Annotated in this window: 53 protein-coding genes (2 of these 53 running past the window's edge); 24 read left to right on the top strand and 29 right to left on the bottom strand. The window is 73.3% G+C overall.

The features are described from left to right. A protein-coding gene (gene gdhA / locus ACWEJ6_RS27865) for an NADP-specific glutamate dehydrogenase (RefSeq protein ID WP_387678624.1) crosses the window boundary here: on the bottom strand, positions 1-1009 show its 5' portion. Its footprint begins 335 nt before the window's first position; 1009 of the gene's 1344 nt are visible here — the first part of the coding sequence; the start codon lies at positions 1007-1009; the stop codon falls past the left edge of the window. Between the two features lie 168 nt (positions 1010-1177). On the opposite strand from gdhA, the gene ACWEJ6_RS27860 reads away from it, so the two are divergent. Together ACWEJ6_RS27860 and ACWEJ6_RS27855 are read left to right on the top strand one after the other, a co-directional pair. Further along, positions 1178-1417, top strand: a complete 240-nt coding sequence (locus ACWEJ6_RS27860) for a hypervirulence associated TUDOR domain-containing protein (RefSeq protein WP_358295020.1) — start codon at positions 1178-1180, stop codon at positions 1415-1417. Then, positions 1414-1743 (top strand): DUF3140 domain-containing protein, encoded by a 330-nt coding sequence (locus ACWEJ6_RS27855; protein ID WP_358295018.1) that lies wholly within the window; start codon positions 1414-1416, stop codon positions 1741-1743. The genes ACWEJ6_RS27860 and ACWEJ6_RS27855 overlap by 4 nt, the downstream gene beginning before the upstream one ends. Positions 1744-1757: 14 nt before the next feature. Here the strand turns inward: ACWEJ6_RS27855 and ACWEJ6_RS27850 are convergent, their stop codons facing one another. The 4 genes from ACWEJ6_RS27850 to ACWEJ6_RS27835 form a co-directional block, all read right to left on the bottom strand. Next, positions 1758-2984, bottom strand: coding sequence for an MFS transporter (locus ACWEJ6_RS27850; protein WP_452427394.1), 1227 nt, complete (start codon positions 2982-2984; stop codon positions 1758-1760). A gap of 101 nt (positions 2985-3085) precedes the next feature. Further along, on the bottom strand, positions 3086-3778 hold the full coding sequence (locus ACWEJ6_RS27845; protein ID WP_452427392.1) for a GNAT family N-acetyltransferase: 693 nt from the start codon (positions 3776-3778) through the stop codon (positions 3086-3088). Between the two features lie 260 nt (positions 3779-4038). Then, entirely contained in the window at positions 4039-4452 is a 414-nt protein-coding gene (locus ACWEJ6_RS27840; protein ID WP_387678636.1) for an SRPBCC family protein, read from the bottom strand. Positions 4453-4498: 46 nt separating this feature from the next. Further along, entirely contained in the window at positions 4499-5683 is a 1185-nt protein-coding gene (locus tag ACWEJ6_RS27835) for a hypothetical protein (RefSeq protein WP_452427390.1), read from the bottom strand. Between the two features lie 155 nt (positions 5684-5838). On the opposite strand from ACWEJ6_RS27835, the gene ACWEJ6_RS27830 reads away from it, so the two are divergent. Further along, positions 5839-6864, top strand: a complete 1026-nt coding sequence (locus ACWEJ6_RS27830; protein ID WP_452427388.1) for a threonine ammonia-lyase — start codon at positions 5839-5841, stop codon at positions 6862-6864. A 199-nt stretch (positions 6865-7063) separates the two neighbouring features. Here the strand turns inward: ACWEJ6_RS27830 and ACWEJ6_RS27825 are convergent, their stop codons facing one another. Further along, the gene (locus tag ACWEJ6_RS27825; RefSeq protein WP_452427386.1) at positions 7064-8830 is read right to left on the bottom strand and encodes an AAA family ATPase; all 1767 of its coding nucleotides are present in this window, start codon (positions 8828-8830) and stop codon (positions 7064-7066) included. 59 nt (positions 8831-8889) lie between these two features. Between ACWEJ6_RS27825 and ACWEJ6_RS27820 the strand changes: the two genes are divergently transcribed. After that, positions 8890-10251: an SDR family NAD(P)-dependent oxidoreductase gene (locus ACWEJ6_RS27820; RefSeq protein ID WP_452427384.1), complete on the top strand. Its 1362-nt coding sequence runs from the start codon at positions 8890-8892 to the stop codon at positions 10249-10251. Positions 10252-10255: 4 nt separating this feature from the next. Here the strand turns inward: ACWEJ6_RS27820 and ACWEJ6_RS27815 are convergent, their stop codons facing one another. From ACWEJ6_RS27815 to ACWEJ6_RS27800, 4 genes are read right to left on the bottom strand one after another with little or no spacing between them, the layout of a single operon-like run. Continuing rightward, positions 10256-11815 (bottom strand): hypothetical protein, encoded by a 1560-nt coding sequence (locus ACWEJ6_RS27815; protein ID WP_452427382.1) that lies wholly within the window; start codon positions 11813-11815, stop codon positions 10256-10258. Between the two features lie 11 nt (positions 11816-11826). Further along, positions 11827-12243, bottom strand: a complete 417-nt coding sequence (locus ACWEJ6_RS27810; protein ID WP_452427380.1) for a hypothetical protein — start codon at positions 12241-12243, stop codon at positions 11827-11829. A 4-nt stretch (positions 12244-12247) separates the two neighbouring features. Then, complete coding sequence (locus tag ACWEJ6_RS27805; protein WP_452427378.1) at positions 12248-13243, bottom strand: DUF2201 family putative metallopeptidase; 996 nt, start codon at positions 13241-13243, stop codon at positions 12248-12250. 59 nt (positions 13244-13302) lie between these two features. Further along, a complete protein-coding gene (locus ACWEJ6_RS27800) occupies positions 13303-14202 on the bottom strand; it encodes a LysR family transcriptional regulator (protein ID WP_364336553.1) in 900 nt (299 codons plus the stop codon). A gap of 105 nt (positions 14203-14307) precedes the next feature. On the opposite strand from ACWEJ6_RS27800, the gene ACWEJ6_RS27795 reads away from it, so the two are divergent. The 3 genes from ACWEJ6_RS27795 to ACWEJ6_RS27785 all read left to right on the top strand — a co-directional run bounded on the left by ACWEJ6_RS27795 (position 14308) and on the right by ACWEJ6_RS27785 (position 17670). Then, a complete protein-coding gene (locus ACWEJ6_RS27795; protein ID WP_452427376.1) occupies positions 14308-14736 on the top strand; it encodes a hypothetical protein in 429 nt (142 codons plus the stop codon). After that, positions 14729-16339 (top strand): multicopper oxidase family protein, encoded by a 1611-nt coding sequence (locus ACWEJ6_RS27790; protein WP_452427374.1) that lies wholly within the window; start codon positions 14729-14731, stop codon positions 16337-16339. Before ACWEJ6_RS27795 ends, ACWEJ6_RS27790 begins: the two co-directional genes overlap by 8 nt. A 71-nt stretch (positions 16340-16410) precedes the next feature. After that, entirely contained in the window at positions 16411-17670 is a 1260-nt protein-coding gene (locus ACWEJ6_RS27785; protein WP_452427372.1) for an NAD(P)/FAD-dependent oxidoreductase, read from the top strand. Positions 17671-17728: 58 nt separating this feature from the next. Here the strand turns inward: ACWEJ6_RS27785 and ACWEJ6_RS27780 are convergent, their stop codons facing one another. Further along, complete coding sequence (locus tag ACWEJ6_RS27780) at positions 17729-20017, bottom strand: polysaccharide lyase 8 family protein (protein ID WP_452427370.1); 2289 nt, start codon at positions 20015-20017, stop codon at positions 17729-17731. A 190-nt stretch (positions 20018-20207) separates the two neighbouring features. On the opposite strand from ACWEJ6_RS27780, the gene ACWEJ6_RS27775 reads away from it, so the two are divergent. Then, on the top strand, positions 20208-20438 hold the full coding sequence (locus ACWEJ6_RS27775; protein ID WP_387678668.1) for a DUF6289 family protein: 231 nt from the start codon (positions 20208-20210) through the stop codon (positions 20436-20438). 75 nt (positions 20439-20513) lie between these two features. Here ACWEJ6_RS27775 and ACWEJ6_RS27770 read toward each other — a convergent pair whose 3' ends face one another. Beyond that, positions 20514-21518 carry a zinc-dependent alcohol dehydrogenase family protein gene (locus ACWEJ6_RS27770; protein ID WP_452427368.1) on the bottom strand — a complete coding sequence of 335 codons (1005 nt, stop codon included), beginning with the start codon at positions 21516-21518 and terminating at the stop codon, positions 20514-20516. Positions 21519-21526: 8 nt separating this feature from the next. Next, positions 21527-21910, bottom strand: a complete 384-nt coding sequence (locus tag ACWEJ6_RS27765; protein ID WP_387678674.1) for a nuclear transport factor 2 family protein — start codon at positions 21908-21910, stop codon at positions 21527-21529. Positions 21911-22001: 91 nt separating this feature from the next. Between ACWEJ6_RS27765 and ACWEJ6_RS27760 the strand changes: the two genes are divergently transcribed. Beyond that, a complete protein-coding gene (locus tag ACWEJ6_RS27760) occupies positions 22002-22565 on the top strand; it encodes a TetR/AcrR family transcriptional regulator (RefSeq protein ID WP_452427366.1) in 564 nt (187 codons plus the stop codon). Between the two features lie 115 nt (positions 22566-22680). Here the strand turns inward: ACWEJ6_RS27760 and ACWEJ6_RS27755 are convergent, their stop codons facing one another. From ACWEJ6_RS27755 to ACWEJ6_RS27730, 6 genes are all read right to left on the bottom strand, one after another. Beyond that, the gene (locus ACWEJ6_RS27755) at positions 22681-23550 is read right to left on the bottom strand and encodes an FAS1-like dehydratase domain-containing protein (RefSeq protein ID WP_452427364.1); all 870 of its coding nucleotides are present in this window, start codon (positions 23548-23550) and stop codon (positions 22681-22683) included. A 96-nt stretch (positions 23551-23646) separates the two neighbouring features. Beyond that, complete coding sequence (locus ACWEJ6_RS27750; protein WP_358294988.1) at positions 23647-23853, bottom strand: hypothetical protein; 207 nt, start codon at positions 23851-23853, stop codon at positions 23647-23649. A gap of 81 nt (positions 23854-23934) precedes the next feature. Continuing rightward, positions 23935-25935 carry a sensor histidine kinase gene (locus ACWEJ6_RS27745; protein WP_452427362.1) on the bottom strand — a complete coding sequence of 667 codons (2001 nt, stop codon included), beginning with the start codon at positions 25933-25935 and terminating at the stop codon, positions 23935-23937. Between the two features lie 96 nt (positions 25936-26031). Beyond that, positions 26032-26397 (bottom strand): antibiotic biosynthesis monooxygenase family protein, encoded by a 366-nt coding sequence (locus tag ACWEJ6_RS27740; protein ID WP_452427360.1) that lies wholly within the window; start codon positions 26395-26397, stop codon positions 26032-26034. A gap of 80 nt (positions 26398-26477) precedes the next feature. Further along, positions 26478-27380 (bottom strand): TIGR03620 family F420-dependent LLM class oxidoreductase, encoded by a 903-nt coding sequence (locus ACWEJ6_RS27735; protein WP_452427358.1) that lies wholly within the window; start codon positions 27378-27380, stop codon positions 26478-26480. 135 nt (positions 27381-27515) lie between these two features. Further along, positions 27516-27830 carry an ArsR/SmtB family transcription factor gene (locus ACWEJ6_RS27730; RefSeq protein WP_452427356.1) on the bottom strand — a complete coding sequence of 105 codons (315 nt, stop codon included), beginning with the start codon at positions 27828-27830 and terminating at the stop codon, positions 27516-27518. Between the two features lie 216 nt (positions 27831-28046). Here ACWEJ6_RS27730 and ACWEJ6_RS27725 point away from each other — a divergent pair, with 216 nt between their 5' ends. Together ACWEJ6_RS27725 and ACWEJ6_RS27720 are read left to right on the top strand one after the other, a co-directional pair. Next, positions 28047-29270: a cytochrome P450 gene (locus tag ACWEJ6_RS27725; protein WP_452427354.1), complete on the top strand. Its 1224-nt coding sequence runs from the start codon at positions 28047-28049 to the stop codon at positions 29268-29270. Between the two features lie 71 nt (positions 29271-29341). Continuing rightward, complete coding sequence (locus ACWEJ6_RS27720) at positions 29342-30007, top strand: TetR/AcrR family transcriptional regulator (RefSeq protein WP_452427352.1); 666 nt, start codon at positions 29342-29344, stop codon at positions 30005-30007. Here ACWEJ6_RS27720 and ACWEJ6_RS27715 read toward each other — a convergent pair. Beyond that, positions 29927-30511 carry a phospholipase gene (locus tag ACWEJ6_RS27715; RefSeq protein ID WP_452427350.1) on the bottom strand — a complete coding sequence of 195 codons (585 nt, stop codon included), beginning with the start codon at positions 30509-30511 and terminating at the stop codon, positions 29927-29929. The genes ACWEJ6_RS27720 and ACWEJ6_RS27715 overlap by 81 nt on opposite strands. A gap of 161 nt (positions 30512-30672) precedes the next feature. After that, positions 30673-31197 carry a hypothetical protein gene (locus ACWEJ6_RS27710; RefSeq protein WP_452427348.1) on the bottom strand — a complete coding sequence of 175 codons (525 nt, stop codon included), beginning with the start codon at positions 31195-31197 and terminating at the stop codon, positions 30673-30675. Positions 31198-31547: 350 nt separating this feature from the next. Between ACWEJ6_RS27710 and ACWEJ6_RS27705 the strand changes: the two genes are divergently transcribed. Then, positions 31548-31853, top strand: coding sequence for a hypothetical protein (locus ACWEJ6_RS27705; RefSeq protein ID WP_452427346.1), 306 nt, complete (start codon positions 31548-31550; stop codon positions 31851-31853). Next, a complete protein-coding gene (locus ACWEJ6_RS27700; RefSeq protein WP_387678710.1) occupies positions 31850-32344 on the top strand; it encodes a hypothetical protein in 495 nt (164 codons plus the stop codon). Before ACWEJ6_RS27705 ends, ACWEJ6_RS27700 begins: the two co-directional genes overlap by 4 nt. A 24-nt stretch (positions 32345-32368) precedes the next feature. Here the strand turns inward: ACWEJ6_RS27700 and ACWEJ6_RS27695 are convergent, their stop codons facing one another. The 4 genes from ACWEJ6_RS27695 to ACWEJ6_RS27680 form a co-directional block, all read right to left on the bottom strand. Next, a complete protein-coding gene (locus ACWEJ6_RS27695) occupies positions 32369-32815 on the bottom strand; it encodes a hypothetical protein (RefSeq protein ID WP_452427344.1) in 447 nt (148 codons plus the stop codon). Positions 32816-32869: 54 nt separating this feature from the next. Next, complete coding sequence (locus ACWEJ6_RS27690) at positions 32870-34120, bottom strand: alpha/beta hydrolase (RefSeq protein WP_452427342.1); 1251 nt, start codon at positions 34118-34120, stop codon at positions 32870-32872. A 160-nt stretch (positions 34121-34280) separates the two neighbouring features. Then, entirely contained in the window at positions 34281-35846 is a 1566-nt protein-coding gene (locus ACWEJ6_RS27685) for a sulfatase family protein (RefSeq protein WP_452427340.1), read from the bottom strand. A gap of 567 nt (positions 35847-36413) precedes the next feature. Beyond that, a complete protein-coding gene (locus ACWEJ6_RS27680) occupies positions 36414-36986 on the bottom strand; it encodes a TetR/AcrR family transcriptional regulator (protein ID WP_452427338.1) in 573 nt (190 codons plus the stop codon). Between the two features lie 67 nt (positions 36987-37053). Between ACWEJ6_RS27680 and ACWEJ6_RS27675 the strand changes: the two genes are divergently transcribed. The 10 genes from ACWEJ6_RS27675 to ACWEJ6_RS27630 all read left to right on the top strand — a co-directional run bounded on the left by ACWEJ6_RS27675 (position 37054) and on the right by ACWEJ6_RS27630 (position 49575). Beyond that, on the top strand, positions 37054-37491 hold the full coding sequence (locus tag ACWEJ6_RS27675; protein WP_452427336.1) for an organic hydroperoxide resistance protein: 438 nt from the start codon (positions 37054-37056) through the stop codon (positions 37489-37491). Between the two features lie 70 nt (positions 37492-37561). Continuing rightward, positions 37562-39799 carry an immune inhibitor A domain-containing protein gene (locus ACWEJ6_RS27670; protein ID WP_452427334.1) on the top strand — a complete coding sequence of 746 codons (2238 nt, stop codon included), beginning with the start codon at positions 37562-37564 and terminating at the stop codon, positions 39797-39799. Positions 39800-39912: 113 nt separating this feature from the next. After that, a complete protein-coding gene (locus ACWEJ6_RS27665; RefSeq protein WP_452427332.1) occupies positions 39913-40587 on the top strand; it encodes a hypothetical protein in 675 nt (224 codons plus the stop codon). A 65-nt stretch (positions 40588-40652) separates the two neighbouring features. Then, positions 40653-41183 (top strand): PadR family transcriptional regulator, encoded by a 531-nt coding sequence (locus ACWEJ6_RS27660; protein WP_352355886.1) that lies wholly within the window; start codon positions 40653-40655, stop codon positions 41181-41183. Next, positions 41180-41860 carry an ABC transporter ATP-binding protein gene (locus tag ACWEJ6_RS27655; RefSeq protein WP_364336498.1) on the top strand — a complete coding sequence of 227 codons (681 nt, stop codon included), beginning with the start codon at positions 41180-41182 and terminating at the stop codon, positions 41858-41860. The genes ACWEJ6_RS27660 and ACWEJ6_RS27655 overlap by 4 nt, the downstream gene beginning before the upstream one ends. Next, positions 41857-44076 (top strand): FtsX-like permease family protein, encoded by a 2220-nt coding sequence (locus tag ACWEJ6_RS27650; RefSeq protein WP_452427329.1) that lies wholly within the window; start codon positions 41857-41859, stop codon positions 44074-44076. The genes ACWEJ6_RS27655 and ACWEJ6_RS27650 overlap by 4 nt, the downstream gene beginning before the upstream one ends. Positions 44077-44083: 7 nt before the next feature. Beyond that, on the top strand, positions 44084-46384 hold the full coding sequence (locus ACWEJ6_RS27645; protein WP_452427327.1) for a penicillin acylase family protein: 2301 nt from the start codon (positions 44084-44086) through the stop codon (positions 46382-46384). Between the two features lie 107 nt (positions 46385-46491). Beyond that, the gene (locus ACWEJ6_RS27640; protein WP_452427325.1) at positions 46492-47829 is read left to right on the top strand and encodes a PP2C family protein-serine/threonine phosphatase; all 1338 of its coding nucleotides are present in this window, start codon (positions 46492-46494) and stop codon (positions 47827-47829) included. A gap of 82 nt (positions 47830-47911) precedes the next feature. Beyond that, on the top strand, positions 47912-48895 hold the full coding sequence (locus ACWEJ6_RS27635) for a GlxA family transcriptional regulator (protein WP_358294945.1): 984 nt from the start codon (positions 47912-47914) through the stop codon (positions 48893-48895). A 71-nt stretch (positions 48896-48966) separates the two neighbouring features. Beyond that, positions 48967-49575, top strand: coding sequence for a cysteine hydrolase family protein (locus ACWEJ6_RS27630; protein ID WP_452427323.1), 609 nt, complete (start codon positions 48967-48969; stop codon positions 49573-49575). Positions 49576-49603: 28 nt separating this feature from the next. On the opposite strand, the gene ACWEJ6_RS27625 is transcribed toward ACWEJ6_RS27630, so the two are convergent. Further along, positions 49604-50056, bottom strand: coding sequence for a hypothetical protein (locus ACWEJ6_RS27625; RefSeq protein WP_452427321.1), 453 nt, complete (start codon positions 50054-50056; stop codon positions 49604-49606). Positions 50057-50291: 235 nt separating this feature from the next. Between ACWEJ6_RS27625 and ACWEJ6_RS27620 the strand changes: the two genes are divergently transcribed. Beyond that, on the top strand, positions 50292-50678 hold the full coding sequence (locus ACWEJ6_RS27620) for an STAS domain-containing protein (protein WP_397161831.1): 387 nt from the start codon (positions 50292-50294) through the stop codon (positions 50676-50678). A gap of 27 nt (positions 50679-50705) precedes the next feature. On the opposite strand, the gene ACWEJ6_RS27615 is transcribed toward ACWEJ6_RS27620, so the two are convergent. The 3 genes from ACWEJ6_RS27615 to ACWEJ6_RS27605 all read right to left on the bottom strand — a co-directional run. Then, on the bottom strand, positions 50706-51068 hold the full coding sequence (locus ACWEJ6_RS27615) for a cupin domain-containing protein (protein WP_352360762.1): 363 nt from the start codon (positions 51066-51068) through the stop codon (positions 50706-50708). A gap of 124 nt (positions 51069-51192) precedes the next feature. Then, positions 51193-52731, bottom strand: a complete 1539-nt coding sequence (locus ACWEJ6_RS27610; RefSeq protein ID WP_397161830.1) for an alpha/beta fold hydrolase — start codon at positions 52729-52731, stop codon at positions 51193-51195. A 154-nt stretch (positions 52732-52885) separates the two neighbouring features. Beyond that, a protein-coding gene (locus ACWEJ6_RS27605; RefSeq protein WP_452427318.1) for a S8 family serine peptidase crosses the window boundary here: on the bottom strand, positions 52886-55790 show its 3' portion. 206 nt of this gene lie beyond the right edge of the window; 2905 of the gene's 3111 nt are visible here — the last part of the coding sequence; its start codon lies off the right edge, out of view — the gene reads right to left on this strand; the stop codon is at positions 52886-52888.

Here is a 55790-nt window from a genome sequence, read left to right as displayed (position 1 = left end):
TGTCCACCAGGAACGCGGCGTCCCGGCCGGTGATCTCGTTCTGCGTGGCGGACGGCATCGCCACCTCGCAGGGCACCTCCCACACGCTGCGGTCCGGGACGAAGACGGCCTGCTCGCCCCGGCGCTCGGCGTACGTCTCCAGACGGCCCCGCTCGACCTGCTTGACCTGCTTGAGCAGGTCGAGGTCGATGCCCTTCTCGTCGAGCACGTAGCCGGAGGAGTCGGAGCAGGCCACCACGACGCCGCCGAGCTGCTCGATCTTCTCGATCGTGTAGACGGCCACATTGCCGGAGCCCGACACGACGACCCGCTTGCCGTCGAACGACGTGCCGCGGGCCTTGAGCATCTCGTCCACGAAGAACGTGCAGCCGTAGCCGGTGGCCTCGGTGCGTACCTGGGCGCCGCCGTAGACCAGGCCCTTGCCGGTGATCACGCCGGATTCGTAGCGGTTGGTGATGCGCTTGTACTGGCCGAACAGGTAGCCGATCTCGCGCCCGCCGACGCCGATGTCACCGGCCGGGACGTCGGTGTACTCGCCGATGTGCCGGTAGAGCTCGGTCATGAAGCTCTGGCAGAAGCTCATCACCTCGCGGTCGGAGCGGCCCTTGGGGTCGAAGTCCGAGCCGCCCTTGCCGCCGCCGATGGGCAGGCCGGTCAGGCCGTTCTTGAAGATCTGCTCGAACCCGAGGAACTTCACGATGCCCAGGTAGACCGACGGGTGGAAGCGCAGCCCGCCCTTGTACGGCCCGAGCGCGCTGTTGAACTCCACCCGGAAGCCGCGGTTGATCTGCACCTCGCCCCGGTCGTCCAGCCACGGCACGCGGAAGATGATCTGCCGCTCGGGCTCGCAGATCCGCTCGATGATCTTCGATTCGGCGTACTCGGGATGCTTGCCGAGAACTGGGCCGATGCTTTCGAGCACCTCGCGCACGGCCTGGTGGAACTCGACCTCGCCGGGGTTCCGGCGCAGGACGTTGTCGTAGGTCGACGACAGTTTCTCGTGCAACAAGGGCTCCCTACATCACTGGTGCGATCCTGCTCACTTTACGATTCGGCCACGCGTGAGCAGCAGCCGCCCCGCCCCGAGGACGCCGTCGCCGAACCCGGGACGGCGCCGGTAAAGGAAGGTTTGCCCGCCTGACCGAGTGCGGAAGGGCGGTGGGGTAGCGCGGATCCTATGACCGGCAAGCGCAAGGACGATCCGTCCGTGGGTGACGAGGTCTCCTGGAAGAGCCACGGGTCCACGGCCCGCGGCAAGGTGGAGAAGAAGATCACCAAGAGGACGAAGGAGGCCGGCCGTACCGTGGCGGCCTCGCCCGACGACCCGCAGTACGTCGTGCGCAGCGACAAGAGCGGGCGCGAGGCCGTGCACAAGCCGTCCGCCCTGCGCAAGGACAAGGGCAAGGGCGCGAAGTGAGCGACGACCGGGACGTGGCGGCCGAGTTCGGCCAGGCCGTCAACATGACCGCGCACGAGCTGGAACGCTGGCTGGACACCGAGGAGTCGAAGGAGGTCGGCCAGAAGCAGGACGGCGGCGGCGAGTCGACCGGCCACGCCTCCGGCCGCGAGATCGTCCGGCTCCTGCGCAAGGGCAGGTCCGCCTGGACCGGCCACGACTACGAGCACATGACCAAGGTGATCGGCTACATCCACCGGCACCTGGCGCAACGCCCGTCCGGTGACGTCCGGGAGACCCGGTGGCGCTACTCGCTGATGAACTGGGGGCACGACCCGCTCAAGTGAGCGGCGCTCGCTGCTCAGTCGTCGTGGGCGATGAGCATGAGCTGCCGCCACAGCAGCACCACGAACACCGCCGAACCGGCGAAGGCGAACCAGAAGGGCGCCGCGACGCCGAACCGGGTGGCCAGCACGCCGCCGATCAGCGAGCCGACCACCAGGCCGGCGTAGACGCAGACGGTGTTGACGCTGCCCACCCGTCCCTGCAGCTCCTGCGGGACCGCGCGCTGGCGGACGGTGCCCGAGGTGGTGCCCCAGATGAAGGCGTGCGCGCCGAAGACCAGGAAGATGGCTCCGGCGATCCATGGCGAACGGGTCAGGGCCAGGCCCAGGTGGGTGAACGTCTCGATGATGAGCCCGATCCGCATCAGGGCGCCGAGGCTGACCCTGCGGGTGATGGTCCCGTACAGGCCGGTGCCGATCAGGCCGCCGATCCCGCCGATGGTGGTCATCAGGCCGAACCCCATCGCGCCGAGGCCGAGCTGCTCCTGGGTGTAGAGGACGAGCACCGACCAGGCCGCGCCGAAGGTGAAGTTGAAGATCAGGATGGTGAGCGCCAGCGTGCGGACCGCCGGGTGCCGCACGGTCCAGCTGAACCCGGCGACGAGCTCGCGCACGGTGTTCGGACGCGGCGCGCCGTCCGGCCGGACCCGCGCCGGCAGCGCGATGCGGGAGACCAGGACCATCCCCGCCAGCACCAGGAGCAGCTGGCTCGCGAACGGCCAGGTCAGGCCCAATCCGAACAGCGCCGCGCCGATCGGCGGTCCGGCGAGCTGGTTGAGCGTGATGAACCCGGTGCCGAGGCGGGCGTTGGCGACGATCAGGTCGTCCCTGGAGACCATCATCGGCGTCAGCGTGGACGTCGCGTTGTCGGCGAACACCTCGGCGATGGACCGGAGCGTGAGCGCCGCCAGCGCCGTCGCCACGGTCACGGTGCCGGTCGCCATGAGCACGACGAGCGCCGCCAGCACCACGGCGCGCACGGCGTTCGCGACCAGCACGATCCTGCGGCGGTCGTACCGGTCGGACAGGACGCCGGCGTACAGGCTGAACGCCAGCGGCGGCGCCCAGCTCACCAGGGCGGACAGCGAGATCATCAGGGGGTCGCGGGTCAGCGTCGCGATCAGCAGCGGGCCGGCGGCGGCCGCGATCCCGTCACCGAGATTCGTCAGCCAGCTCGACGCCAGCAACCATCGGAACCCTGTCCCCAACCGGGCCGGCAGGACCCGTTCCACGACTGTGACCACGAGCGCAAAACCATACGTTTCACCGAGCACCCGAGGCAACGCGTTTTCCACCAGGACCCGAGCGCCCGCCCCGGGCCGTACGGGGGCGGGAACCGGGGGCGTCAGGGGGTGCGGAAGCCTCGGAAGGTCACGGTTCGGCGGGTTCGGAAGCCGAGTGGCTCGTAGAGGGCGATCGCGCCGGTGTTGGCCTCGGCCACGTGCAGGAACGGGCGTTCGCCGCGGGCCACGATCCGCGAGACGAGGGCGCCGACCAGGCGGCCCGCGTGCCCCTGGCCGCGCGCCTCGGGCGCGGTGCACACGGCGCTGATCTCGGTCCAGCCCGGCGGTCGCAGCCGCTCGCCCGCCATCGCGACCAGCTTCCCGCCGTCGAAGACGCCGAGGTAGGCGCCCATCTCGCGGGTACGCGCCCAGAACGGCCCCGGTCGCGTCCTGGCGACGAGGTCGAGCATGTGCGGGAAGTCGTCCGCGCCCAGCTCGGTGACGTCGTCGGGCGCGGCGGGGACGCGGTCGCCGCCGTCCCAGATCAGCTGGCGGCCGTCGAGGGCGAACACCGGCTCCCAGCCGGGCGGCGGGGTCGCCGGGGAGCTGAACAGGTCGGCGAGCTCGCCCGGCCCGAGCAGCCGGGCCAGGTCGGCCCACGCCCGCTCGTCCGGCTCGGCCGGGAACGAGGAGAAGGTCGCCACCTCCGCCCGGTACGTGACCGCCGCGCCGAGCCGCCGGGCGAGGTGCGCGTGACGGCCGCGCAGTGACGCGCCTACCGGGTCGTCGAGCGGGGTGGCGTCGCGGTCCGCCATCGTGGTGTGCGCCTCTCGGGTGGTGCGGGGGAGCCGGCTGGAGGGGACGGGGGGTCATCCGGCGCCGGTCATCCTAGTGACCTCACCACGATGCTCTGTGCCGGGCCTTGTACCCGCCCCTGTGCTGGGCCCCTTGTGCTGGGCCCTGTGCCGGATCGTGTGCCGGGCGCGGCACAGGGTTCTGAGGCAGCTCCTGTGCCCGGCCTTTGTGGCGGCGCAGCGGTGGGTCGGCGGTGGGGTGGCGGCGGGTGGGGAACGGGTTAGTGGCGGGACGTGGTTTCGATCGCCTGTTTCATCTCGGCCGCGCCGTACCGCATCCGCAGGCCGACCTCGGCGGCTCGCGCGTCGGGCAGCACGTCGGTGATCCAGATCAGCCGGCCGGCCCCCTCGCCCTCCGGACGGACCTCGAAGGAGGCGTGATGGTGGGCCAGCGGCGGCCTCGCGCCCTCCACGACCGCGTAGGCCAGACGGCGGGCGTCGTCGTCGATCGCCACGATCAGCTCGCGGATCACGTGCCCGTCGGGGAACGTCAGGAACCGCTGGTCGCCGTCCAGTCTGGTGTCCTCGACGCGGCCCGGGAGCAGCCGTTCGTGCACGGCTCCGACGTCACGCAGGACGTCCCAGATGTGGTCGGGGGAGGCGTCGATGACGACTTCGTGCCGGATGGAGGCCATGGGGGATCCTTTGTTTACGTACTTCATTATGAAGTACTTCGCTATGTTAGCGAACGTCCCAGTCCTCCTTTCGTGGCGGGTAGGCGAAGGTCTGGTGGTGGGCCCAGTCGCCGCGCACGACGCGGTAGTCGTGCGCCGCCTCGCTGGCGGGGTGGTCGGGGCCCACGTCGACCCGGTCGGCGACCGACCAGACGCCGTTGATCCGGTGCTCCACGGTGTAGAGGAACTCGTTGAACCCCGTCTCGGACACGCACGTGTTGACGACGGTGAGCGCCCGCCGCCCCGCCGTCAGCCCCGGCGGAAGATCGACGATCTGGTTCCGCCACTTGTGGACGGCGTCCTCCAGCAGGGGCCGCCACCTCGCCGCGGGGACGCCGTCCACGGTGATGGTCGCGTCCTGCAGGCCGACGCCGGCGTCGAGCCGGCGGATCAGCCGTACGCCGGTGTTGGCCGGGCTGACGCTCACGGTGAACCGGCTCGACCCGCCGCGAGGGAACGCGCGGCCGTCGTCAGTGACGATCTGGCCGGAGTCCACGGTCTGGCCGGACGCGCCTTCGGGCCGCGGCTCGGGCCGTCCCGTCAACCGCAGGGCGACGACGACGGCCAGGACCAGCGCGGCGGTCACCGGCACGGCGATCCCGGCGAACAGGACGGCCCGCCGCAGTCCACCACCGCCCACGACCGCCGCCGCCCCGCCCGGCAGCACCGGCCCCGCCGAGCCGACCGCGGCCGACAACATGCCACTGGACGCCTGCGGGCTGCCGGCTGTCTGCGGGCCGTCGGACGTCTGCGGGCCGCTGGACGTCTGCGGGCCGCTGGACGTCTGCGGACCGTCGGATGCCCGTGGGCTGCCGAACGTATGCGGGCCGTCGGACGCCGGCGAGCCGCGGTCGTCCCAGACGCCGGCGGGCAGCCGGCTGATCCGCACCCGGTCCCAGGCCCGCTCCCACGCGGGCAGCTGGTGCTCGGGCACGCGGCACCCCCGCAGGAACGCCACCATGACCGCCTTCTTGGGGAAACGCCGACCGGCCAGCATGTCCGCGCACGTGCTGCGCGGCAACCGGGCGCCGCCCGACCTGTCGGCCCGCGCCTGCAACTCCCGCAGCGACACGTCGGCCCGGGCGAACTGCTCGGCCAGCAGCCTCACCAGATCCTCGTGACAGGTCACCGACTCCGGCCCGGCGGCCTCCGCGGCGCCCGGCGGCGGCCCGCCGCCGTGGACCTCGCTCATCGCTCCCCACCCCGCCCTCTCTTGACCGGGCCGTAAGGCCACGCAGACCAGCGACAGAAAGTGTACGGACGGTCGCGCCGCGTGTCCGGGTTCTCGCGGCCCAGCCGTTGCTACGCTCCTGTGCCGTGCGGGAGCCGTTGCTACGCTCCTGTGCCGTGCGGGAGACGCGGCTCGACACTGCTCGGATCCGGGCGGCACGCCCGATGATCGACCCCATGTTCCTCGACACGCCGCTGTTCCCCTGCCCGGCACTGGAGCCCCACCTCGGGTGCGCGGTGAGCGTCAAGCTGGAGACGGCGAACCCGGTGCGCAGCTTCAAGGCCCGCGGCACGGAGCTGGTCGCGAGCCTGCTCGCCGACGGCGGCGCGCGGGCCGTGGTGTGCGCCAGCGCGGGCAACCTCGGCCAGGCCCTCGCCTGGTCCGGCCGTCGGCGGGGCCTCGGCGTCACCGTCGTGGCACCCCGCTCCGCGCCCGCCGCCAAGCTCGACCGCATCCGCGCCCTGGACGCCGGGCTGGAGCTCGTGGACGGCGACTTCGACCTGGCCCGCGAGCGGGCGGCGGCCATGGCCCGGCACCACGGCATCCGGCTGGTCGAGGACAGCCTCGACATCGAGACCTGCGAGGGCGCCGCGACCATCGGCCTGGAACTGGCCGGAGCCGTGCCGCCCTACGACGCTGTGCCACCCTACGGGGCTGTGCCGCCGTACGACGCTGTGCCGCCGTACGAGGCCGTGTTGATCGCGCTCGGCGGCGGGGCGCTGGCCAGCGGCGTGGGGCACGTGCTGAAGGAGCTCGCGCCCGGCGTCGAGGTGATCTGCGTCCAGCCGCTGGGCGCGCCCGCGATGACCCTCTCGTGGCGACGGCGGCGCGTCGTCACCACCGGCCCGACCCGCACCATCGCCGACGGCGTCGCGGGCCGGTGTCCGATCCCGGCAGTCCTGGACGACCTTCTCGTGGTCGCCGACGACGCCGTCCTGGTGCGGGAGGAGTCGATCGTGGCCGGCATGCGGCTGCTCCTCGACCACGCCGGCCTGGTGGTGGAGCCGTCGGCGGCGCTAGGCGTCGCGGCGATCCTCGAAGACCGCGACCGCTTCGCCGGCCGGCACGTGGTCACCATCGTCTGCGGCGCCAACGTCGACATGGACGCCTACCGCCGCTGGATCGGCGCACCCCCGCCGTAGACCACGACCGCTTCCCAGCGCGGACAGCGCGAACGGCGCGGACGGCGCGAACGGCGCGGACGGCGCGAACGGCGCGAACAGCGGGAACGGCGCGGACGGCGCGGACGGCGCGAACGGCGCGGACGGTGCGGACGGCGCGGACGGCGCGGACGGTGCGGACGGTGCGGACGGTGCGGACGGTGCGGACGGCGCCTCGGGGTCAGGGCCGGCCGGTGAAGACGTCGATCCAGAAGCGCTGGCGCTCGCCGTCCACCCCCATCAGGTAGGTGGCCTTGAGCTTGGGCGGAAGCAGGGGCGCCAGGCGGGCGGCGGTGCCCCGGTGGGCGCGCAGCTGCGACAGCTCGGCGTTGGCCAGGACGCGGTGCACGACGTCGCTCGCGTCCGTGCCCTCGGGGCCCTCGTCCGCCGCCCGGCGCAGTCGCTCGGCCCAGCCGTCGAGGTCGTCGGTCAGCTCGCGAAGCCCGGTCACCCGCCGGTCGGCGAGCCTGGCCTCCAGGTCGGCGAGCGGGACGGGCGCGTACTCGCCGTCGCCCAGGTAGATCTTCGCCATCTCCAGCGGCAGCCCGCGGCCGTGCAGTTTGATCAGGCGTTCCAGGGTGCGCTTGGTGAGCCAGGCGCGACCTTCGTCGTCGATGTCGTTCTTCCACCACTCCAGGACGGTCTCGGCGACCGCGCCGTACCGCGCGATCAGCCACTCGTTCGCCGGGATGTCGTCCGGGCCGATGTCCAGGGAGACGGTGAAGCGGGAGGCCTGCGCGATCGTGTTGCGCGCGACCAGCAGCCTGCGGCCCAGATGGTAGGGCGGGTTCTGCAGCGCGACCTGCGCCTGGAGCCCTTCGATGCGCCGCCCGGCCAGCGACCATTCCTGGGTGACCTCCATGAGCCTGGCGAAGGCCGACCGGTCCTTGGGCCGGTTGTACTCGTCCCACACGATCGCCTTGGGCTCGGGGCCGACGAAGATCCCGGCGAGCAGGTTGTCGAGCGTGCCGTCGGCGGTGGGGAGCGGCACGCAGAGGTCCTCGACGTTGGTGACCGGCAGCGAGAAGTAGATCGGGTCGCGGCCCAGCTCCTCCCGGACGACCTCCTTGACCACCTCGGTCTTGCCGCACCCCGGCGGGCCCTGGACCAGCACGGCCCAGCGCCGCCGCAGCGCCTCGCGGACCACCCTGCGGACCGCGTCGGGCAGATGGCCGGGCGCGGGCACGTCCGCGCCCGCCCGGCGCAGCTCCGCGACGATCCGCTCCAGGATCTCCGGCGCCTGGTCGGGGCCGGGCGTGCCGTCGGCCCGGCGCACCGCCAGACGCAGCCGCTCGCCGTTGAGCAGCGGCAGGCCCCAGTGCGGCGGCAACCCGGCCAGCGCGCAGTCGAGCACGTGCTCCAGGGTGCGCGGCGAGAACCGGTGGCGCAGCTCGGCCGGCAGGGAGGCCCACACGCGGAAGACCCCGGACAGGTCGGTGCCGCGGAACCTGCGGGAGAGCGCCTGCCGCCAGGCCGTGTCCGCCGCGGTGATCCGCAGCGTGGTCATGCGGTCCAGGATCGCGAGGTCGGTACGGCGTGCGGCGGTCTCCTCCGCAGACTCGTTGTCGGTGAGGAAGACGCCCACGCAGCCGAGCGCGCGCAGGTCGTGCTCGCCCAGCGTCCACGAGGAGGCGATCTGCATGAGCTGCGCCTGGATGAGGTCGCCGGCCTGCAGCGAGTCGTCGATCAGCAGGACGAAGGGGCGGCCGGGCCTAAGCCGGCTCATGATGAGCTGGCGCAGGACGAGCCGGCCGTCCTGCCGTACCGGGGCGTTGACGAGCAGGTCGTCGGGGGTCAGGTTGGCGGCCGGCACGTACACCAGGCGGTACCGGTCCCTGAGGTGGGAGAAGAACGTCGAGGTCTTGCCGATGCCGTGCGCGCCGAAGACCTGGCCGGTCATGCCCAGATCGATCATCGCGTCGATGAAGTCGGCCAGCTTCGACGTCACCCGTGTTCCTCCCATGGATCTCAGTAGAGCGGGACAGACCCAGCAATATCATCTGATTTGTGCGCGACGACGACCTGCAGGCGTGCCTGAGAGTGCTCTCCGAGCTGGCCGAGGCGCCCGAGGATGATCCCGATCGCGTCCGCGTCCGGGAAGCGGCCCAAGCCTTCCTCGGCAGGACGAGGCACCACGAGCGGGCCGGGAAACGGCGGCGGCTCGCCGAGCGGGACGCGGCCGCGCTCGCCGGCGCCCCCGCTCCGGCCGTCACGACCGGAGTCCCCGCTCCGGCCGTCACGACCGGAGTCCCCGCTCCGGCCGTCACGACCGGCGTTCCCGGCCCGGCCGCCGGGGCCGTCGCCCGCGCGGCCGAGCCGTCCTCGCGTATCGACGGCCTGACCAGGTGTTACGTGTGCAAGGCCCATTTCCGTACGGCCGACAAGCGGTACGAACGGCTCTGCCCGGTGTGCGCCGAGGAGAACGCGCGGCGGCGCACGGCCCGCACAGACCTCACCGGCAGGCGTGCCGTCGTCACCGGCGGCCGGGTGAAGGCCGGGTTCGAGCTGGTGCTGAAGCTGCTGCGGGACGGGGCCGCGGTGACCGCGCTGACCCGGTTCCCGCAGGACGCGCGCCGCCGCTTCGCCGCCGTGCCGGATCACGAGGAGTGGGCCGACCGGCTCACGGTCACCGGCATGGACCTGCGGGACGTCCCGGCGGTGGTGCGGTGGTGCGACGAGCAGGTGGCCGCGGGAGAGCCGCTGGACATCCTGGTGAACCTGGCCGCCCAGACCGTGCGCCCGCCCGCCGCCTCCTACGAGGCGCTGCTCGCGGGCGAGCACACGGCCGAGCTGACCGCCGGGCAGACGCCTCCGCCGGAGGAGGGCGCGCCGGACACCGCGGTGAGCGTCGCCGTGGACGTCGCGGGACTGCTCCCCGACCCCGCGCCGGACAACTCCTGGACCCGGCTGGTGCACGAGGTCGACCCGGTGGAGCTGCTGGAGGTGCAGCTCATCAATGTGACCGCGCCCTTCCTGCTGATCGGCAGGCTGCGCCCGCTGCTCGTGGGCTCGCCGCGCCCGCGCAGGTACGTGGTGAACGTCTCGGCCGCCGAGGGCCAGTTCGGCCGGGTGTACAAGGGGCCCGAGCACCCGCACACCAACATGGCCAAGGCCGCGCTGAACATGCTGACCCTCACCAGCGCCGCCGAGCTGGCCGCCGCGGGGGTCTACGTCACCAGCGTGGACCCGGGCTGGTTCTCCGACCAGCAGCCGGACCCGGACCGGCGCCGCCGGGCCGCCGCCGGGTTCCGCCCGCCGCTGGACGCGGTGGACGCCGCCGCCCGCGTGTACGACCCGATCGTGCGCGGCGAGGCCGGCGACCCGCCGTACGGATGCCTGCTGAAGGACTACCGGGTCGCACCCTGGTGAGGTGTCAGCCGGCGACCGCGCCCGCCGTGGCCAGCAGCTCGGGCAGGGTGCCGACGAAGCCCTCCGTGAGCAGCCGCAGCGCCACCATCCACGCCTCGGGACTGCCGCCGAGGTGCCGGTGGACCAGCTCGGCCAGCCGGCGCAGCACGCGCGGATCCGGCAGCACGCCGGGCGGTGGCGCGAGCACCGCTTCTGGCCTGACCATGGACAGCACCTCGTCGGCGGTCAGCTCGCCGAGCCGTCGCAGCTCGGCGGCGGCCAGCTGGCCGTAGAGGGTCTCGGCGTCCCAGTGGGCCCGTACGCCGGGGGTCCGCAGGCGGCGGCGCGGGCCGGAACCGGTCTCGTCCACGACGAACGGGCGCAGCGGCACGTCGCCGTCCCGGCCGAGCAGCGTGCGGACCGCCGCCGTGCCGCGCAGGCCGGGCAGCCACAGCGACTCCGCGTACCGGTCGAGCGCCTCGGGCGGCAGGCCGGCGACGATCTCCTCGGCGGTCAGCGTGCCGGCGACGTAGCCGTTCCCGGCGACCTTCGCCACCGCGCCCGCGCCGACCGCCGGGAGACGGTCGCGGACCAGGGCGAGCAGCGCGGGTGACGGGCTGGGGACGAGCGGCGCCAGCTCGGGATGGTCGGCGACGGCCAGGAGCAGCAGCTCCTCGGGGACGTCCGCGCGCTGCGCCATGAGCCTGGCCGCGCGGTAGGGCAGCGGGCCTTCGCGTCGCCGTCGCTCCGGCTCGCCGTCGAGCACGGCGGCCCAGTCCACCCGGGGGATCGACGGGTGCCGCCGGTGGACGACCGGGCGGGCCCGCGCGCCGTCGTACGGTGCGCGGGCGGCGGCGTCGGCCAGCTCGGCGGCCGAACGCAGCCGTTCGGGACGCCGCAGGCGCTCGCTCACCTCGCGCAGCCGCGCCGCGCCCTCCTCGCTGGTCAGCGCGGCCCGCGCGTACGCGCTCACGCTCGGCTCCGCCTCCTCGGCGCCCCAGCGGACATCGGGCAGCAGGTCGTGCTCCACCAGCTCGGCGAGCTCGGCGGTGCGCCCGGCGTCCAGCAGGGTGCGGCAGGCCTGGATCGCGCCGTGCGGGTCCGCGCCCCTGCCCAGGGTCCGCAGGGCACGGGCCGCGATGCCGGGGTCGGCGGCGTGCAGCAGGAACGACTGGTGCCTCTGGGTGACCGCCGCCTCCAGCACGTCCTGGGGAAACGGCAGCGGGGTGCGGCCGTCGTGGCGGGAGGTCTGGTGCGCGAGCTGCCTGAGGAGGTTGCGCGGCATCCCGGGGGAGAGGAACAGCCGGCCGTTGACCTGGGGGTCGTCCAGGTCGAGCAGCCGGCCGGGCAGGCACGTCCCGGGGTCGAGGAGCACGTCCGCGGGCGGGAGCCGCTTCGGGCCGGGACGGCGCAGCAGCGCCTCGGCGACGACCCGGTTGAGCATGCCGTGGCTGACGAAGGCGCCCTGCGTGAGCGGATCGCCAAGGAGGGAGTCCACCTCGTACGGGGCCGCGAAGCGCAGCAGACCGGCGGCGCACCCGTGGATGTCGAGGGCCCTGACGAAGGTGACGGTCGTGGCATTCACGATCCGACACGCTAGGGGCTGAGATCTTCCGGCGCCAACGGGCGTACGCGGTGGCAGGCCATCGGCGGCCGGTGCCGGTCCGGCCAGTCGTCGCCGCCCGGCGTGATCAGCCAGATCCACTTGTCGGGCTCGGCGGGCGTGATCGGCGGGGCGTGGCCGTCGGTGAGCACGATCACCGCGTCGGGAGGTTCCTCGACCCGTTCGCCGTTCACCGCGTGCCGGCCTTCGACGTAGTCGCGGACCAGGCCGAAGTCCGTCCCGCCGCCTCCGTGCACGCGCTCGCCGGGACGGAACGGCATGATCGCGCCGTCGAAGCTCAGCCAGCGCGCCTCCACGCCGTCCACCTGTCCGACCAGGTCGGTCACCCATCGCACCACCGGGTCCGGCATCGACCCCGACGTGTCCAGGGCGATGACCAGCCTCCTCACCCGCTCAGGGCCACGCCGCGCGAGGACGGGATCGTGGCCGAGCGCGGCCAGCAGCGCTCCGCGCTTCTTCGGGTAGACCAGCCGCTCGCCGGGACGGAGCTTGGCGGCCAGCACGTCCACCAGCCACTGTTGCCACCAGTGCACCCGGCGGGTGGCGACGGTCCGGCCGCGCAGGGCGTGCGCGCCGAGGTCGCCGGATCCGGTCGGCGCGATCGCCGCCGCCCCGGGTGCGGTCGAGCAGGTCGAGCAGTTCGCCGCGGGCGAGCGCGCCGCCGCGCCGGGCCGCGATCAGCACGCTGCGCAGCACGTCGGAGCTGATCCTGTCCACCGTCTCCTGGTCGAGCCCGGCGCCCTCCAGCAGCAGGTGCACGCAGAGCGGCCCCGGTACCGGCGGGCGCCGCATCCGGCGCAGCTCCCGGTAGACGTCCATGTCCGTGGCCACGAAGTCGTCGTAGGGCAGCCAGTCGAGCCCCTGCGCCGTCAGGTCGTCGCGGTAGGCGCGGTGGATCAGCGCGGGATCGACGCCCACCGGCTCGCCGCCGATCTCCGGCAGCCCGGTCTGACGCAGCCGGACCATGGCGACGTGGTTGATCGTCACCTCGCAGGCCAGCGTGAAGACCGGGTCCTCGCGCAGGACGGGATCGGCGAAGAGATGCCGCTGCACCAGGTGCCGGGCCTCGTGGAACAGCACGAAGCGCACGCCCTCCAGCCCCAGGGCGACGAAGAAGCCGGGGTTGTAGAGCAGCAGGCAGGTGCCGTCGCCGGAGGCGAGCACGGCCGCGGTGTCCACGGCCGTGGTCGGGATCTGGTACGAGCACTTGCTGTAGATCCAGGACGCGATCGCGCTGTGCGTCATGCCGAGATCGAGCAGCGCCTGCTCCTTCAGCCGCCGGGCCCGCGCCACCGTGTCCTCGTCGGCCGGCCGCCATCGTTCCAGGGCCCGGCGGTCGCCCAGCTCCACCACCGGGAGCCTGATCCTGGCCCGTTTCCCGTACACCACGTGCCCAGCGTGGCGGAACCGGGCACGGGTGATCAACCGGCCGGATCACGCCGAGCCGGTCAGGAGCGTTTCTCCTGGGGCTCGCCGGCCAGCCAGTCCCAGCTGGTGATGGTGGTGCGCATCAGGCGGGCGGCGGTGGACAGGTGGCTGTCGGCGCCCCAGAACAGGGTGAGCGTGCGGCGGCAGTCGGGGTCGTCGACGTCCACCCAGGCCAGCGGGGCGCGGGTGGTGGAGCGGCGGGCGAGGGACGGGACGAGCCCGATGCCGAGCCCCGTGCTGATCAGGTCGGCGATGGCGCTGGACTCGTCGCCCTCGCAGACGATCCGCGGCGTGCGGCCCCTGGCGGCGAAGAGCCGGTCGAGCAGCCGGCGCTGCCAGTGTCCCTTGCGGGCGGTGACGAAGGGCTGGTCGGCCAGGTCGTCGATGGTCACCGACGTGCGGCCGGCCAGCGGGTGGTCGAGCGCGGTGGCCAGCCCGACCGGCTCGTCCAGCAGCTCGGCCGCCTCCAGCCCGTCGGCGTGGATCGGCTGGGAGGCGACGCACAGGTCGAACTCCTGGGCGCGCAGGCGGCGGGTCATGTCGTCGGCGGGGGCCCAGTGGAGCTCGATCTCGGCGGCGGGATGGGCGCGCTTGTAGGCCGCGAGCGGCCCGGTGAGGGTCAGGAAGGTCTCCGAGGCCAGGCGTACGGTGCCGAACCCCTCGGCGGCCTCGGCGACGGCTCGCCGTCCGGCGTCGAGCTCGCCGAGCGCCCGTTCGACGAAGCCGCGGAACAGCGTGCCCGCGCCGTTCAGGCGGAGCCGGCCGCCGCGGTCGAACAGCGGCGTGCCCAGCTCGCCCTCCAGGCGGGCGATCGTCCGGCTCAGGGACGGCTGCGCGACGCGCAGCTCCTCGGCGGCGGCGCTGAGGTGTTCGAGCCGGGCCACCACCAGGAACTGGCGGAGGGCGTTCAGATCCATCATGCCTCCCAACGCATAACACCATAGCAATATAGATCTTGGACAAGATAACTCAGGAGCCATAGCGTCGGATGCGTTCCACCAGGACGGACATGAGGAGGACCCCCGATGCTCAGCGTGGTCGACGGACCGCGAGCCGATGCCGCGCGCCGCACGGCACCCGTGGGCTGGACCTTGCGGGCGACGGTCAGCGCCCACATGGCGGCGATCGCCGGGCAGCCGGTGTTCGCCGGCGTCTACCTGACCGGCGACTACGACAGCCTGCGCTGGCACTCCCTCGGCGCCGACGTGGTCACCTCCATCGGCTACCTGCAGCTGATCGTGACGATCGTGGTGTGGGCGCGCCTGCGCCGCAGCGGGCCGTTCCTGGCCACGGCGGCGGTGGTGGCGGCCGAGACGGCGCAGTACTTCGCCGGGCTCGACGGCGCGTTGTGGCTGCACATCCCGCTGGGGGTGGCGACCGTCGCCGCGCTCACGGTGCAGTTCATCGACGTCTGGCGCCGCCCCTTCCCGCGTCGGGCGGCCCGCGATGCCTGAGCTCGACCGGCCGGCGCGCGGCGTGACCAGGCGGCAGGCGCTCGGCATCGGCGGCGCGCTCGGGCTGATGGCGGCCACCGGGCTCGGCGCCTCGGCCGCGATGGCCCGGCGGCCCTCGATCACCGGCGCCGAGCTGCGCAGCGACCTGCCGCTGCCGCCGCCGTTCCAGGTGCCGCTGCCGATCCCCGCCGTGCTGGCGCCGTCCGGCACCTCGGGCGGCGCCGACCGTTACGAGATCGTCCAGCGCGAGACGACCCTGGAGATCCTGCCCGGCGTGCGCACCCGGGCCTGGACGTACGGGGGCACCTTCCCCGGGCCGACCATCGAGGCCCGCCGGGGCCGGCCGATCACCGTGACGCACCGCAACGACCTGCCCGTGCCGACCGTCGTCCACCTGCACGGCGGGCGCACCCCGGCCGCCTCCGACGGCTACCCGACCGACCTCGTGCTGCCCGAGGGCTGGACGGAGCCCACCATGCACATGGCGCACGGCTCCGGCATGGGGAACATGCGCGACCCCCGGGCCGTGCTGAGCAGGCGGACCAGGGACTACACCTTCCCGCTGGACCAGCGGCCGACGCTGCTGTGGTACCACGACCACCGGATGGACTTCACCGCCCCCGCGATCTGGCGCGGCCTGGCCGGGCTGCAGATCGTCCGCGACGACGCCGAGCAGGCGCTCGGCCTGCCCGCGGGGCCGCGCGAGCTGCCGCTCATGATCGCCGACCGGGCGTTCACCGCCGAGGGCGAGCTCGCCTACCCCGCCCTCGACCCCACCCTGCGGGAACGGCCTGGCGTGCTCGAACCGTACCTGGCCGGGGTGCTCGGGGACGTGATCCTGGTCAACGGCGCTCCCTGGCCCGTCCACGAGGTGGACGCGGCCCGCTACCGGCTGCGCCTGCTGAACGCCTCCAACGCCCGCCACTACGAGCTCGAAGCCGTGCTCGACGACGGGCGGCGGCTCGACCTCGTGCAGATCGGCGCCGACCAGGGGCTGCTCGCGGCCCCCGTCACCCATCAGGTGCTGCCGATCGCGCCGGCCGAGCGCTACGACGTGGTCGTGGACTTCGCCCGCGTCCCGGTCGGCGGGCGGGTCCGGATCGTCAACCGGCTCGGCTCGGGCCGCACCCGGGACGTGATGGCCTTCCGGGTCGCGCGCGCCGCGGCCGACGACAGCCGGGTCCCGCGCGTGTTGTCCACCGACCTGCCGGAGTGGCGGCGGGCGGACGCCGTACGGGTGCGCGAGCTGTCCTTCCGCGCGGGCCGGACGCACGACGGCCGCGGCTGGCTGATCGGCGGGCTGCCGTTCGACCCCGCCCGGTCCGACGTCACCGTGGGCCTCGGCGACGTCGAGGTGTGGCGGATGGTCGCCGACGTCCACCACCCCGTCCACCTGCACCTGGTCGGCTTCCGGGTGCTCTCGCGCAGCGGCCGGCCGCCGTTGCCCCATGACGCGGGGCTGAAGGACACCGTGTCCCTGCGTCCGGGCGAGTCGGTGGAGATCATCACCCGGTTCGACGGCTACCGCGGCCGCTACCTCTTCCACTGCCACAACGCCGAGCACGAGGACATGGCCATGATGGCCAACCTCCAGGTCGTCTGACACCCCCGCGCCGGCCTCCAGGTCGTCTGACCCAGCGCGCCACCCCGGTCCCGTTCACAAGGAGCGTCCCCATGCCCGCCGATCCCGGCATCGTCATCATCGGCGCCAGCCTCGCCGGCGCCCAGGCCGCGCGGGCCCTGCGGCTCGACCACGGCTACGACGGGCCGCTCACGCTCGTCGGCGACGAGCACCACCTGCCCTACCAGCGTCCCGCGCTGTCCAAGGGTTACCTGCTGGGCGCCACCGAGGCCGCCGAGCTCGACGTCCTGGACCCTCGGTTCTACGCCGCCCAGGACGTCGCCCTCGCCCTCGGCGCCCCCGCCACCCTGCTCGACCTCGACGGCCGGCGGGTGAAGCTGGGGCGCAACGTGGAGCTGCCGTTCGGGCAGGTGCTGATCGCCACCGGCGCCCGCCCGCGCCGCCTCCGGGTGCCGGGCGCCGACCTCGACGGCGTCCACCACCTGCGCGACCGCGAGGACAGCGAACGCCTCGGCGCGGCCCTGCGCGCGGCCTCCGCCGTCGTCGTGGTCGGGGCCGGCTGGCTCGGCTGCGAGGTCGCCGCCGCCGCCCGCGCGCTCGGCGTGCGCACGACCGTCGTCGACCCGCTGCCCACGCCGCTCTACCACGTGCTGGGCGACCGGATCGGCGGCGCCGTCGCCCGCCGGCACCTCGACCACGGCGTCGAGCTGCTCACCGGCGACGGCGTCGAGGCCGTGCTAGGGACGCGCTCGGTCGAGGCGGTGCGCACGGTCGCCGGGCGGCGCGTGCCGGCCGACCTCGTCGTGGTCGCCGTGGGCGCCGTCCCCCGCACCGAGCTGGCCGAGGCGGCGGGGCTGCGCGTCGACGGCGGCATCGTCACCGACGGCCATCTGCGCACCTCGCACCCGGCCGCGCTGGCCGCCGGCGACGTCGCCCGCCACCGGCACCCGCGCTACCTCAAACCGGTCCGGATCGAGCACTGGGACAACGCCGTCGTCCACGGGACCGCCGCGGCGGCGACGCTGGTGGGCGAGCCGGTCACCATCGACCACGTCCCGTACTTCTTCTCCACGCAGTACGGGTCCACCCTCGAATACGTCGGCCTGCCCACCACCTCCGACCGCGTCGTCACCAGGGGCGAGCCGGGGGAGCCGGGGTTCACCGCCTTCTGGCTCGACCGCGGCGTCCCGGTGGCCGCCCTGACCATGGACGGCCAGATGGACGGCCAGGACGCCGCCGGCCACCTCCGGGCCCTGGTCGCCGCCGGGCACACCGCCGATCCGCGCCGGCTGGCCGACCCCGGCGTCCCGATGGCGGAGCTCCTGCCGCACGCCCCCACCGGCGTCTCCTGAACGGCGGCGCTCCTGCCGTACGCCCCCACCGGCGTCTCCTGAACGGCGGCGCCCCGGCTCAGACGCGCAGGACCGCCTGACGGGTGTGCCCGCGGCTGCCGCCGACCTCGACCTTGACCGCCCGCTTGGACCGGCGCACCCCCCGGTCGCCCTCCTTGACCGACCGGACCGGCCACGGCAGCTTGATCCGCACCTCGTCGGCGGTCCTGGACGGGTCCGAGACGGCCAGCCGGACCCGGTGACGGTCGTGGCGGAGCAGCACGGCGCACGGCCCGTCGGCGGCCAGCGGCCCGTGCGGGGTCTCGACGGCCCCCGCGCGCCAGAACACGGCGGCGATCAGGTCGTCCCGGCTGACGGCCTGCACCGTGCGGGAGTTGGCCAGGATCTCGACCCGCCCGCGGTAGGCCGCGGTCTGCTCGGCGGTGGCGTCGGGCAGCACGGCGTAGGCGTAGCGGGCCCGGCGCGGATCGACGCCGTGGTCCACCAGGATCGTCGTGTAGTGCCTGGTGACGGGGGTCCGGTCGCCGCCGGTGGTGGCGCCGGTGTCGATGTCGCGCCAGCGCCCGGTGCGCCGCTCGCGGATCACCTTGGCCTCGGCGCCGTCGAGCAGCGCGTACCCGGCCACGCCGGACAGGTGGATCCAGCCGTCGCCGCGGGTCAGCGGGGGGTGGGCGCCGTGGGTGTTGCGGTTCTCCACGACGGTCTCGACGCGGCGGCCGTCGGAGGCGGTGATGCCGGCGCCGAGGGCGATCACGCCGTCGTCGAGCAGGAACCACGCCTTCCTGGCCCGCAGCGAGGAGCCGTCGGCGATCAGCCTCATCGCCGCCACGCCGTACTCGCCGTCGAGCGCCGCGCCGCCCGCCCACGGGGTGGGCGGCAGGCGGCGCGCGCCGTGCGGGAGGTCGGCGCGCCCGCGGGTGTCGACCGTGGTGCCCGGCAGCCGGTACGGGTCGATCGTCGGCCACAGGTCGTCGTTCCAGTGGGTCAGGTCGGCGGTGTAGAGGTACGTCATGCCGTCGCCGGTGTACCAGCCGTGCAGGTTCTCCTGGTTCATGCCCTCGGCCGCGCCGATGCGCTCCGAGCTCATCGCGATCGCGTACGCCCAGGTGGGACGCCGGTGCACGACCCGGTCCATGTCGGCGAAGACGTACGTGCCGGTGGTGCGGGGGCCGACCGGCACGGACGCGTCCGCCAGCAGCGCCTCCGCCCGCGCGACGCTCGCCAGCGGGGCGACCGCGGCGTACGGGACGGCCTGGTTGCGGGTGAGCCAGCCCTTGACCATCGGCCGCCAGCGCCGGGCGTGGCGCTCGGGCGCCGTCTCCAGCAGCGTCAGGATGGCCTCGACCGCCTTCTGCCCGGAGTGGTGGTCGCGGTGGCCCTGCACCGAGATCTGCCGGCCGCGCACGCAGTCCATCATCAGCCCGTCGAAGATGAACGGCGTGAACGAGCGGTCGACGATGTCGTAGACGTTCCCGACGTCGCGGATCTCCCACGGTGACCTGGCCAGCATGGCGATCAGCTTGGCCACGCTCTCCAGGTAGTCCACGCCGTAGCTGCCGTTGTAGGGGAACACGCCGTGCTGGATGAAGGAGCCGTCGCGGTAGAAGCCGTCGCCCGGCCCGCCGGTGCGGCGCAGCAGGTCGGAGACGGCCTTCCTGGCCCGTTTGAGCAGGCGGGCGTCGTGGGTGAGCAGCCCGCGCATCGCCACCGCCATGGCCTTGCTCGCCCGGTTGGCGCCGGTCTCGACGACGCCGGGGTGGCTGACGCGGCGTTCGGGGTCGGGGCACCAGTGGCGCAGCGGGCGCAGCCAGCGGCGCAGGTCGTCCTTGGGCAGGCCGTCGTAGAGCAGGGCGCAGGTGTCGGTCAGCGCGCGCGGGACGCCGATCTCCCACCAGTACCAGTTGCTGCCGCGGCGGTCGAGGCCCTCGCGGTAGGCGTGCTCGTACAGGAAGTCCAGGGCTCTGGCCGCGGTCTCGGCGACCCGCTGGTCCCGGTGCATGTCGGTGCCCGGCGTGGCCCAGCCGAGCGCCAGCGTGCGCATGCGGTTGTAGGCGCGGTTGAAGTTGCCCGTACGGGGGTCGTCGAGCGGCAGGTCGGGCCACAGGCTCGGCCGACCGGGAGCGGGGTCCATCTTGCGCAGCACCGCGTTGGCCGAACCCTCGACGGCCTGCGTCTTGTCCAGGTACGCCGGGTCGTACGTGGCGCCGGCCAGCAGGCTCACCCATCGCTCCCGGGCCGCGTCGAACGCGGCGGCGCCGGTCGCCTCGGCCGGCTTCTCCCACAGGGCGATTCCGGCCACGGCCGCGGCCCCCAGCAGGGCGGACCGGCGGCTGAGGGGGTGGGTCATGGAAGCCTTTCGACAATCGGCCATCTACCAGATGAAAAGATCCTATGTCGGTGACAGGGGCGATCATTTCGCCTTCGCGACGGGTACCCGGCATCAGGTGCATTGAACTGTGATGAACCGTATTGAACTGTTCGCTCCGGCGATCGATCATCAGGGGCAGTAGCGCTTCCTCGCGTCAGAGAGGATCTCCATGATTCGTCGCGCATCGCTCGCCGTCCTGCTCGCCCTCGGCACGCTCACCGTCGTCGGCGCGCCCGCCCAGGCCCGCGCCTGCCAGATCGACTACCACTGCGAGACGTACTACTACAGCGACTCCACCCGGACCACGGTGGTCGGCGTCAAGTACGAGAACTGCGTGGGCGACGTGACGTGGGTGGGCACCCGCGGCTCGTACCCGGAGTTCCACGAGACCCCCTGCTGAGGGGGGCGGCTCGGCGAGGTGTTCCGCGGGCACGCCTCGCCCGCCGCGTCCGGCCGGCGCCCGGGGCCGACCGGCTCACACGGCGATCACGACCTTGCCGAACGGCCCGCCCGACGTGTAGTGGCGGTAGGCGTCGGGCGCCTGGTCGAAGGGGAAGACGCGGTCGATGACCGGGCGCAGCCGGTGGGCCTCGATGAGCCGGTTCATGGCCAGGAACTGCGCGCGGCTGCCGACGGCGATGCCGCGCAGCGTGGCTCCCGCGCTGAAGACCGCCCGCGCGTCGAGGGGCGGCGGGTCGCCGAGGACGAACCCGACACTGGCCACCTGGCCCCCGATCGCGGTGGCCGCCAGCGACCGCCCGAGGTCGCCGGCGACGTCGATGACGTGTTCCGCGCCCTCGCCGTCGGTCAGCTCGCGCACCCGGGCCGGCCAGTCGGGGGTGGCCCGGTAGTCGACGACCTCGTCGGCGCCGAGCGCGTACAGGCGTTCGGCCTTGGCCGGGCTGCTGGTCGTGGCGATCACCCGGGCGCCCAGCGCCTTGGCGAACTGCAGCGCGAACAGCGACACCCCGCCGGTGCCCTGGGTGACGACGGTCCGGCCGGGCAGCGGGCCGGTGCCGTCGCCGGTCAGGGCGTTCCAGGCGGTGACCGCGGCGCAGGGGAGCGTCGCGGCCTCCTCGTAGGACAGGTGGGCCGGGATCGGCACGAGCGCGTGCTCGTCGAGCAGCGCGTACTCGGTGAGCATGCCGTCCAGCGAGCCGCCGAGCTGCGGCAGGTGCCGCAGTGCGAAGGGGCCGTCCTGCCAGCTCGGGAACAGGGTGGCGGTGACCTGGTCGCCGACGCCGACCGACTCGACGCCGGGGCCGGTCGCGACGACCTCGCCGGCGCCGTCGGAGACCGGCACCACGTCCGGTTTGACGGGGAGCACGTAGTCACCGCGCAGGATCATCAGCTCGCGGAAGCTGAGGGAGGTGGCCCGTACCGCGACCACCACCTGCCCGGGGCCGGGAGCAGGGACGGGGTGTTCCTTGATCGACAGGCCCTCGATGCCGGCTCCGCTGTCGACGTGGTAGCTGCGCATGACGTTCATCAGGCGGTCGCCAGGGGAACTTCGCCGGCGGTCTTGCTGAAGCCGAGCGCCTCGACGATCCGCCCGTCGCGGACGCGCATGAGGTTGACGCCGCTGACCCAGTCGGACGGGCCGGTGCCGTAGCGGTAGTGCCAGTGGATGGTGGCGCGGTCACCGGCGACGATGACCTCCTGCGGCTCGAACGCGCTGGTCAGGTCGTCCACGAGCGCGCCCCACCAGTCCAGGCACGCCTGGCGGCCGGTGACGCGCTCGCCGGTGGGGGCCGGCTGCACGGACTCCATCACGCAGTCCTCGGCGACCAGGTCGTCGAGCAGGTGGCGGTCACGCTCGACGAAGGCCCGGTTGAAGCGCTCCATGACGTCGGCGGTGGTTCGGAAGGACACGGTTCCTCCAGAAGGAAGCGGGTAGATCGATCGGTCTATCTATGTATATCGACCGGTTGATCTACTCGTCAACCCGTGGCAACCTGAATCCATGACTGTTCGTACGGGACCGGGCCCCCGGGAGCGCCTGCTGACGGCCGCCGACCAGCTGATCTACAGCCAGGGCGTCAATGTCGGCGTCGACGCGCTGCTCAAGGCGGCCAACGTGGCCCGGCGCTCGTTGTACGAGCACTTCGGCGGCAAGGACGGCCTGATCGTCGAGGTGCTCAGGTCGGCCGCCGACTCCGACGCCGCCGACTACCGCCGCACCATGGACGCCGCCGGCCAGGACCCGCGCGAGCGCCTGCTGGCCGTCTTCGACCGCATCGGCGAGATCGTCGCCATGCCCGGCTTCCACGGCTGCCGCTACCTGGCCGCCGACCTCGGCCTGACCGACCCCGCCCATCCCGCGCACGAGATCACCCGCGACTACCGCCGGCAGGTGCACGCGCTGCTGGCGCGCGAGCTGACCGCGCTCGGCCACCCGCACCCCGACCACGCCGCCGACCAGCTCCTCATCCTCATCGACGGCACCCTCGCCGTCGGCGCGACCCGCCCCGGCACGAACCCGGCCGCCGCCGCCCGCGAACTCGCCGAACACGTCATCACCACCTGACGGGCCCGCGCGGGCCGACGCCTGGGGGATTGGGGGGGAGCGCGGGCCGTCACGGCCAGCTCGGCGCCCGGGGCGGCGCCTGCCGGGCGGTCGCGGCGTGGCCCCCGAGCGGCGTCTACCGGGCTGTCACGGTCAGGGTGGTGTGTGGGACGGTCGTCGCGGCCGCCGGGCCGGTCAGGTCGAGGGCGAAGCCGTCCGCCGTCCTGCGGCCGAGCAGCCGGGCCCGCTGTCCGCAGAACAGCGGCCGGTTGTTGCGATGCGCGATGCGCGTCACCCGCTCGGGACGCCCCTCCAGCCGCAGCGTCTCGGCCAGGGCGAGGGTCATCAGCGGCCCGTGCACCACCAGGCCGGGATAGCCCTCCACGCGGGTGGCGTACGGCCAGTCGTAGTGGATGCGGTGGGCGTTGGCGGTGGCCGCCGAGAAACGCATGAGCAGGGTCGGATCGGTGTCGAAGTGCCACTCCCAGGCGCCCGCCCTGCGGAACGGGGAACCGGCGGCCCGCGCCGCCACGGCCTCCTCGGCCGCCGCCGCCGGGCCGGTGGGCGCCACGGCCTCCCGGTAGATCAGGTCCTGCCGCTCCTCCAGCCCGGGGCTGCCGTCCTGGCCGGTCAGCCGGGTGCGCACGACCACCACGACCAGCCGTCCCGACCGCCCGGACTTCTCGGTGACCGACTCCACCGTGCTCTGCCTGCGTACGGTCTCGCCGACCCGCAGCGGCCCGTGGAACACGACCTCGCCCCCGGCGAACATCCGCCGCGGCAGGCCGACGGGCGGCAGGAACGAGCCGCGTACGGGATGCCCGTCGCCCCCCAGCACGGACGAGACGGGCCAGCGCGCCAGCGCCGCCCAATGCCACAGCGGCGGCAGCTCCGAGCCCGGCCCCGGCGCCGGCACGCCGTCGTCGAACAGGGCCGCGAGCGCGGCGACCGGCGTCGGGTCGACCAGTTCGTCACTGACGACAGTGGACGGCTCCCACCCCTGCACGTTGCTCCCGCCCTCCGCCGTGACCGCCGCGAACCACGGTACGCCCCGGCCGGGCCCGCAGGGCAGTGCGCGGTCGCCCCGGGGGGAGGGCGGGCGTCAGCGGGCGGAGATGATGCCGCCGGGCAGCAGGGCGCCGAGGGTGGACGTGTCGTTGACCATGTTGAACACGTCCAGCACCGGCTGGAGCAGCGCGCCGACGGGCCCGCCGGCGGCCAGCGAGTCGGCCGCGGCCGGAGTGGTGAGCGCGACGGTCAGCAGCGCGCCACCGGCCACGGCGCAGGTGAGACGGCCCTTGAGCTTCATGGACACCTCCATGAGAGTTACCGAGAGTGATCGTCCAGCACTCTACGTGACAGAAGGGTGTCCGGCCGGTAAGGCGCACGGTCAGGGCTGGACGGGGAGCATGACCTCCACCGTGGTGCCCTTCCCCGGCGCGCCGCTGACCAGGCAGATGCCGCCCAGTTCGGCCGTGCGCTCGCGCATCGAGGTCAGGCCGACGCCGGAACGGTGCTCGGGCGGCAGGCCGCGGCCGTCGTCGGCGACCAGCAGGCGCAGCGCGCCGGGCTCGCGGCGCAGCTCGACCCGGACGCGGGTGGCCCGCGCGTGCCGCCGCACGTTCGTCAGCGCCTCCTGTGCGATCCGGTAGACGGCCACCTCGACGGCGGCGGGCAGGCCGGTCAGGTCGCCCTCGGCGATCACCTCCGCGGCGGGACCGTCCGGCGCGGCCAGCGCCCGCACGGCGGCGGCCAGGCCCAGGTCGTCCAGGGCGGGCGGGCGCAGGCCGTAGACGAGCTGCCGCAGGTCGCCGGTGACGGCGTCCATGCCGGTACGCAGCTCGCGCAGCAGCCCGTCGGCCGCCTCCGGCGAGCTCTTGAGGCTGAGACGGGCCATGTTGACGGTCATCGCCAGCCCGCTGAGCGTCTGGCCGAGGCCGTCGTGCAGGTCCCGGCGCAGCCGGCGGCGCTCCTCCTCGCGGGCGGCCAGCATGCGTTCGCGAGAACGTTGCAGGTCGGCGGCCAGGCGGACCGCGTGGGCCACGTCGGCCGCGTACGGGACCAGCGTATCCAGCACCCGCTCGTCGTGCGCGGCGGGGAAGCGGCGCGCGGCGGGCGGGCCGACCAGCAGCCGGCCCACCCATTCGCCGTGCCAGATCAGGGGCACCTCGCGCGGGGAGTCGCCGACCTGCCCGCAGTCCGTGCTCGCCACGCTGACCGGATGGCCCGGCTCGCCGCTGGTCACCTCCACGGCGACGCCGCGTACCGCCAGGCCCTCGCGCAGCACGCCGATCACCGCCGCCAGCGCCTGCGCCGGATCGCCCCGGCGCACCTCCTGCGCCAGCCGCTCGGCCAGCACGCGCGGATCGCCCACCGGTCCGTAGAGCAGGCGGTCGACCGCGCGTTGCAGCGCCCGCCGCAACGGCTGGAAGAACGCGCCCGTGAGCAGCGCGGAGGCGAGCCCGGCGACCTGGTGGTACCCCGACACCAGCAGGCTCGACAGCGTGGCCACCCCGAAGTAGACCCCGCCGACCACGGCCAGCAGCCCGGCGGCGACGAACGTCCGGCTGACGACGGTGTCGATGCCGTAGAGCCGGTAGCGGGTCACCGAGATCACCATCGACACGGGGATGACCGCCGCCCACCCGATCGACAACCAGAACAGCTCCGGCACGACGACGCCGGCGAGCATGAAGACGATGTACCCGCCGAAGGAGAACAGCGGCCAGCCGATCTGCCGCCGCACGACCGGGTCGGCCCGGCGGAAGCGCAGCACCATCGACCACGCCGCCAGCGGCAGCGTCGAGAGGATCCCGGTCCAGGCCACCACCGTGACCACCGGCCAGATCGGCGCCAGCTCCGGGACCTGTAACGGGTTGGGGATGACCGCGGGCAGCGGATAACCCTCGGCCGGCGGGTCGGGACGCAGGAACATGTGGGCCAGCTCCACCGCGGTCGACACCGCGCCGAGCAGCACCACCGGACGCCAGCGCCGCGACGGCAGCCTGCCGTCGGGGGAGTACAGCGGCAGCAACATCTCCAGCAGCAGCCCGGACACCGCCCAGCCGACCTGCGCGGGGAACCTCAGCAACCCCGCCAACGGGAGATCCCCGGCCGCCGCGGCGGCCAGCATCGCCGACTGGCAGAACGTGTTGACCGCGCCGCCGAGACCGCCCGCGCACATCAGCCACGCCAGCCTGAGCCGCGGCCGGTGCACGATGAGGAACGCGCTGAAGGCCGGAAACGTGACCCCGGCCGCGGCCAGCGGGCTGAAGATCTCCGGCAGCCGCCACTCCGGCGGCAGCGCCGCGTACATCAGGACCGCCGCGAGCACCAGCACCGGCGAGACCACGGCCAGGACGACGGCGACCACCCGGGCTGCCCACGCCATCCGTCCCCGCCTTCCGGCTGCCGTTCCCGCCCGACCCTAGCGTGCCAGCGGAACGGTCCGCCATGAGCGGGCCGGCCGGCCGGATCGACCGGCGGGTCAGCGCAGCGACCGCAGCAGGGCTTCGCGGTCGAGGGCGTCCACGGGCCACGTGCGGGAGCGCAGGGTGCCCCGGTCGCGGTAGGCGCGCATGATGGCGACGTGTTCGGGCAACCGGACGAACCCCCGCAGGTCCTCCTCGCTCCGCCACACCGACAGCGAGCCGACCCGGCGGCCGGCGAGGTCCGCCCAGAGCCACATGCCCACCGCGCCCGGCAGGCCGGGCCAGTGGCGGCTCAGGGACCGGCCGTGCCGGGCGATGCCGGGCAGGTCGAACAGCCGCCGCAGGCGGAAGTCCGTCAGGGCGGCGACCAGCGGCCCCGGCCGGTCGTCCTCGGGGCCGGGGATCCAGCGTGAGGTCAGCATGCGGCGCACCGGCCGGACTCGGAGGTCATGCCGGCAAACTATATTAACGACCGATCGTTTGTATATCTGAGCGGTGGCGGTCAGTCGCGACCGGGGGAGAGGGCGGCGGCCAGCTCGCGCCAGTGGGGCATCGCCGTCCGGCCCGGCTCGATCCCGATCACCTGCACGGCGACGTGGTCGGCGCCGGCGTCCACGTGGGCGCGCAGCTTGCCGACGACGGTGTCCAGATCGCCCCAGAAGACGAAGTCGTCCACCAGGCGGTCGCTGCCGCCGCCGGTGATCTCGTCCTCCGCGTACCCGAGCCGCCGGAACTTCGCCACGTTGTACGGCGTGCTCAGGTAGGGGCGCAGGTGCTCGCGGGCGGCGGCGCGGGCCGTGGCGGGGTCGGTCTCGAACAGCACCGGATGCTCCACGGCCAGGAACGCGTCCGGGCCGAGGAGCTGCCGTGACTCGGCGGTGTGCGCGACGTTGACGTGGTAGGTCTGGGCGCCCGCCGCGCGGTCGCGGGCCAGTTCGAGCATCTTGGGCCCGTACGCGGCCAGCAGGCGGCGCACGCCTGACTTCGGAGCCGGGTTGACGGTCTCCAGCTCGTCCAGCTCGTCAAGGTAGGTCCGCATGGCGGTCAGCGGGGTCGTGCCGGGGCGGGGGGCGCCGCCGAAACCCAGGCCGAGGACGTGCCGGTCGGGGTAGGCGTCGGCCAGCAGCAGGGCGGCGCCGTACGTCCACCTGGCCTCGCGGGCCCAGATCTGGGCGATGCCGTTCACGATGTGCATCCGCCGCGTGCACGACAGCAGGAAGCCGGCGTGCGTGAGCGCCTCGCGCCCGAGCAGCTCGGGCATCCAGAACGCCCGCCACCCCTGCTCCTCCAGCTCCTGGATCGACTCGCGCATATGCGCGGCCGGCACGTGCTCGAAGTCGAACGTGTAGATCCCGAACGTGCCGAGATCCAGGCCGTCGATGCTGCCCATGGGACGTCCCCTCATCGTGTGTCGATCCTCAGGAACATAGACATATCGCAAAATGTCGATATATGGAAATCGGCCGGCCTCTCTCGCGGGAGGGTGCCGCCTCTACGGCGTGCTGCCTCTACGGCGTGCTGCCTCTACGGCGTGCTGTCTCTACAGCGTGCGGCCGAGGGTGGCGACGAGCTGGGCGATGCGCCGCTCGTCGCGCTTGTAGTGCGTCCACTTGCCCACGCGCGTGGCGCGTACCAGCCCCGCGCGCTGCAGCTCGCTCAGGTACGCCGACACCGTGGACTGCGCCAGCCCCACCCTGGCCTGGATGTGCGTCACGCACACCCCGACCTCCGCCGGGTCGGCGATCGCCCCCTCCAGCGAGAAGTGGCGCTCCGGCTCCCGCAACCAGGTCAGCAGTTGCAGCCGGGTCGGGTTCGCCAGCGCCCGCAACGCGTCGGACAGCTCGGAATCGGTCATCAGTGGAGCTTCCGCCATGGATGCCAGCATAGTGAGCCATCGTCGTATCCGGGTATTTCGATGCGTGCCAGCTCGGCGCCCGCGCGGGTCCCCAAGGAGAGGCAACGCCTCGGTAGATTTCCCGCACCCGAAGTAATCCATCCAGTCAAGACGATTGCCTCAAATAAGTCGATCGCCTTATATTCCGAAGTGTCGGGCTTTCAAGCTGGAGGACGCATGACCGCTGACGCGATCCCCGATTTCCCCTTCGACCGCCCCACGGCGCTGGAACCGCCGCCACAACTCGCCGACCTGCGCGAGAAATGCCCCGTGGCCCACGTACGCCTGCCCAGCGGCGACGTGGCGGCCCTGGTGACCAGGTACGACGACGCCCGCGCCGTCATGGCCGACCCCCGCTTCAGCCGCAACCTCGCCCGCGAGGGCGCCGCCCGGCTGTCCACCACCGAAGACGGCGGCCTGTTCAACCGCCGCAAGGACGGCGCCGGCGACATCGGCGAGGGCGAGGGCCACATGCGGTGGCGACGCCTGCTGAGCCGCTGGTTCACGGCCCGCAAGATGGAGGTCTGGCGCCCCCGGGTCCAGGCCATGGCCGAGGAACTCCTCGACTCCATGCTGGCCAAGGGCTCCCCGGGCAACCTGTCGTCCGGCCTGGCCCTGCCCCTGCCGGTACGGGTCATCTGCGCGCTGGTCGGCGCGCCGAGCTCGGACCAGGACAAGTTCGCGCACTGGTCGCGCACGATGCTGACCCTGACGCGCAACACGCAGGAGGAGGTCGACACGGCCTACCGGGAGTTCAACGCGTACGTGTCGGACCTGATCGACCGCAACCGCGCCGACCCCGGCGACGACCTGCTCAGCGAGCTGACCCAGATCACCGACGCCGAGGACGGCAGGCTCAGCCAGGACGAGCTCATCGCCACCGTGCGGGGGCTGCTGCTGGCCGGTCACGAGACCACGTCCAACATGATCGCCATCATGACGGCGATGCTGCTGTCCGACCGGCAGCGCTACGAGGCCGTGATCGACGACCCCGACCTGATCCCGGGCACCGTGGAGGAGGTCCTGCGGCTGGACAGCACGTTGTCGGCCATCGGCGGCGTGCCCCGGTTCATCACCGAGGACGTCGAGCTGAGCGAGATCACCGTGCCCGCCGGCAGCACGCTGATCCCCAACATCCCGGCGGCCAACCGCGACCCGGCCAAGTTCGCCGACCCCGACCGGTTCGACCCGCGCCGGGAGAACAGCAGCCAGCACCTCACCTTCGGCGCCGGCCGCCACTACTGCCTAGGCCAGCCGCTGGCCAGGGTGGAGCTGCAGGTCGTCCTGGGCCTGCTGGCGCGGCGGCTGCCCGGCCTGCGGCTCCGCGACGACCCCCGCGAGCTGCGGCTGCGCACGGGCGGCCTGTCCGGCGGCCTCCAGGACGTGTGGGTCACCTGGTGACCCGCTGACCTCAGCCGGCGGCATGGGATAGCGTTCGGGGACGGTGGTGGAAACGAGATCGAGGACCGGTCATGGACGTCAGTACGGCGGTCGCCGCGCCGTCTCCCCGCTCGATCCGGGCCAAGGACAGGATCATGCAGACCGCGGAGCGGCTCTACGCCGAGCACGGCTTCGCGCACGTGTCGATCAGGATGATCCGCGAGGCCGCGGGCCAGCGGAACAAGTCCGCCGTCCAATACCACTTCAGCACCCGTGACGAGCTGATCCACGCGATCCTGTCCCGTCACGCGGCCGCCATCGACCGGCACCGCCTGCCGATGGTGGCCGCGCTGGAGACCTCGGGCGAGGTGTCGCTGCGCGACTGGATCACGTGCGCGATCGCGCCGAGCATCGAGCACCACATCGAGCTGGGCACCCCGTCCTGGTACGGGCGGTTCCTCGCCCAGGCCGTCGTGGAGCCGTCCTTGCGCGAGTACGCGGCGCGGGCCACGTTGAGCACGCCCTCGTTCCGCCGGCTGGAGCTGCTGCGCCCGCCGTCGATGCGCGACCGGGAGCACGAGCTGTCCGAGCGGCAGGCGGCGATGATCCGGCTGCTCGTCGTGCACATGAGCGCCGAGCTGGAGGCCGACCTGGCGGCCGGGCACGCCGCCGCCGGTTCAGTCGAAGAATCCTGGCGGGCTCTGGGTGAACATCTTGTCACCGCCGTCTGCGGACTCAGCGGCGCCCTGCTGCCTTAGAGAGTCCCTGTCCGGTACGCGCACGATCTCCCCGCCGGTGCCGCGAGGGGCGCCGTAGTGGCGGACCGCCTGGTAGTACAGCTTAGCCAGCGCGTTGCAGCTCGGCTGACGGAAGATCGAGTACTGGGTGCACACCTGCTTGAGGTCGAAGAAGAACGCCTTGTCGATGCGCTCCTTGTTCGCCGGGAAGTCGCCGACGGCCTGGTAGTTCCGGTAGCCGAAGTCGTGCCGTCGGCACGGGATGGAGAAGTCGAAGCCGAGCGGCTGGTCGGGGCTGCTCGTACAGCCGTCGCTCGACCAGTCGAAGTCGAAGTCGGACCACGACCCCCGGTCGGCCCAGGCGTCCCGCCAGGCCGCGGCGCTGGACGCGGTGGGTTGCGTGAACCCCGAGAGCGCGGCGAGCTTCTCCTCCAGCGTCACCGCCTGGGCCGGCGGCGCGACCGCGAGAACGGCGACCAGCGAGAGAGCGAGCGGGACCGGCGCCCCGAGAGCCCGTCTGACCATGGGAACCTGCCTGTTTCGACCGGGACGGGAACATGTCATGGTCAGGTTCGCCCGCCGGCCCGCCGCGACCTGGGAATTCCGGGAAAACCCGTGGCAAAGGTCGTGTCCGGTTTCCGACGGGAGACGCCGCCGGCGACCCGTCCGGCGTTCAGGCGCGGGCGTCAGCCCAGGCCGTCGGCGTGGTTCATCTCCTCGGCCTGGGCCAGCGCCTCGGCCAGGGGCGGGACGTCCCAGACCGTGCGTTCGGCGTCCGTGGTGACGGGGTCGACGCGGTAGAGGGACCAGCGGCCGCCGATGTCGACGTACTGGGTGCCGTACCGCTGGGGCAGGCCCATCTGCAGCAGCCACCGGTCGAGGGCCGAGGCCGCCAGCCTGCGGGCGGGCCGGCAACCGGCGTCGGCCGCCCGCCGCGCCAGCTCGAAGGCCAGGTGGTAGTGCTCGGCCAGCCCGCCGTGCTGCATCACCGCGGCCAGGTGGTAGTAGTCGCCCGGCGAGCGCACCTCTCCGGCCGCGAACTTCTCCATGCAGCGCGCCCGCCGGGCCAGGCCGCGCTCGCCGCCGTCGCCGGGCCCGCCGTCGCGCCGGTCGTCCTGGTCGCGGTCGAACAAGTCACGCAGCTCCGGATCGCCGGGCGCCTCGCGGTCGGGATCGGCGAGCTTGGCGAGGATTTCCGGAAGGCTGAACATTTGGCTGCGCGGCGCGGCCGACCATCTGCGCGCCGCTCGCGCGCGGCCCTTTCCAGTACGGTTATCCGCCACGTCTGCCAGCGTGCCGGGACAACCCGGGGCGCGCAAGACGGCGCCACGCCGCAATATAGGGAAAATGTAGGGCCGCCGCCCGTTGACGCTTTATTGGGCCGGGGTGATGATGGCCGCGAAAGGGGCGCCCGCGCCTCCGCCGGAAATGAGGGAATGCGTGACCTTGCTTAAGGATGCGAATACTCGACACCCCGGGACGCCTGCCGGCGTGCCCGCGGAGCGCCGGAACGCGGCTGTGAGCTGCGGGTTCTTGGCGGGTGGTGACAGGGGCTGAGCAGATGAAGCCCACACCCGGCGCCACGACGCTGCTGCGCGCCGGCCGGCCCGAGTTCGCCGCCGATTTCCGGGCGCATGAATTCATGCCCTTCGGCCCGGAGGCCCGGTCCATTGACTCGGGGTGGTGCAGAATTCTAGAACGGTCATCGCCGGGAAGCGTTTCCGACGCGGCCGGTGATAACGCGCGGCGGATGCGGATCGCGATATTACGCACAAGCCCCGAGTGCAAATGGCCCGGCCGCGCCGAGTGGGCGTACGAGCAAGCGCGTGGCATTCCGGGCCCGCCGCTCATCGGCGGCGCGGCATGAGCGATCTCGTCGCCTCCGCCGCGGACGCCCTGCGCGCGCTCGACGAGGCGCTGCTCGGCCTGCTGAAGGCGCTCCCGCCCGAGGACCCCGGCGCGCGGGCGGAGCTCCGGGCCGAACTCGAAGGGGCGGGCGTCACGGACGAGGTCGCCGGCCGTTGCCTGCGCGTCCTGCGGATGGTGTTGTCCGGCGAGCACGCGCGCCCGAGCGACTGGATCGGGGTGACGGCGGTGTTCCAGTGCGGTTTCTGCGGCTCGGCGCCCGACCCCGCCGATCTCGTCGTCGGCAAGTCGGTCTCGATCTGCCTGGGATGCGCGCTGCTGGCGACGGCCGGGGCGGTGCGGGGCGAGCGGGAGCCGGTGGAGCGGCCGTGCGCGTTCTGCGGCGCGCGGGCCGTGCCCGCCCACCTGGGCGCCGACGGCGACAGGACGGTCTGCCGCGCCTGCGGCGAGCTGGTGCTCTACATCATCGCCAGCAAGAAGCGCGCCGATTGACGCCCGGGGACGGCGGGACGGGCGTCAGCCGCCCTGGGTGTAGATCGTCCGCCACCGCGAGCACCGGCCGACGGGCCGCGCGCCGTTGCCGCGGCACACCTGCGCCCGGATCTGCAGCGCGCCGCCGACGTTCTTGCGGAAGGAGCCGGTGCCCGGCAGGCAGTTGTAGACGCCGTGCGTGCGCCAGCGGCCGTTGCTCGCGCTCTGGTACCTGATCAGGACCCACGAGCAGCCCTTGCCTCGGTCGTCGTCGAGGGTGCCGGTCACGGCCAGCCCCGACTGGCCGACCACGACCTTGCCCCGGGCGGTCGCCAGGCCGTCGGTCGAGTGCAGGGCGCCCCACCTCCAGCTCGCGGGGCCGGCGGCGGAGTCGGCGGCGGTGTCGGCGGCGGCCGCCGTGCTCAGCGCGGTCAGCGTGAGGACGGCGGCGCCCAGGGCGGTCAGGACGCGGGTCGGAAGATGGTTCGTCACCGGTCCAGGACTACCGGCCGGTACTTGTGGCCGACTTGGAAGCGGGCTGCGGCGTCAGAGTGCGGGGCAGCGGGCGGGGGCGGTGCCGTAGGCGTACCGGAGGAAGTCGACCAGGTAGGCCGACCAGGCGTTCCAGTCGTGGCCGCCCCTGCTGTAGCAGTAGCGGTGGCCGACGCCGAGGCCGGTCAGCGTGGCGTCGAACTCGCTCGCGTACGCGCCGAGGATGGGCTCGCTGACGCTCGCGGCGTCGTCGCTCGCCCTGGTGTCGTAGCTGCACGCGGCGGGGGCGGGCTCGGCGCCGTCCGGGACGCTCGGGAGGCTCGCGCAGCCGCCGGCGTACAGGGCCAGCCGTCCGTCATAGGGGGCGTACCTGCCCTGGGTGACCAGGTCGGCGGGGTTGGCGGCGGGCCAGTCGTCGACCGTGCGGCCGTGGAAGACCGTGGTGGTGTGCGGGCCGAACAGGGTGTCCAGGCGGTAGCGGCGCTGCACCTCCTGGTCGAGGACGGGCAGCGGGCTGCCGCTGTCGTACTTGTTGACGCGGAACTCGCCCAGGTCGGTCAGCTCGATCGCCGCGCCCGACTGCCACATGGAGTCGGAGATCGTGCGCTGGGCGGGCCTGGCGCGCAGGTCGATGCCGGGCGAGAACGCGCCGATCACCGAGAAGACGCCGGGGTGCGCGGCCGCGTACCGCAGGGTGCCGTAGCCGCCCATGGACAGGCCCGCCAGACCGCGTCCCGACCGGTCGGCGACGGTGTTGAAGTTGCTGTCGATCCACGGGATGAGCTGGTCGATGTGGTACGTCTCCCACTTCGGTGCGAAATATCCGTCCGTACGGCCGGCCCAGTCCGCGTACCAGCCGGTCATCCCGCCGGTCGGCATCACCACGATGCCGTCGAAGGAGCCCGCGTCACGGACGAGGGAGACGAGGTCGGCCTTGACGGTCCACGAGTCGTAGTTGTCGCCGCCCCCGTTGAGCAGGTAGAGCGCCCGATAGGGGGTGGCCCGCGAGGGGTCGTAGTCCTTCGGCAGGTAGACGCGGACGGTGATCGGGCGCGTCAGCGGGTCGATGACCGGGGCGCCGCCGGACGCCTGGAAGATCGCCGTCGAGGTCATCGTGACGTCCCGCAGCTCCGAGCCGTCGCTCTGCGGGCGACGTACGTCGACGCAGGTGATGCCATGGCCGTCGGGCCGGGGCAGCACGGCCGCGCACCCGGCCGCCTGTGTGGGCGCCGCCTGCGCCACCCCCGGGCCTGCGAACGTGCCTGCGACCACCAGTAATCCGGCAAGGGCTGAGGTGAACCGCATCGCTCTCCTTCGGTTCGGGCTCCCGACCGCCCCAACTTACGGGGGGACCGGCGGCCGGCGCGTCAACCGCCGGACCGAAAGAGGTCAACTTCTGCCGTACGACTCCGCTTCTGCCGTACGACCCGGCTTCTGCTGTACGCCTCGGCTTCTGCCGTACGACTCAGTGCAGGTGCGCGGCCGTCCAGCAGTCGGGCGCGCCGGGTTTTCCGCACGTCGTCAGCCCGCGCAGCACCCCGGCCAGGGACGCCGTCCGGGCGTTGCCGGGGTCGTTGGACTCCTGGCGGGGGTCGGTGACGGTGTTGTAGTACTCGGGTTTCGGGTCGTTCTCGTACTCGACGTACAGCTCTCCCGCGGTCCGCACGGCGTTGTAGGTGGGCGGCTGCGCGTTGCCCTGCCTCAGCCGGTCGGCGTCGGGGTCGGGCCTGCCGGGCGTCCGCGGGTCGGGCCTGACGTGCTCGACCAGCGCCGCCTGCCGCCAGTCCGCGACCTGCCGGCCCTGGACGAGGGGGAGCAGGCTGCGGCCGTCCCGGCTGTCGCGGATCGCCGGGGCGACGCCGGCCATGTCGAGGAAGGTCGCGAACAGGTCCACGTTCTGGGCGATGACGCCGGTCACCAGCCGGTTGCGCTCGCCGGTGACCGGCCGCCTGACCAGCAGCGGAACCCGGACGTCGTGGTCGTAGGCGGTGGACTTGCCGCGGACCAGGCGGTGCTGGCCGAGGTGGAAGCCGTTGTCGCTGGCGAACACGACGTAGGTGTTGCGGCGCTCCGGCTCGGTGAGCGTGGACAGCACCCGTCCCACCATGTCGTCGACCGACTGGACCATGCGGATCCGGTCACGGAAGTCCTCGCGCAGCTCCTCGGCGCGCTTCGCCTCGATCGGGGCCCGGCGCACCCAGGACGGCTTGTCGGCGGTGTCCTCGTCGTAGGAGGGCAGGGTGGTCACGTCGATGCCGGCGCAGTCGGGGCCGCCGCAGTCGCCGTGCGGGAACTCGCCGTCAGGGAAGCGGTCCTTCGGACGGTCGCGCGGGGCGGGCGGGAAACGCGGCTCGGTGTCGCCGGGCCGGACGTCCACCCGGTTGTGCGGGGAGAAGGGCGAGACCTGGAGGAAAAACGGCCGGCCGGGGGCGTGCTCGCGGGAGCGCTCGATGAAGCCGGTCGCCCGCTGGGCCAGCTCGTCGACCAGGTAGTCGCCCTTGGAGGGGGCGATCGGGCGCCGGTCGCCCGACTCCTCCCTGACGTAGCGGGTGAGCTGGTACCTGAACTCGTTGTAGCCGCCGCCCGCGGAGACATGCCACTCGTCCCAGCCGTCCGGTACCTGGTAGCCGGGGCGGGCGGGGTACTCGTTGATGTATTTGCCCAGGTAGCCCGTGCGGTAGCCGGCCTGATGGAGCGGGACGGCGTAGGTGCGGCCCTCGTGCGGGGCGAACGCCTCGTAGCCGCCGCGGTCGTAGCCCTGGTTGGTCCGTACGCCGGTGTTGTGGGGGAACTGGCCGGTGAACATCGAGGCGCGGGAGGGGCAGCAGAGCGAGTCGGACACGTAGTAGTCGGTGAACGTGGTGCCGCCCTCGGCGAGCCCGCGGACCGTGTCCATGTAGGGCAGCAGGTCGGCGGACAGGTCGTCCACCAGGAAGAAGATGATGTTCGGCCGGGTGGGGGTGGCGGCGGACGCCGGGGGCGCGGGGGAGGCGATGAGCAGAGCGAGGATCGCGGCCACCGCCGCAGCCAAGCTTCTCCTGATATTTCGGGACAACGACATGACTGCCTCGTAAGCGGTGGTAGGGGAGCAACGGCGCTGCCCACTAATATCAGACAAACTACCCACAAAGCACAAAACCTCCCACACCCACCCCACCCATCACCGCAGCTCAGCAGCCTCGGGCGCGAAGAGCGAAGGGGGATGGAGGTGGGAAAGGCCCGGAGAACGCGGAGGGCGCGGAGGGCGCGGAGGGCGCGGAGGGCGCGGAGGGTGCGGAGGGCGCCAAGGGTGCGGAGGGGGGAGGGGTGGATGAGCGCGGGAGGCGCAGAAGCCGAGGGTCGCCGAAGGCGAAGGGGATGCGAGCGTGGGGATGTCAAGGCGGGCTCGCGAAGGGCAGGGCGCGCTTCCCCGCCTTCGGCCCCCGCTTTCGGCCTCCGCTTTCGGCCTCCGCTTTCGGCCCCCGCCTACGGCCCATGGTTCAGGCGTCCGGTCCGGACCTCCGGTCCTCGCTCTAGGCGTCCGACCTCGGGCTTCGGCTTCTGGCTCTGGCCTCGGATTCGCTGCGCGTCTGTGGTCGCCGTTCCGTGGTGGGGCGGGTCAGGGGGTGAGGACGCGGGTCAGGGTTTCCTGGACGGTGGCGCGGACGGTGGCCGGGTCGTCCAGGTCGAAGCCCACCACCAGGCCGTCCCTGACCAGGAGGAGGATGTCGGCGGTGCGTTCGGCGTCGGTGTGGCCGTCGGCGGCCAGCAGGTCGCGGTACAGGTCGCGGTGCCAGCGCCGGTGCTCGGCGATGGCCTGCCGTACGGGATGCGCCGGATCCGGGTACTCGGCCGCCGTGTTGACGAACGGGCAACCGCGGTAACCGGAGCCGGACCCGAACTCGCACATGAACGCGAAGACGGCCGCCAGCGTCTCCCGGGGTGAGTCGGCGCGCAGCGTGTCCACCATGGCCCGCTGCACCGCGCCCTGCTCGGCGATGTACGCCCGGACCAGCTCGTCCTTGCTCGGGAAGTGGTGGTAGAAGGTCGCCTTCGCGACGCCCGCCGCCGCGATGATCCGGTCGATCCCCACCGCGTGCACGCCCTCGGCGTAGAACAGCCGCGCCGCCGTCTCCAGGACCCGGGTGCGGGCCGGGCTCGGGCGGGGCTCCTTCGCCGTCTCTGCGCTCACCCCTTGACGCTACCAGACAGACCTGTCTAGTCTCATGCTCGACAAACCAGACAGACAGGTCTGTCTGGTGAAGCGCAACGAAGGGCAACCGGTCATGAGCATGTACACCGCCATCGCCACCTCGGCGGGCCGCGACGGGCGCGCGGTCTCCTCCGACGGCAGGCTGGACGTCAAGCTGGCCCTGCAGAAGGAGCTGGGCGGCGACGGCGAGGGCACCAACCCCGAGCAGCTCTTCGCCGCCGGCTACGCGGCCTGCTTCGCCTCGGCCATGCGGCTGGTGGCCGGGCAGAAGCGGATCGACGTCTCCGACGCCTCCGTCACGGCGGAGGTCGGCCTGTCGCCCAACGGTGCGGGCGGCTTCCAGCTCGACGCCACGCTCCGCGTCGAGCTGCCCGACGAGATCGCCCCCGAGGTCGCCCGCGAGCTGGTCGAGGCCACCCACCAGGTCTGCCCCTACTCCAACGCCACCCGCGGCAACATCCCGGTCAACCTGATCGTCGAGTGACGGGATCCGCGTCCCGGAAGATCGGCCGGAGGTAGAGACGGGAGACTTGGAGTGTGACATGTTACATGCCATGCGAATCACTCTCTCCGCGGCGGCCGCCCTCCTGGCGATCGCCGCGCTCGGCGTCCCTTCCGTCTCCGCCGCGGCGGCGGAGACCGCGGCGCCGCCCGCGAAGAAGGTGAGCAGGGAGATCTCCCCGCTCAGCCCGCAGCAACGCGAGCAGGCGGCGCTGCGCAGGCAGGCCGTCGAAGGCGTCTTATCCCCGGACGCGGCGGCGGCCAAGGCGCGGCCCGGCCGCTCGGTCAAGGTCGGCCACCGCTACGTCGAGCTCGCCCAGGAGCGCAAGGACCAGGTCTTCGTCGTCCTGGCCGAGTTCGGCGACAAGGTGGACAACGAGACGAAGATCGACGGCCAGATCAAGTACGGCGGCCAGCCGGGCCCCCGCCACAACGCCATCCCCGACCCGCGCGGCACCGACGACAACCACACCCTCTGGCGCCCCGACTTCGACCGCGCCTCCTACGCGAAGTCCTACTTCGCGACCGGCGGCAACTCCCTGCGCGACTACTACCGCCTCCAGTCCTCCGGCCGCTACGACCTCGACGGCTACGTCAGCGACTGGGTACGCGTGCCGTACAACGAGGCCCGCTACGGCAGCGACCGGTGCGCCCCCGAGGAGGGCGGCATCTGCTGGAACAACTGGGACCTGGTACGCGACTCGGCCAACGCCTGGTACGAGGCCGAGAAGGCCAAGGGCAGGACGGTGGAGCAGATCCGCGCCGAACTGGCCAAGTACGACGTCTGGGACCGCTACGACCACGACAACGACGGCGACTTCGACGAGCCCGACGGCTACCTGGACCACTACCAGGTCGTGCACGCCGGCGTGGACGAGACCTGGGGCGGCGGCGCGCAGGGCGCGGACGCCGTCTGGGCCCACCGCTACTTCGCCTACTGGCCCGAGCGCGGCCAGGCCGGCCCCGAGGGCAACCGCAACGGCGGCACCCAGATCGGCGACACCGGCATCTGGGTCGGCGACTACCTGACGGTCGGCGAGAACAGCGGCGTCGGCCTGACCGCCCACGAGTTCGGCCACGACCTCGGCCTGCCGGACCTGTACGCGGGCGGCGGGGACAACTCGGTCAACTTCTGGTCGCTGATGTCGTCCGGCTCCTACCTGAGCTCGCGGACCGGCCCGCTCGGCGAGTACGCCGGCGACCTGGACGCCTGGAGCAAGCTCCAGCTCGGCTGGCTGGCCTACGACCGGGCCCGCGCGGCCACCCCCTCCACGCACACCCTCGGCGTCGGCTCCTACAACACCCGCGATCCGCAGGCGCTCGTGGTGGACCTGCCGGCGCGCGAGATCAGCACTCCGCTGGGCAGGCCGTACCAGGGGGAGTGGCAGTGGTGGAGCGGCAAGGGCGACAACCTTGAGCAGACGCTCACCCGGCAGATCGACCTCTCCCGGGCCACGGAGCCGACGCTCAAGGCGCACGCGGCCTACGCGATCGAGCAGGGCTACGACTTCCTGTACGCCGAGGTCTCCCGCGACGGCGCGGCCTGGACGCCGGTCGGGCAGCCGCTCACCGGAGGCTCGGACTGGCGGGAGATCGCCTACGACCTGAGCCCGTACGCGGGCGGCAGGATCTGGTTCCGCTTCCGCTACTCGACCGACTCCAACACCTCCGAGTCCGGCTTCCGGCTGGACGACGTCCAGGTGCCCGGGGTGTTCGCCGACGACGTCGAGCAGGGCGAGGGCGAGTGGACGGCGGTGGGCTTCGCCCGCAGCGGCGAGGTGGGCGTGCAGCGCTTCTCCCGGGCCTACCTCGCCGAGAACCGGCGCTACACCGGGTACAACGCCTACCTGCGGACCGGGCCGTACAACTTCGGGTGGACCGGCAGCCAGCGGGTCGAGCACTACCCGTACCAGCAGGGCGTGCTCATCTGGCTCTGGGACGCCTGGTACGGCGACAACACCACCCGCGACCACCCCGGCGAGGGCATGATCCTGCCCGTCGACGCCCGGCCCGAGCCGCTGCGCTGGGCCAGCGGGGCGGCGGCCGGGGCGCGGCTGCAGGTGTTCGACGCGCCGTTCGGCAACGCGCGCACGGACCGGCTGCGGCTGCACTCGGCGGGCGTGCCCGCCGTGTTCCCGGCGCGTCCGGGGGTTCCGGTGTTCGACGACCACCGTGGCGTCTACTGGCACCCCGATCTGCCGCAGCTCGGCGTGAAGGTGCCGGACACCGGCACCCGGATCGCCGTCCTGCGTGACGGGGACCGCGCCCTGGTGCGCGTCTCGGCGTCCTAGCGGCGCCTGCGGCCCGCGCGCGGGGCGCGGGCCGCAGGTCGGTGGGCGTTTACGACCGTTTTAGGTGGTTCTGGGCAGAGTTGTGGTGTTGTCTCCCATGGAGAGGAAAGATCATGACCTCTGGGCCTGACGGATTCGGCAAGGCGGAGACCCTGGAGAACGAACCGCCCAGGCGCCGATTCCCCCGCTCCGTACTGCTCGCCGCGACCACCGCGGTCGTCCTGGCCACCGGCGCCGGCGTGGCCGCCGCCTCGGCGCTCTCACCGGCGCCGTCGCCGTCGCCCACCGGGACGCCCTCGTCCGCCGCGAGCCCGTCGGCCGTTCCGTCGGGCTCGCCGTCCGACAAGGGACGCGGCTGGGGGCGCGGGTTCGGTGGCCCGCCCGTCCACGGGGAGTTCGTCGTCCCCGACGGGCAGGGCGCGTACGTGACGGTGGCCACCCAGTACGGCGAGGTCACCGCCGTCGGCCAGGACTCCGTCACGGTCAAGAGCGAGGACGGCTACACCAAGCGGTACGCCGTCAACGCCGACACCCGGGTCAACCGCGACCAGGGCATCGACGCGATCAAGACCGGCCAGAAGGTCATGGTCAGCGCCAAGGTCACCGGCGGCACGGCCACCGCCGTCACCGTCCACGACGTGACCGCCCGCGACGGCCGCGGCCGGCACCCCCACGGCGACGACCACTGGGGCGACAGGAACGGCGACAGGGACGGCGGCAACGGCGGCAACGGCGGCCCCCGGCACGGCGACCACCAGCCGACGCCGTCACCCAGCGCCACCTCCTGAGGGACGCCGGCCCGATTCACGCGGTTATGCCCCCCGTATATACCCTCGGTATATAGTGCGGGGGCATGAGCGTCCCTCTTGCGCTGCTCGGCCTCCTTGAGCGGGAGCCGAGCCACGGCTACGACCTGAAGCGCGACTACGACACCTACTTCGGCCGCGGCAAGTCACTGCCCTTCGGCCAGGTGTACTCCACCCTCGGCCGGCTGGCCAGGGACGGCAAGGTCACCGCCGGGGAGAGCGAGCCCGGCGACGGCCCCGAGCGCAAGCGCTACGCGATCACCCCCATCGGCGCGCGTGAGGTCGAGGCGTGGCTGAGCGAGCCGGTCGCGGCCGAGCCGTACCTGCAGACCGTGCTGTTCACCAAGGTCGTGCTGGCGCTGATGCTGGGCCGCGACGCGGCGGCCTACCTCGACCTCCAGCGCGCCACCCACCTGCGGCGCATGCGCGAGTTCGCGCAGATCAAGCGGGGGGACTCGCTGGCCGACGCGCTGCTGGCCGACCACGGCATGTTCCACCTGGAAGCCGACCTGCGCTGGATCGACGTCACCCAGGCGCGGCTGGACGCGCTGGCCGAGCTGGTGCGGGGGTCGTCGTGATCCTGGAGGCCCGCGGGATCAGCCGCTCCTTCGGCCGCACCCCGGCGCTGCGGGAGGCGAGCCTGGAGGTGGCGGCCGGGGAGATCGTGGCGGTCATGGGCCCCAGCGGCTCGGGCAAGTCGACGCTGCTGCACTGCCTGGCCGGGATCTTCACCCCCGACAGCGGCGAGGTGTGGTTCGACGGCAGCCGCCTGGACACCATGAGCGATGACCGGCGCACCCGGCTGCGGCGCACCGCGTTCGGCTTCGTGTTCCAGTTCGGGCAGCTCGTGCCGGAGCTCACCGCGGCCGACAACGTCGCCCTGCCGCTGCTGCTCGCGCGTACCGGGCGCAAGGAGGCGTACCGGCGGGCGGCGGGCTGGCTGGAGCGGCTGGAGCTGGCCGAGCTGGGCGGGCGGCGCATCGGCGAGCTGTCCGGCGGGCAGGCGCAGCGGGTGGCGATCGCCAGGGCGCTGGTGACCGGGCCGCGGGTGCTGTTCGCCGACGAGCCGACCGGCTCGCTCGACTCGCTGACCGGCGAGCACGTCATGGAACTGCTGGTCGGCCTGGCGCGCGAGGAGGGCACGACCGTGCTCGTGGTGACCCACGACGCCCGCGTCGCCTCCTGCGCCGACCGGGAGGTCATCGTCCGCGACGGGCGGCTCACCGACCCCTTCGCCGGTCAGGTCGCACGGTGATCGCCCTCGGCCTGCGGCTGTCGCTGGCCGGAGGCAGGGAGGCGGCCGCCCGGCTCGCGCTGATCGTCGCCGGCGTGGCGGTCGGCGTGGCGGTGCTGCTGGCCACGCTCTCCCTGTTCAACGCCTTCCAGACGGCCGGCGAGCGCACCTGCTGGGAGTGCACCCGCGGCACCGCGCCCAGCGGCTGGGCCCTCGACGCCACCGCCACCGGCGCCCTGTGGAACTACCACGAGGACTACTACGCCGGACGCCCGATCAGGCGGCTCGACGCCGCCGCGCTCGGCGGCCGGGCTCCCGTCGTCCCAGGGCTGTCCCGCATGCCCGCGCCCGGCCAGTACTACGTCTCCCCGGCGCTGGCCGAACTGCTGGACTCGGCGCCGCGCGCGCAGCTCGCCGACCGTTTCCCCGGCACGAGGGCCGGGACGATCGGCCGGGCCGCGCTCACCGGCCCCGACGACCTGACCATCGTGATCGGCCGGACGCCCGAGCAGGTCGCCGCCCTGCTCGGCACCCGGCAGGTCGACACGACGGCCGACGAGCCCGCCGTCGACGGCGACGCCGACATCTACCACTTCGGGTTCGCGATCGCGGCCGTCGGGCTGCTGCTGCCGCTGCTGGTGCTGGTCAACACCGCCACCCGGCTGGCCGCCGCCCGCCGCGAGGCCCGCTTCGCCGCGATCCGGCTGGTGGGCGGCACGTCCCGGCAGGTCAACCTGTTCGCCGCGGTGGACTCCGCGCTCGGCGCGCTGACCGGCACCCTCGCCGGGATCGTGCTCTTCCTCCTGGTACGTCCGGCCGTCGCCACCGTCCGCGTCACCGGCTCCCGGTTCTTCCCCGACACGGTGGCCCCGGCCGCCTGGCAGTACGCGGCCGTGCTCGCCGGCGTCCCGCTGCTGGCCGGGGCGAGCGCGCTGTGGTCGCTGCGCCGGGTCCGGATCTCGCCGCTGGGCGCGCTCAGGAAGGGCGCCCCACGGCCGCCGCGCGCCTGGCGGGCGATCCCGCTGCTGGCCGGGCTGGCGCTGTTCGCGGTGCCGATGTTCCAGACCGACGACCGCAAACCCAACGCCGGGCCGGCCTCGGCGGGCCTGGCGCTGATCATGATCGGGCTGATCCTGGCCGGCCCCTGGCTGACGATGCTGGCCGCCCGCCTGGCCGCCCGGCTGACCGGCGGAGCGGCGACGCTGCTGGCCGCCCGGCGGCTGGCCGCCGACCCGAAGGCCGCCTTCAGGTCGGTGAGCGGGCTCGTCCTCGCGGTGTTCATCGGGACGGCGATCGCCGGGATCGTGCCCGCCGTGGTGGACGGCCAGCGGGCGGTGGCCGGCGGCACGCTGTCCGGCGTGCTGCGCGCCCCGCTCGGCGACCTCGGCGGCGGCGGGTTGTCGCCGCGGGCCGGGGCCGAGCTGGTGGCCCGGCTGCGCGCCTACCCGGGCGTCGGCGTGCTGCCGATCCACGCCGCGAAGGAGGAGGAGAACCGGGTGATCGACCCCGAGCGGCCGCCACCGCCCCGGGCGATCGTCGAGTGCGCCGACCTGGCCCGCTTCCCGGCGCTCGGGCAGTGCCCGCCGGGCGCGCGGGCGGTCGCCGGACGGTTCGACCGGGTGGTGGAGGCCGACAACCCGCTCACCATCGACAAGCTGATCCCCCTCGCCGGGCCGGACAGCGAACCCGTCTCCGCCGACGGGCTCAACCTGTCCTCCGTGCTGGTCACCATGGCCGACCCGGCGACCCTGGAGGAGATCCGCACCCTGCTGGCCGGGCAGAGCACCGGCCCGCCGATGACGTTCGACGAGGTCGCCCAGGTCCGGGCGGCGCTCTACACGCAGGCCGAGAACATCGCGCTGGCCATGGTCGCGCTGACCCTGCTCGCCGGCGGCTGCAGCCTGCTGGTGGCGGTCGGCGGCGGGCTGGTGGAACGCCGTCAGCCGTTCACACTGCTGCGGCTGGCCGGCACGCCCGGCCGCACCCTGGGCGCGGTCGTGCTGCTGGAGTCGGCGTTGCCGCTCGTCCTGGCGGCCGTCGTGGCGGCCGGGGCCGGGTTCGGGGTGGCGGCGCCGTTCATCGACGCCCTCGCCATGAAGGGGGCCTCCCTGGCGATGCCGGGGCCCGCCTGGTTCGCCGGCGTCGGCGGCGGGCTGGTCGCGTCCCTGCTGGTGATCTCGACCGTCCTGCCGCTGCTGCGGCGCATGACCTCGCCCGACAACGCGCGTTTCGAATAGGAGCCACATGAAGCTGCGAAAGCCCTGCGCGGCGATCGTGCTCGCGCTGGTCGCCGGCCTGCTCACGGCCCCGCCGGCCGTGGCCGCCGAAGGCCGCTGGTCGGCCGAGATCCGGCGCACCGAGTACGGCATCCCGCACGTGTCCGCCAAGGACCACGGCGGCCTCGGCTTCGGCTACGGGTACGCCTTCGCCCAGGACAACCTGTGCGTGCTGGCCTCGTGGGTGGTGACGTTGCGTGGTGAACGATCCCGCCACTTCGGCCCGCAGGCCCGGTCCGACGACCCGGTGCGCCCGGTCGCCAACCTCACCAGCGACCTCTACCACCGCAGCGTCGCCGACTCCGGCGTCGTCCGGCGGCTGCTGGCCCGGCCCGCCCCCATCGGGCCGAGCGCGGAGCTGCGCGAACTGGTCGACGGGTACGTGGCCGGCTACAACCGCTACCTCGACGACACCGGCGTGGCCAACCTGCCCGACCCCACCTGCCGCGGCAAGTCGTGGGTCGGCCCGATCACCGCCGAGGACGTCTGGGCCAACCTCCTCGACCTCGGCCGCATGTCGGGCAGCTCCGCGCTCAAGGAGGCCATCGTCGGCGGCGACGACGGGGACGACGGCCCGCGCCGCGCCCCCGGCAGCAACGGCTGGGCGCTGGGCCGCGAGGCCACCCGCGACGGCCACGGCATGCTGCTGGCCGACCCGCACTTCCCGTGGAACGGCGTCCGCCGCTTCTACCAGGTGCAGCTCACCATCCCCGGCGTGCTCGACGTCGCCGGCGGCAGCCTGTACGGCACCCCCGTCGTGCAGATCGGCCACAACAGGACCGTCGCCTGGACCCACACCGTCTCCCACGCCCAGCGGTTCACCCTCTACCGGCTCCAACTGGCCCAGGGCGACCCCACCACCTACCTGGTCGACGGCCGGCCCGAGCCGATGGGCCGCCAGGAGGTCGTGGTGCCGCTCCAGGACGGCACCCTCGTCTCGCGCACCCTGTTCACCTCCCGCTACGGCCCGGTGCTGGCCGCCGGGCGCGGCGCCGAGTACGCGTACGCGCTGGCCGACGTCAACGCCGCCAACCTGCGGGCGGCCGACGAGTGGCTGGCGATGGCCAAGGCCGGCGACCTGCGCGGGCTGCGCGCCGCCCAGGACGCCCATCAGGGCCTGCCGTTCGTCTACACGCTGGCCACGGACGTCGGGGGGACGGCGTCCTTCGCCGACGCCTCCGTCGTCCCGCACGTCACCGACGCCCAGGCCCGCCGGTGCGCCAAGCCGTCGCCCGACCCGTCGATCGACGCGTTCGTCCTGGACGGCTCGACCTCGGCGTGCCTGTGGGGCAAGGACGCCGACGCGGTCGTGCCGGGCATCTTCGGCCCCCGCAACCAGCCCCGCCTGACCCGCGCCGACTACGTCGCCAACTCCAACAACAGCCCGTGGATGACGAACCCGGCCGTGCCGCTGACCGGCTACGACCAGGTCTGGGGCGCCGTACGGACCGACGTGGAGCTGCGGCCGCGGGTCAGCCTGGACATGATCGACCGGCGGCTCAAGGGCGCCGACGGGCTCGGCGCACCCGGCTTCACCCTGGAGACGCTCCAGGCCACCGCGCGGAGCAAGCGCAACTACGGCTTCGAGCTCATGCGTCCGGACCTGAAGGCGCTGTGCCGGGAGCATCGCGAGCTGCGGGCCTCCTCGGGGGAGCGGGTCGACGTACGGGACGCCTGCCGGACCCTGACCCGCTGGGACGGACGCGCCACCCTGGACGGCGAGGGGGCCGTGCTGTGGCGGCGGTTCTTCGACGGGCTCCAGGCCCCGGTCAAGCCCGGGGAGCCGCCGCAGAGCTGGTGGCGGGTGCCGTTCGACCCGGCTCAGCCCCTCACCACGCCGCGCGGCCTCAAGCGGGACGACCCCGGCGTGCGGCGCGCCCTGGCCGACGCCGTGCTGTTCTTCCGCGACAACCGCCTGCCCCTGACCCTGACCACCGGCCAGGCCCAGCACTACGCGTCGGTCCCGATCCCCGGCTGCACCGAGGGGGAGGGCTGCTTCGACCGCGTCCGCAACTCCGGCCCGCTCGGCAAGGACGGGCGCTACCCCGATGTGAACACCGGCTCCAGCTTCATGATGGCCGTCGAGCTCACCCCGGACGGGCCGCGCACCCGCACCGTCCTGACCTACTCCCTGTCCGCCAACCCGAACTCCCCCCACCACACCGACCAGACCGCCCTGTTCTCCCGGGGAGGCTGGGTCACGGAACGCTTCACCGACGCCGAGCTCCGCAGCGCCCCGCAACCGAACGTCACCACCGTGAGCGGCTGACGCCCAGCCCGCCGAGGCGCGTTGAGCCGTCTCCCGCAGTGCCCGTGACCAGGTGTCATGCCGGTGACCGGGGGCATGACCTGGGCGAGGGCATCTCGGGGGGTGGGGTGGGCGGACAGCGGCCGGAGGGCGGCGCGTACGGCGGGGACCTGGGGCCGTTCGGCGCCGAGAAGCTCCGGCGGCTGCAGGCGAGCCTGACGCAGATCGAGGATCTGCACGGCCGGATGGCGCGCCTGCTGGAGGCGGTCCTCGCGATCAGTTCCGAGCTGGAGCTGAACGCCGCCCTCCGCACGATCGTGGAGGTCTCGGCCGACCTGGTGGACGCCCGGTACGGCGCCCTCGGCGTGCTCAACGACGAGGGCGAGTTCGCCGACCTGTTCACCTACGGCGTCTCCGAAGACGTGTACGAGGCCATCGGCCGCCTGCCGACCAGCCACGGCCTGCTCCAGGAGCTGATGGCCCGGCCGAGGCCGCTGCGCGTGGACGACGTGCTCGCCCACCCCAGCTTCCGCGAATACCCTGCCGGCCATCCGGTGATGCACACCCTGCTGGGCACGCCGATCCTGGTCCGCGGCACCGTGTACGGCAACCTGTACTTCGCCGACAAACGGTCGGGCCTGCCGTTCACCGGCGACGACGAGCGGATCGTCGCGGCGCTGGCCAGCGCGGCCGGCGTCGCCATCGAGAACGCCCGCCTCTACGAGCGCATCCGCCGCAACACCGAGGAGTTCCAGCGCAGCCTGCTCCCGTCGCTGCCCGACCTGAACGGCCTGTGGGCCTGCGCCCGCTACCTGCCCTCCAGCACCGTCCCGCGCATCGGCGGCGACTGGTACGACGCGATCGTCCTGCCCGACGGCGTGCCCTGCCTGATGGTCGGCGACGTGATGGGCCACGACCTGCGCTCGGCCACCGTCATGAGCCAGATCAGCAACATGCTGCGGGTGCTCGCCTACGAGCACTGCGAGCCGCCGTCCCGCATCCTGCGCCGCCTCGACGAGATCCTGCACGCCCTGCACGGCGGCCCGATGGCGACGGTGCTGCTGGCCCGCCTGGAGGAGTACGGCGGCACCGACTGGCGGCTGAGGTGGGCCACCGCCGGGCACCTGCCCCCGCTGCTGCTCCCCGTCGACGGCCCCGCCCGCTACCTGCGGGCCGAGGGCGGCCACCCGCTCGGCGTCACCCCCGATCTGCCCCGGCCCGACCACGAGCAGGTCATCCCGGCCGGGTCCACGCTGCTGCTCTACACCGACGGGCTCGTCGAGGACCCCGCGCACGGGCTCGACCGGGGCATGGAGAGCCTGGTCCGCACCGCCTCCCGGCTGCGCCACCTGCCCCTGGAGGAGATGTGCGAGCTGCTGCTCGTCCACCGGGGCGACCGCTTCACCGACGACGTCGCGCTGCTGGCCCTGCGGCTCGGCGAACCGGCAGACCTGCACGCCGGCTGACCGGCCTCGTCGCCTGCCGATGGCCAGATGTGCCAGATAACTGTCGTTGCGGACATTCCGCCAGTTCGGTGAGAATCGGGTCATGCCCGCTGCCCACCGCGTCGTCATCGCGCTCTTCCCGGACGTCGACCTGCTCGATGTCACCGGCCCGGCCGAGGTGTTCGCCCTGGCCAACCGGGTCGCCGGTCGCGCTCTGTACGACGTGCGGCTGGCCGGGCCCCAGGGCGGCCAGGTCACCACGTCCGCCGGGGTGCGGCTGGTCGCCGATCTGACGTTCGACCAGGTCGGCGACCAGGTGGACACCTTGGTGGTGCCCGGCGCGGTGACCGTCACGCCCGACGGGCCCCGCGCCCTGACGGACGCCGAGGTGGTCGCCTGGGTACGGCGGACCGCTCCGGGCGCCCGCCGGGTGGCCTCGGTGTGCGTCGGCGCGCACATCCTGGCCGAGGCCGGCCTCCTGGACGGCCTGACCGCCACCACCCACTGGTCCACGGCCGGGCAACTGGCCGCCGACCACCCCAGGGTCACCGTCGACCCCGACCCGATCTTCCTGCGCTCCAGCGGCCGGATCTGGACGGGCGCGGGCATCAGCGCCTGCCTCGACCTGACCCTCGCGCTGGTGGCCGAGGACCATGGCGAGGAGACGGCCCTCGCGGTGGCCCGCGAACTGGTCGTCTATCTCAAGCGTCAGGGCGGCCAGAGCCAGTTCAGCGTCCCGCTGACCAGGGCCGCCTCGGGCCGCCGCGACATCGACGACCTGCGCCTGTGGATCGCCGAGCACCTCGCCGAGGAGCTGACCACGGTCGAGCTGGCGGCGCGGATGGGGCTGAGCCAGCGTCAGTTCACCCGGGTGTTCCGGCAGCAGACCGGCTTCACCCCGGCCGCGTACGTCGAGTCGGCGCGCGTCGAGGTGGCGCGCCGGCTGCTGGAGACCACCGACCTGCCGCTGCCCCGGGTGGCCGCCGACAGCGGGCTCGGCTCGGTGGAGACCCTGCACCGGGCCTTCCGCCGCCGTCTGGGCACCGGCCCAGGCACCTACCGCCGCCGTTTCCGCACGGTGGCCTGATCCCCTCTCTCCCCGCGTACGCCGTCCGAGCCGGGCGGCGGCGCGAGCCTGCCCGAAAGGAAATCCCTGCCATGAGCAGCACCGTCTCGCCCACCCTGCGCCAGGTCGTCGGCCTGCCGGCCGAACCCGCCCGGCTGGCCGACTCGACCCTCGTGCTGATCGACTACCAGAACACCTACAGCACCGGCGTCATGGCCCTGCCGGACGCCGGACAGGCCCTCGCGGCCGGCGCCCGCCTGCTGGAGCGCGCCCGCGCCGCCGGGGCCCGCGTCGTGCACGTCGTCAACGACGGCGGCCCCGGCAGCCCGTACGACGTCCGCGCCGAGATCGGGGCGATCAGCGCGCCGGTCGCGCCGCGCGACGGGGAGCCGGTGGTGGTCAAGACGTTCCCCGACGCCTTCCACCAGACCGAGCTCCAGGACGTCCTGGCGGGCATGGAGGCCGGGCCCGACCTGGTGCTCGCGGGGTTCATGACCCACATGTGCGTCACCTTCACCGCCCAGGGGGCCTTCCGGCTGGGCTACCGGCCCACGGTCGTCGCCGACGCCTGCGCCACCCGCACACTGGCCGGCCCCGGCGGCGCGCCGCTGCCCGCCGGCGTGCTGCACGAGGCCGCCCTGACGACCATCGGCGACCTGTTCGGCCTGGTGGTCCCCACGAGCGACGCCCTGCCCGCCTGACCTGAGTCCACCCGTCCGGGGCCGGGGGTCAGCCGGTGGCCGGGCGGCGGCGGCCGGCGACCAGGCGGTCGGCCGGCGTCCGGTGCCGCGCGGCGGGGACGGAGTCGGGCTGCCGGTCGGCGGTGCGCCCGGTGGCCACCAGACGGTCGGCGGGTCGGTCCGCCGTGCGGCGCTCGTCCTGGTCCGTGGCGGGCTGTTCGGTGGCGGGCCGGTCGTCGGTGCGCTCGGCCAGCAGGCGGCGCAGCTCGCGGCGGCGGGCCAGCCTGCGGCCCGTCCCGGCGGCGACCAGGAAGGCGCCGAAGATGAACGCGGCCGCGGTGGCGGCTCCCGCGGCGAACAGCTCCAGGTCGCCCACCCGGAAGGTGACGCCCATCAGCGTCAGCGCGGCGGTGGCGGTGGTCGTCGTCTGGGTGAACAGGACGACCACGGCGGCCGACCCGGCGACCATGAGCAGCAGGCCGAGCAGGACCATGGTTCTCACTCTCCTCGAACGTCGGCGATCACGTTTCATTGCCGCTGCCCAGCATTTCTTTACTTATGTATGGGCGTGCGCCGGGCGTCGAAGAAATGGCCGCGCATTCGCGCCGGGAATGGCCGCGCGGAGCACCGCTAATTGCTTCGCGAAAAAATCCGCATTGAGCAGCGGCGCTGCGTCCGGCGGGCAGGTCACGGGGTTTGTCGGCCGATGACCAGGGGAGAGCGGAGCAAGGAGGGAAGTGATAGCAGTGAAAGTGGACACTTTCCGGCTCCTGGCCAACTCCGCAGGAGAAACGGTCGTGCTGCATCCGGCCGGGGACCTTGACCTGCACACCGCCGGCGCCATCGAGGATTGGGCGACCGGCTATCTCGACGGCACGCCGGCCGCCGTCACCTTGATCGACCTGTCCGACGTCGGCTTCATGGATTCGGCCGGACTCGGCGCGCTGATCGGCGCGTGGAAACGCATCACCGCCACGGGACGGACGGTGATGGTCGCCGCGCCGACCCCGCAACCGGCCAGACTGATGCGCATCACCGGCCTGGAAGGACGTCTCGGCGTACGCGCCACCGTCGCCGAGGCCCTGGAGGAGATCATTCCCAGACGGACGCACGCGCCCGCCTAGCGGCGCCCGTCCGGAGCGCGCGCGGCGTCAGCCGTTCCTCGCCTTGGCGTAGTCGGCGGCGCCGCCCGCGAAGTCGTACAGGACGACCTGTTCGTCCCCGACCACCCAGGCGTCGTGTCCGGGCGGGCAGACGAAGACCTCGCCCGGTCCCGCCTCGGCCTCGGTGCCGTCGTCCATGCGCAGGCGCATCCGGCCCGAGACCACGAACCCGTTGTGATGCACCTGGCAGGACGACGTGCCGGCGATCGGCCTGACGGACTCCGACCAACGCCATCCCGGCTCGAACGTGGCGACCCCGAAGGTCAGGCCGCTCAGCTCGCAGATCTCCAGGTGGCCCTTGGGGAAGTCGCGCCGCTCGTCGGGCTTGTCGATGCTCTTGACCTCGATCATGGCTCACCCCCTCGTCAGCTACCTTCTTACGCTGAATTGTCCATACCGAGGGGTTGGCCAGGGCAAATATCCCTTTGTGGGGACGGGTACGGCCCGCGGTGGGGCCGCACCCATGACGTGCGGACTATCCGGCCCAGGGCAGCGAGTCGGACGGCCACGCCCGCTTCGTCTGCTTCTTGAGCGTCTCCTCAGGCGTGCCCACGGCGCAGCGGGTGCCCTGCGGCGGCACCTTCAGGTCGATGAGGTACTGGTCGATGATGTCGGTCTGGCACTTGTCCTTGCCGTAGATGCGGTGACCCCAGCCCTCGTACGTGAGCAGCACGGCCTTCGGGCCGAGCTGACGGGTGGCGTTGGCCGCCCAGATCCACGGCGTGGCCGGGTCGTGGATCGAGTTGCCGAGCAGCAGCGGGGCCTGGCCGGTGTACCGCAGCGAGTGCGGCGGGTTGGCGGGGGCGCCCGAGTTGAGGCAGATGGGCAGGTCGTCGGTCGGGTACGGGTGGTACTTCGTGTCCGGCGCCAGCAGGCCGGCGGTACGCATGAGGTCGGCGTACTCGGCGTAGCTGTTCACCTTGAGGTTGTAGTCCTGGCAGAGGATCCGGGTCGGCAGTTCGGCGACGTCGCCCTCCACCGGGCCCCGGCCGGGCAGCGGCGGCACCCACTCGGGGGCCGGGCCGCCGTTCAGCCAGTTGATCACTTCGCTCAGCGTGCGCCAGTCGGGTCCCTCGTTGCCCAGCGCGGCGTTGTAGATGACCTGCAGCTCGGTCATCCGCTGACCGGTGCTGGGGTAGACCAGCTCGCCGCGGCGGGCCTTGTCCAGCAGGCTCTTCCAGATCGCGCGGATGTCGCGACCGTTCAGCACGCAACTGGTGTCCTGCTCGCACCAGCCGACGAACTGGTCGAAGCCGTCCTCGACGGCCAGGGCCTCGGTGGCGAAGAAGCCCTTCACGCCGAGGCTGTGGTCCATGTTGCTGTCGAGGGCGAGCGCCCGGATGCGGCCGGGGAACAGCTCGGCGTACATCTGGCCGATCAGGGTGCCGTACGAGATGCCGTAGTAGGTGAGCTTCTCCTCGCCGAGGGCGGCGCGGAGGGCGTCCATGTCACGGGCCACGGAGACGGAGTCCACGTGGTCGTAGAGCGGGCCGGTACGGGCCCGGCAGTCCGGGTGCAGCTTCTTGGTGAAGGCGTTCCAGGCGTCGAAGTCGGCCTGGCTGCGCATGACGGTCGGCGGCATCTGGTTGTAGACCGACGCCGAGCAGATGACCGGGTGGCTGCGGCCCACGCCGCGCGGGTCGAAACCGACGATGTCGAACCGCTGCTGCAGTTCCTCGGTGTAGGACCCGGGAGCGCCGTAGACGGCCTCCACGCCGGACCCGCCCGGACCGCCGGGGTTGATCACCAGCGAGCCGACCCTGGCGGCCGGGTCGGTGGCCTTGCGCCGCGCGACCGCGAGGTCGATCGAGGGCCCGCTCGGCTGCGCCCAGTCGATGGGCACGGTCAGCTTGCCGCACTCGGCGCTGGGCTCCTCCTCGCAGGGCGCCCAGGTGATGGCGTTCGTCGTGGTGGTGGCGGGTGTCGCGGTCGTCGCCGCGTTCGCCGCCGGAACCGGGATCAACGCCGCCAGCGCCACGAAGGCGGTGGCGAACAGTGGGAGTCTTCTCCGCAAAATGGGGCTCCAATCAACGGCCGGTGCGCCCCCCGTGGGCATCCGGCCGACCTAGATCATCGCGGTTTGGGGTTGGAAATGACGGCAAAATCGGAAATTTCCCCAAAGTCGCCCAAGCGCTCTGCGCGCCCCGACCACTCCATCGGCCGGCGGGTCACCCGATCCGGTAGGCGCGGATCACCGTCTGCTCCACGGTGTTGCCCCCGGTGTCGGCGGCGCGGGCGCGCAGGGAGACGAAGCCCGCCCCGGCCGGATGGCGCAGCCGTACGGCGCCGCCCGCGACCGTCGCCGCCCGCCAGGTGCGGCCGTCGTCGTAGGAGACCTCCACGGCCGGCTCCCGCACCGCCCCCGCCTGCCCGCGCACGGACACCGGCACCGCGAACGCCCGGCCGGCAGGCGCGCCGCTCGCCGGGTCCAGCGGGGGCGAGAAGACGACGACCGGCAGCGGCAGCGCGCCGTCCCGGCCACCGGCCGAGCGGAACGTCCAGGCGACCGCCGTACGGGTGGAGAGCAGCTCCGGGCCGCGCTCGGCCGTCACCTCCAGCCGGTAGGCCGCCTCCCCGGCCGGCACGCCGAACCGCGCCCCCGGAGCGGGCTCCTCCGCCACCAGCTCGCCGTCCCGGTAGAGGGCGATCCGCGCCCCGGACACGCTCGACATCCCCGGATGACCGGCCCCGTCGGCGTACAGCAAGGGGAACGCGGAGATCACGTCGCCCGCGCGGGAGACGGGAGGAGCGCCCTCCTCGGTGACCGGCGCGGGACCGAAGACGCCGCGGTTCCAGGTCTCGTCGTAGGCGTGTCCCGCCTCGTACCTGCGGGCGGTCGAGATCAGGTCGGCTCCCCAGGTCGGGCCCGTCTCCGTGTACATGTTCCGCCAGCGGAGGCCGCCGCCGGTGTTGACGTACTCGGTGTGCGTGAAGGGGGGCCGGAAGTCGGTCACGAACATGATGCTGAAGAACCGTCCCTCCGCGGGCCAGGCGGCGCTCGCGGCGCTCGCGTCCGCGCCGGCCGCCGGCGCGCCGTAGTCCCTGCGGATCGTGGCCAGGTCCGCGCGCCCGACCCGGCGGCTGAAGCCGGTCGGCACCTGGCCCTGGACGAACCACGCCAGCCGGTACGCCTGAGCGCTGCCCGCCAGGTCGCCGTCCGGGCCCGGCACCGCCCACTGGCCGGCGACCTTGGTCAGCAGGTCGTACCGGCCGGACCCCACCTGCGCGGTGCGGATGCCCGGCGCGGCGTCGAACATGGTGGCCTCCGCGCCCAGGTAGTAGGGGGAACCGTCCCGCGTGCGCCCGCTGAAGGTCACCTCGGTCATCAGGTGCCTGGCCGCCGGGTCGGGCGGCGCGATGGACACCGGCCGCGCCTGAGCCGGGTCCAGCCGCACGGACTGATCCCGATCCAGGCGCAGGCCGGGATGGACGAGCATGGTCAGACCCTCGCCGTCCGTGGACCGGCTGTCGACGACGTAGGTGCCCTTGGCCAGCCGCAGCGTGACCCTGCCGCCAGGCTGGACGGTGACCGGGTTCCAGTCCTTCCGGTCGACGTCGGTCCGGTAGAGGGTGGTCAGCGCGTCCGCGGCGCCCGGCCGGTCGAGGGTCAGGTCGTAGCTCTCGACCTCCTTGACCACGGCGAGCGGCGTGCTCACGGTCGTGCCGTCCTCGGCGGTGGCCTCCAGGTAGCCGCCGAGCGGCCCGTCGGCCACGTCGCCCCGGGTGTCGGCGGTGACGGTCGCCTCCGCCCGGCCGCCCGCGGGGACGGTCAGCGTGCCGGGCGACACCTCGAACACGTCCGCGCCGGCCCGCGCCGACAGGCGCAGCGTCACCGGCTCAGGACCGTCGTTGCGGTAGGCCAGCTTCCTGGTGACCGGCTCGTCGTCGTCGTGCGGCCAGGCGAGCACGCCGAAGCTGACCGACGCGGGGGAGGCGGTCACCGTCTGGCCGATCGCGCGGCCCACGTCGAGGCGGCCCGCGCCCTGGGCGTAGATCCCGGTGCCGGGCTGCGGCCGGGCAGTGGCCATGAGGGCGGCCTTGAGCTGCTCGGGCGTCCAGTCCGGGCGCAGCCCGGCCAGGATCGCGGCCGACCCGGCGGCGTGCGGGGCCGCCATGGAGGTGCCCGACATCTCGACGTACGGGCCGTCGCCGGGGGAGTCCTTGCCACGCGCGGCGCGGATGGCGACGCCCGGCGCGGTGATGTCGGGCTTCAACGCCGAGTCGCCTGTGCGGGGACCGGTGCTGGAGAAGACGGCCAGGCGGTCGGCACGGTCCACCGCGCCGACCGACAGGGCCGCGTCCGCGGTGGAGGGCGAGGCGACGGTGCCCGGCTTGCCGTAGTTGCCGGCGGCCACGACGAACAGCACGCCGTACCGCTCGGTCAAGGTACGGACGGCCTCCTCCAGCGGGTCCAGGCCGGGGGCGTCCGGCGAGCCGAGGCTGAGGTTGGCCACCTTGGCCCCCTGCTCGGCGGCCCACTGCATGCCGGCCAGGATCGCCGACTCCGCGCACCAGCGGTCGGCGCACACCTTGGCGTCCAGCAGGGTGGCGCCCGGCGCGACACCGCGGTAACGCTCGCCGGTCCCGGCGATGGTCGAGGCCACATGGGTGCCGTGCCCGGTGAGGTCGGCCGCGGTGTCCGTGCCGGTGAAGTTCCGGCGGGCCGCCACCTTGCCGGCCAGGTCGGGGTGGGTGTCGTCGATGCCGGAGTCCAGGACGGCGACCTTCACCCCGGCGCCCGTGTAGCCCTTCTCCCAGGCGGAGGGGGCGCCGATCTGCTTGACGCTGGCGTCCAGCGACAGGGTCGCCCGGCCGTCGAGCCAGATCTTTCCCGTGCCGGAGGTGAGCGAGGCCCTGAGGTCCGGCCAGGAGCCGGCGGCGGCGTCGAACCGTACGGCGGCGCCGTTCACGGCGGGCAGGTCGCGGGTCACCGCCATGCCATGGGCGGCCAGGCCCGGCCGGCGGGCGGCGTCCGGGCCCGCGACGATGAGGGGCAGGGCGCCGGGGGCGTACTCCAGCAGGGTCGTCACGTCGAACAGGCGGGGGTCGAGCCGGCCGGCGGCCAGCAGGGGG

It is taken from the genome of Nonomuraea sp. NPDC004702 (assembly GCF_053601695.1).
The sequence above is the reverse complement of the archived record's forward strand: the minus strand, read 5'-3'. Positions and strand labels throughout refer to the sequence as shown.

Coding starts and splice junctions, on each gene's coding strand:
- ACWEJ6_RS27860 (WP_358295020.1), top strand. CDS start 1,178: ATGACCGGCAAGCGCAAGGACGATCCGTCCGTGGGTGACGAGGTCTCC.
- ACWEJ6_RS27845 (WP_452427392.1), bottom strand. CDS start 3,778: ATGGCGGACCGCGACGCCACCCCGCTCGACGACCCGGTAGGCGCGTCA.
- ACWEJ6_RS27840 (WP_387678636.1), bottom strand. CDS start 4,452: ATGGCCTCCATCCGGCACGAAGTCGTCATCGACGCCTCCCCCGACCAC.
- ACWEJ6_RS27835 (WP_452427390.1), bottom strand. CDS start 5,683: ATGAGCGAGGTCCACGGCGGCGGGCCGCCGCCGGGCGCCGCGGAGGCC.
- ACWEJ6_RS27800 (WP_364336553.1), bottom strand. CDS start 14,202: ATGATGGATCTGAACGCCCTCCGCCAGTTCCTGGTGGTGGCCCGGCTC.
- ACWEJ6_RS27795 (WP_452427376.1), top strand. CDS start 14,308: ATGCTCAGCGTGGTCGACGGACCGCGAGCCGATGCCGCGCGCCGCACG.
- ACWEJ6_RS27790 (WP_452427374.1), top strand. CDS start 14,729: ATGCCTGAGCTCGACCGGCCGGCGCGCGGCGTGACCAGGCGGCAGGCG.
- ACWEJ6_RS27785 (WP_452427372.1), top strand. CDS start 16,411: ATGCCCGCCGATCCCGGCATCGTCATCATCGGCGCCAGCCTCGCCGGC.
- ACWEJ6_RS27780 (WP_452427370.1), bottom strand. CDS start 20,017: ATGACCCACCCCCTCAGCCGCCGGTCCGCCCTGCTGGGGGCCGCGGCC.
- ACWEJ6_RS27775 (WP_387678668.1), top strand. CDS start 20,208: ATGATTCGTCGCGCATCGCTCGCCGTCCTGCTCGCCCTCGGCACGCTC.
- ACWEJ6_RS27770 (WP_452427368.1), bottom strand. CDS start 21,518: ATGCGCAGCTACCACGTCGACAGCGGAGCCGGCATCGAGGGCCTGTCG.
- ACWEJ6_RS27760 (WP_452427366.1), top strand. CDS start 22,002: ATGACTGTTCGTACGGGACCGGGCCCCCGGGAGCGCCTGCTGACGGCC.
- ACWEJ6_RS27750 (WP_358294988.1), bottom strand. CDS start 23,853: ATGAAGCTCAAGGGCCGTCTCACCTGCGCCGTGGCCGGTGGCGCGCTG.
- ACWEJ6_RS27745 (WP_452427362.1), bottom strand. CDS start 25,935: ATGGCGTGGGCAGCCCGGGTGGTCGCCGTCGTCCTGGCCGTGGTCTCG.
- ACWEJ6_RS27740 (WP_452427360.1), bottom strand. CDS start 26,397: ATGCTGACCTCACGCTGGATCCCCGGCCCCGAGGACGACCGGCCGGGG.
- ACWEJ6_RS27735 (WP_452427358.1), bottom strand. CDS start 27,380: ATGAGGGGACGTCCCATGGGCAGCATCGACGGCCTGGATCTCGGCACG.
- ACWEJ6_RS27730 (WP_452427356.1), bottom strand. CDS start 27,830: ATGACCGATTCCGAGCTGTCCGACGCGTTGCGGGCGCTGGCGAACCCG.
- ACWEJ6_RS27725 (WP_452427354.1), top strand. CDS start 28,047: ATGACCGCTGACGCGATCCCCGATTTCCCCTTCGACCGCCCCACGGCG.
- ACWEJ6_RS27720 (WP_452427352.1), top strand. CDS start 29,342: ATGGACGTCAGTACGGCGGTCGCCGCGCCGTCTCCCCGCTCGATCCGG.
- ACWEJ6_RS27715 (WP_452427350.1), bottom strand. CDS start 30,511: ATGGTCAGACGGGCTCTCGGGGCGCCGGTCCCGCTCGCTCTCTCGCTG.
- ACWEJ6_RS27710 (WP_452427348.1), bottom strand. CDS start 31,197: ATGTTCAGCCTTCCGGAAATCCTCGCCAAGCTCGCCGATCCCGACCGC.
- ACWEJ6_RS27705 (WP_452427346.1), top strand. CDS start 31,548: ATGAAGCCCACACCCGGCGCCACGACGCTGCTGCGCGCCGGCCGGCCC.
- ACWEJ6_RS27700 (WP_387678710.1), top strand. CDS start 31,850: ATGAGCGATCTCGTCGCCTCCGCCGCGGACGCCCTGCGCGCGCTCGAC.
- ACWEJ6_RS27690 (WP_452427342.1), bottom strand. CDS start 34,120: ATGCGGTTCACCTCAGCCCTTGCCGGATTACTGGTGGTCGCAGGCACG.
- ACWEJ6_RS27670 (WP_452427334.1), top strand. CDS start 37,562: ATGCGAATCACTCTCTCCGCGGCGGCCGCCCTCCTGGCGATCGCCGCG.
- ACWEJ6_RS27665 (WP_452427332.1), top strand. CDS start 39,913: ATGACCTCTGGGCCTGACGGATTCGGCAAGGCGGAGACCCTGGAGAAC.
- ACWEJ6_RS27660 (WP_352355886.1), top strand. CDS start 40,653: ATGAGCGTCCCTCTTGCGCTGCTCGGCCTCCTTGAGCGGGAGCCGAGC.
- ACWEJ6_RS27645 (WP_452427327.1), top strand. CDS start 44,084: ATGAAGCTGCGAAAGCCCTGCGCGGCGATCGTGCTCGCGCTGGTCGCC.
- ACWEJ6_RS27635 (WP_358294945.1), top strand. CDS start 47,912: ATGCCCGCTGCCCACCGCGTCGTCATCGCGCTCTTCCCGGACGTCGAC.
- ACWEJ6_RS27630 (WP_452427323.1), top strand. CDS start 48,967: ATGAGCAGCACCGTCTCGCCCACCCTGCGCCAGGTCGTCGGCCTGCCG.
- ACWEJ6_RS27615 (WP_352360762.1), bottom strand. CDS start 51,068: ATGATCGAGGTCAAGAGCATCGACAAGCCCGACGAGCGGCGCGACTTC.